The sequence below is a fragment of the Stenotrophomonas sp. SMYL11 genome (genome assembly GCF_036320005.1).
In the GTDB taxonomy this organism is placed as follows: Bacteria; Pseudomonadota; Gammaproteobacteria; order Xanthomonadales; family Xanthomonadaceae; genus Stenotrophomonas; species Stenotrophomonas maltophilia_A.
The window spans coordinates 339075-395827 of record NZ_JAWIRS010000001.1; the positions used below are offsets into that span (position 1 = coordinate 339075).

The 56753-nt window shown below is 67.3% G+C and carries 50 protein-coding genes (1 of these 50 only partly in view); 26 read left to right on the forward strand and 24 right to left on the reverse strand.

The annotated features are described in order from the left end of the window. Window positions 1-94: 94 nt before the first annotated feature. Window positions 95-1015: a M14 family metallopeptidase gene (locus tag V3B46_RS01555; protein WP_329890937.1), complete on the reverse strand. Its 921-nt coding sequence runs from the start codon at window positions 1013-1015 to the stop codon at window positions 95-97. Between the two features lie 131 nt (window positions 1016-1146). Between V3B46_RS01555 and V3B46_RS01560 the strand changes: the two genes are divergently transcribed. The 3 genes from V3B46_RS01560 to V3B46_RS01570 all read left to right on the forward strand — a co-directional run bounded on the left by V3B46_RS01560 (window position 1147) and on the right by V3B46_RS01570 (window position 5876). Further along, the gene (locus V3B46_RS01560; protein ID WP_329890938.1) at window positions 1147-3225 is read left to right on the forward strand and encodes a TonB-dependent receptor family protein; all 2079 of its coding nucleotides are present in this window, start codon (window positions 1147-1149) and stop codon (window positions 3223-3225) included. A 62-nt stretch (window positions 3226-3287) separates the two neighbouring features. Next, complete coding sequence (locus tag V3B46_RS01565; protein WP_329890939.1) at window positions 3288-5060, forward strand: chloride channel protein; 1773 nt, start codon at window positions 3288-3290, stop codon at window positions 5058-5060. A 99-nt stretch (window positions 5061-5159) separates the two neighbouring features. Further along, entirely contained in the window at window positions 5160-5876 is a 717-nt protein-coding gene (locus tag V3B46_RS01570; protein ID WP_329890940.1) for an MgtC/SapB family protein, read from the forward strand. A gap of 15 nt (window positions 5877-5891) precedes the next feature. On the opposite strand, the gene V3B46_RS01575 is transcribed toward V3B46_RS01570, so the two are convergent. After that, window positions 5892-6299 carry a MerR family transcriptional regulator gene (locus tag V3B46_RS01575; protein ID WP_329890941.1) on the reverse strand — a complete coding sequence of 136 codons (408 nt, stop codon included), beginning with the start codon at window positions 6297-6299 and terminating at the stop codon, window positions 5892-5894. Between the two features lie 63 nt (window positions 6300-6362). On the opposite strand from V3B46_RS01575, the gene V3B46_RS01580 reads away from it, so the two are divergent. After that, window positions 6363-7190 carry a class I SAM-dependent methyltransferase gene (locus tag V3B46_RS01580; protein WP_329890942.1) on the forward strand — a complete coding sequence of 276 codons (828 nt, stop codon included), beginning with the start codon at window positions 6363-6365 and terminating at the stop codon, window positions 7188-7190. 85 nt (window positions 7191-7275) lie between these two features. On the opposite strand, the gene V3B46_RS01585 is transcribed toward V3B46_RS01580, so the two are convergent. The 4 genes from V3B46_RS01585 to V3B46_RS01600 all read right to left on the reverse strand — a co-directional run bounded on the left by V3B46_RS01585 (window position 7276) and on the right by V3B46_RS01600 (window position 15084). After that, window positions 7276-7566, reverse strand: a complete 291-nt coding sequence (locus tag V3B46_RS01585; RefSeq protein ID WP_019659952.1) for a DUF6959 family protein — start codon at window positions 7564-7566, stop codon at window positions 7276-7278. A gap of 121 nt (window positions 7567-7687) precedes the next feature. Continuing rightward, entirely contained in the window at window positions 7688-8524 is an 837-nt protein-coding gene (locus tag V3B46_RS01590; RefSeq protein ID WP_329890943.1) for an OmpA family protein, read from the reverse strand. A 61-nt stretch (window positions 8525-8585) separates the two neighbouring features. Then, window positions 8586-13868 carry an ESPR-type extended signal peptide-containing protein gene (locus tag V3B46_RS01595; protein WP_329890944.1) on the reverse strand — a complete coding sequence of 1761 codons (5283 nt, stop codon included), beginning with the start codon at window positions 13866-13868 and terminating at the stop codon, window positions 8586-8588. Between the two features lie 235 nt (window positions 13869-14103). Next, window positions 14104-15084, reverse strand: coding sequence for an AraC family transcriptional regulator (locus V3B46_RS01600; RefSeq protein ID WP_329890945.1), 981 nt, complete (start codon window positions 15082-15084; stop codon window positions 14104-14106). Between the two features lie 692 nt (window positions 15085-15776). Between V3B46_RS01600 and V3B46_RS01605 the strand changes: the two genes are divergently transcribed. From V3B46_RS01605 to V3B46_RS01665, 13 genes are all read left to right on the forward strand, one after another. Continuing rightward, window positions 15777-15968 (forward strand): Flp family type IVb pilin, encoded by a 192-nt coding sequence (locus V3B46_RS01605; protein WP_164171333.1) that lies wholly within the window; start codon window positions 15777-15779, stop codon window positions 15966-15968. A 67-nt stretch (window positions 15969-16035) separates the two neighbouring features. Continuing rightward, the gene (locus tag V3B46_RS01610) at window positions 16036-16581 is read left to right on the forward strand and encodes an A24 family peptidase (protein WP_154263781.1); all 546 of its coding nucleotides are present in this window, start codon (window positions 16036-16038) and stop codon (window positions 16579-16581) included. Further along, complete coding sequence (locus tag V3B46_RS01615) at window positions 16578-17054, forward strand: TadE/TadG family type IV pilus assembly protein (protein WP_154263782.1); 477 nt, start codon at window positions 16578-16580, stop codon at window positions 17052-17054. The genes V3B46_RS01610 and V3B46_RS01615 overlap by 4 nt, the downstream gene beginning before the upstream one ends. Window positions 17055-17077: 23 nt before the next feature. Continuing rightward, on the forward strand, window positions 17078-18109 hold the full coding sequence (gene cpaB / locus V3B46_RS01620; protein WP_329890946.1) for a Flp pilus assembly protein CpaB: 1032 nt from the start codon (window positions 17078-17080) through the stop codon (window positions 18107-18109). Window positions 18110-18127: 18 nt separating this feature from the next. Next, on the forward strand, window positions 18128-19486 hold the full coding sequence (locus tag V3B46_RS01625; protein ID WP_088026272.1) for a type II and III secretion system protein family protein: 1359 nt from the start codon (window positions 18128-18130) through the stop codon (window positions 19484-19486). A gap of 27 nt (window positions 19487-19513) precedes the next feature. Then, on the forward strand, window positions 19514-20770 hold the full coding sequence (locus V3B46_RS01630) for a CpaE/TadZ family protein (protein WP_164171334.1): 1257 nt from the start codon (window positions 19514-19516) through the stop codon (window positions 20768-20770). Continuing rightward, window positions 20755-22104 (forward strand): TadA family conjugal transfer-associated ATPase, encoded by a 1350-nt coding sequence (locus V3B46_RS01635; RefSeq protein WP_164171335.1) that lies wholly within the window; start codon window positions 20755-20757, stop codon window positions 22102-22104. Before V3B46_RS01630 ends, V3B46_RS01635 begins: the two co-directional genes overlap by 16 nt. Before the next feature lie 2 nt (window positions 22105-22106). Next, on the forward strand, window positions 22107-23063 hold the full coding sequence (locus V3B46_RS01640) for a type II secretion system F family protein (RefSeq protein ID WP_106468312.1): 957 nt from the start codon (window positions 22107-22109) through the stop codon (window positions 23061-23063). A 28-nt stretch (window positions 23064-23091) separates the two neighbouring features. Further along, a complete protein-coding gene (locus V3B46_RS01645) occupies window positions 23092-24030 on the forward strand; it encodes a type II secretion system F family protein (protein ID WP_329890947.1) in 939 nt (312 codons plus the stop codon). After that, complete coding sequence (locus tag V3B46_RS01650) at window positions 24030-24902, forward strand: tetratricopeptide repeat protein (RefSeq protein WP_329890948.1); 873 nt, start codon at window positions 24030-24032, stop codon at window positions 24900-24902. The genes V3B46_RS01645 and V3B46_RS01650 overlap by 1 nt, the downstream gene beginning before the upstream one ends. Then, window positions 24899-25345, forward strand: a complete 447-nt coding sequence (locus V3B46_RS01655; protein ID WP_329890949.1) for a DUF3613 domain-containing protein — start codon at window positions 24899-24901, stop codon at window positions 25343-25345. Before V3B46_RS01650 ends, V3B46_RS01655 begins: the two co-directional genes overlap by 4 nt. 8 nt (window positions 25346-25353) lie before the next feature. Further along, window positions 25354-27504 carry a TadG family pilus assembly protein gene (locus tag V3B46_RS01660; protein ID WP_329890950.1) on the forward strand — a complete coding sequence of 717 codons (2151 nt, stop codon included), beginning with the start codon at window positions 25354-25356 and terminating at the stop codon, window positions 27502-27504. Between the two features lie 99 nt (window positions 27505-27603). Continuing rightward, window positions 27604-28317 carry a DUF2968 domain-containing protein gene (locus V3B46_RS01665; protein WP_043402505.1) on the forward strand — a complete coding sequence of 238 codons (714 nt, stop codon included), beginning with the start codon at window positions 27604-27606 and terminating at the stop codon, window positions 28315-28317. A 70-nt stretch (window positions 28318-28387) separates the two neighbouring features. On the opposite strand, the gene V3B46_RS01670 is transcribed toward V3B46_RS01665, so the two are convergent. Next, window positions 28388-28774, reverse strand: coding sequence for a hypothetical protein (locus tag V3B46_RS01670; RefSeq protein ID WP_329890951.1), 387 nt, complete (start codon window positions 28772-28774; stop codon window positions 28388-28390). Between the two features lie 186 nt (window positions 28775-28960). Here V3B46_RS01670 and V3B46_RS01675 point away from each other — a divergent pair, with 186 nt between their 5' ends. After that, window positions 28961-29785, forward strand: coding sequence for an alpha/beta fold hydrolase (locus V3B46_RS01675; protein WP_329890952.1), 825 nt, complete (start codon window positions 28961-28963; stop codon window positions 29783-29785). Window positions 29786-29885: 100 nt separating this feature from the next. Here V3B46_RS01675 and V3B46_RS01680 read toward each other — a convergent pair whose 3' ends face one another. The 7 genes from V3B46_RS01680 to V3B46_RS01710 form a co-directional block, all read right to left on the reverse strand. Next, on the reverse strand, window positions 29886-31535 hold the full coding sequence (locus V3B46_RS01680) for an MFS transporter (protein ID WP_329890953.1): 1650 nt from the start codon (window positions 31533-31535) through the stop codon (window positions 29886-29888). Next, the gene (locus V3B46_RS01685) at window positions 31529-32812 is read right to left on the reverse strand and encodes an alginate export family protein (RefSeq protein ID WP_329890954.1); all 1284 of its coding nucleotides are present in this window, start codon (window positions 32810-32812) and stop codon (window positions 31529-31531) included. The genes V3B46_RS01680 and V3B46_RS01685 overlap by 7 nt, the downstream gene beginning before the upstream one ends. Continuing rightward, the gene (locus tag V3B46_RS01690) at window positions 32791-34638 is read right to left on the reverse strand and encodes an amidohydrolase (RefSeq protein ID WP_329891188.1); all 1848 of its coding nucleotides are present in this window, start codon (window positions 34636-34638) and stop codon (window positions 32791-32793) included. Before V3B46_RS01690 ends, V3B46_RS01685 begins: the two co-directional genes overlap by 22 nt. Window positions 34639-34757: 119 nt before the next feature. Continuing rightward, window positions 34758-35183, reverse strand: a complete 426-nt coding sequence (locus V3B46_RS01695) for a DoxX family protein (RefSeq protein ID WP_154352762.1) — start codon at window positions 35181-35183, stop codon at window positions 34758-34760. Window positions 35184-35185: 2 nt separating this feature from the next. Continuing rightward, the gene (locus V3B46_RS01700) at window positions 35186-35842 is read right to left on the reverse strand and encodes a hydrolase (RefSeq protein WP_106468332.1); all 657 of its coding nucleotides are present in this window, start codon (window positions 35840-35842) and stop codon (window positions 35186-35188) included. Continuing rightward, complete coding sequence (locus V3B46_RS01705; protein WP_329890955.1) at window positions 35839-36255, reverse strand: helix-turn-helix transcriptional regulator; 417 nt, start codon at window positions 36253-36255, stop codon at window positions 35839-35841. The genes V3B46_RS01700 and V3B46_RS01705 overlap by 4 nt, the downstream gene beginning before the upstream one ends. A gap of 76 nt (window positions 36256-36331) precedes the next feature. Further along, window positions 36332-36664: a hypothetical protein gene (locus V3B46_RS01710; RefSeq protein WP_106468336.1), complete on the reverse strand. Its 333-nt coding sequence runs from the start codon at window positions 36662-36664 to the stop codon at window positions 36332-36334. 96 nt (window positions 36665-36760) lie between these two features. On the opposite strand from V3B46_RS01710, the gene V3B46_RS01715 reads away from it, so the two are divergent. Continuing rightward, on the forward strand, window positions 36761-39790 hold the full coding sequence (locus V3B46_RS01715; protein WP_329890956.1) for a sensor histidine kinase: 3030 nt from the start codon (window positions 36761-36763) through the stop codon (window positions 39788-39790). Further along, window positions 39783-40436, forward strand: a complete 654-nt coding sequence (locus V3B46_RS01720; RefSeq protein ID WP_154352766.1) for a response regulator — start codon at window positions 39783-39785, stop codon at window positions 40434-40436. The genes V3B46_RS01715 and V3B46_RS01720 overlap by 8 nt, the downstream gene beginning before the upstream one ends. Before the next feature lie 726 nt (window positions 40437-41162). On the opposite strand, the gene V3B46_RS01725 is transcribed toward V3B46_RS01720, so the two are convergent. Continuing rightward, window positions 41163-42356 (reverse strand): MFS transporter, encoded by a 1194-nt coding sequence (locus tag V3B46_RS01725; protein ID WP_329890957.1) that lies wholly within the window; start codon window positions 42354-42356, stop codon window positions 41163-41165. 93 nt (window positions 42357-42449) lie between these two features. On the opposite strand from V3B46_RS01725, the gene V3B46_RS01730 reads away from it, so the two are divergent. Further along, window positions 42450-43379, forward strand: coding sequence for a LysR family transcriptional regulator (locus V3B46_RS01730; protein WP_329890958.1), 930 nt, complete (start codon window positions 42450-42452; stop codon window positions 43377-43379). Between the two features lie 89 nt (window positions 43380-43468). Here V3B46_RS01730 and V3B46_RS01735 read toward each other — a convergent pair whose 3' ends face one another. Then, the gene (locus tag V3B46_RS01735; protein WP_329890959.1) at window positions 43469-44926 is read right to left on the reverse strand and encodes an amidohydrolase family protein; all 1458 of its coding nucleotides are present in this window, start codon (window positions 44924-44926) and stop codon (window positions 43469-43471) included. A gap of 51 nt (window positions 44927-44977) precedes the next feature. After that, window positions 44978-45679, reverse strand: a complete 702-nt coding sequence (locus V3B46_RS01740; protein ID WP_262084362.1) for an ankyrin repeat domain-containing protein — start codon at window positions 45677-45679, stop codon at window positions 44978-44980. A 122-nt stretch (window positions 45680-45801) separates the two neighbouring features. Here V3B46_RS01740 and V3B46_RS01745 point away from each other — a divergent pair, with 122 nt between their 5' ends. Together V3B46_RS01745 and V3B46_RS01750 are read left to right on the forward strand one after the other, a co-directional pair. After that, the gene (locus tag V3B46_RS01745; protein ID WP_329890960.1) at window positions 45802-46683 is read left to right on the forward strand and encodes a LysR substrate-binding domain-containing protein; all 882 of its coding nucleotides are present in this window, start codon (window positions 45802-45804) and stop codon (window positions 46681-46683) included. A 131-nt stretch (window positions 46684-46814) separates the two neighbouring features. Then, on the forward strand, window positions 46815-47252 hold the full coding sequence (locus tag V3B46_RS01750; RefSeq protein ID WP_164171683.1) for a DUF3806 domain-containing protein: 438 nt from the start codon (window positions 46815-46817) through the stop codon (window positions 47250-47252). Between the two features lie 49 nt (window positions 47253-47301). Here the strand turns inward: V3B46_RS01750 and V3B46_RS01755 are convergent, their stop codons facing one another. Continuing rightward, window positions 47302-48462 carry an amidohydrolase family protein gene (locus V3B46_RS01755; protein ID WP_329890961.1) on the reverse strand — a complete coding sequence of 387 codons (1161 nt, stop codon included), beginning with the start codon at window positions 48460-48462 and terminating at the stop codon, window positions 47302-47304. 183 nt (window positions 48463-48645) lie between these two features. Between V3B46_RS01755 and V3B46_RS01760 the strand changes: the two genes are divergently transcribed. Beyond that, window positions 48646-49287, forward strand: coding sequence for a hypothetical protein (locus tag V3B46_RS01760; RefSeq protein ID WP_329890962.1), 642 nt, complete (start codon window positions 48646-48648; stop codon window positions 49285-49287). A gap of 80 nt (window positions 49288-49367) precedes the next feature. On the opposite strand, the gene V3B46_RS01765 is transcribed toward V3B46_RS01760, so the two are convergent. After that, window positions 49368-52094: a TonB-dependent receptor plug domain-containing protein gene (locus V3B46_RS01765; protein WP_329890963.1), complete on the reverse strand. Its 2727-nt coding sequence runs from the start codon at window positions 52092-52094 to the stop codon at window positions 49368-49370. Window positions 52095-52314: 220 nt separating this feature from the next. Between V3B46_RS01765 and V3B46_RS01770 the strand changes: the two genes are divergently transcribed. Next, window positions 52315-52914 (forward strand): GNAT family N-acetyltransferase, encoded by a 600-nt coding sequence (locus tag V3B46_RS01770; protein ID WP_329890964.1) that lies wholly within the window; start codon window positions 52315-52317, stop codon window positions 52912-52914. Here V3B46_RS01770 and V3B46_RS01775 read toward each other — a convergent pair. After that, window positions 52911-53687, reverse strand: a complete 777-nt coding sequence (locus V3B46_RS01775; RefSeq protein WP_329890965.1) for a CDP-diacylglycerol diphosphatase — start codon at window positions 53685-53687, stop codon at window positions 52911-52913. The two genes, V3B46_RS01770 and V3B46_RS01775, sit on opposite strands and share 4 nt — an antisense overlap. A gap of 68 nt (window positions 53688-53755) precedes the next feature. Continuing rightward, the gene (locus V3B46_RS01780; protein WP_329890966.1) at window positions 53756-54412 is read right to left on the reverse strand and encodes a decarboxylase; all 657 of its coding nucleotides are present in this window, start codon (window positions 54410-54412) and stop codon (window positions 53756-53758) included. A 171-nt stretch (window positions 54413-54583) separates the two neighbouring features. On the opposite strand from V3B46_RS01780, the gene V3B46_RS01785 reads away from it, so the two are divergent. Next, a complete protein-coding gene (locus tag V3B46_RS01785; protein ID WP_329890967.1) occupies window positions 54584-54880 on the forward strand; it encodes an I78 family peptidase inhibitor in 297 nt (98 codons plus the stop codon). 99 nt (window positions 54881-54979) lie between these two features. Here the strand turns inward: V3B46_RS01785 and V3B46_RS01790 are convergent, their stop codons facing one another. The 3 genes from V3B46_RS01790 to dld all read right to left on the reverse strand — a co-directional run. Continuing rightward, the gene (locus tag V3B46_RS01790) at window positions 54980-55864 is read right to left on the reverse strand and encodes a hypothetical protein (protein WP_329890968.1); all 885 of its coding nucleotides are present in this window, start codon (window positions 55862-55864) and stop codon (window positions 54980-54982) included. Between the two features lie 117 nt (window positions 55865-55981). Next, window positions 55982-56590, reverse strand: a complete 609-nt coding sequence (locus V3B46_RS01795) for an SMI1/KNR4 family protein (protein ID WP_164171687.1) — start codon at window positions 56588-56590, stop codon at window positions 55982-55984. Between the two features lie 92 nt (window positions 56591-56682). After that, window positions 56683-56753, reverse strand: the 3' end of a protein-coding gene (dld, locus tag V3B46_RS01800; RefSeq protein ID WP_329890969.1) for a D-lactate dehydrogenase. Its footprint extends 1636 nt past the window's final position; the window shows 71 of its 1707 coding nt (coding positions 1637-1707); its start codon lies off the right edge, out of view — the gene reads right to left on this strand; the stop codon is at window positions 56683-56685.

Here is a 56753-nt window from a genome sequence, read left to right on the forward strand (position 1 = left end):
CCGGGCCCGGCGGGGACCCCGCCGTTTGCCCCGCACACGACTTAATCCCCTCCGTCCCCTTTTTCAGTTGCCGGCCAGCGGCCGGCACTACCGGTCAACGATGGGCGAGCGCGTAATCCAGCGCCGAGCACACCGCCGCCACCTGTGCATCGTTGCACTGCTGCGGGGTCGCGCGCGGGCTGTCCGGGTAGACCTCAGTGGTGGTGGTGTACTTCGCGCCGGTAATGCCGGCACACAGGCCCAGCTTCACCAGCGGGTACTCGATCACGCCATGGGCCACCAACGGCGAACCGATGATCTCGCCCTTGTCGTCGGCCGGGGCGATGTGGGTGACCTTCTCCACCGCGGCGATCACCGCCTGCTGGAAGGCCGCCTGCGGATTCTCGCTGTCGTCCACCAGATAGAAGCCATCGGGAATCAAGCCCGGCTCGAACGGCTTGCCGTCGCGCGCGGCCAGTGCCGGCCGGAACTCGCTCTCGTCGCTGTCGGTGGTCTCGTGCAGGTCGATGTGCAGCACGAACTGGCCCTTGACCGGTGCGATCAGCTCGATCAGCGCGGTCGATTCGCGGGCCGGGCCGTCGGCGCGGAAGTTGCGGTTCGGATCGATCGCATCGAAATTCCAGCGGTTGATGCGCTCAAACCCCCACGGATTCACGCACGGCGCCACCAGCAGGTTGACCTGGCCGGCATAGTCGGCGGCGTGCTTTTCGAGGAACTCCAGCGCGCCCATCACGCCGCTGGTCTCATAGCCGTGCACGCCACCGGTGACCAGCGCGGCGGGCAGCGCCGGGTTCCAGTCGCGGCTGCGCAGCGCGAACAGGGTGTAGGTTTCGCCCGCGTAATCGAGCTGGCCATAGGCCACCTTGTCGAAGCGCGAGGCCAGCGCCTCGATGCGCGGCAGCACCTCCTCGTCGTAGCGGCGCAGGCGCTGCTGGCGGCCACGCCACGCCTCCCGCTCCGCCGCTCCCCACGGCTGGCCAGGGGTTCCGACGGGGTAGAAAGCGGCTTGGGACATGGCGGATCTCAGCGAGTCAGGAAGCAATCGCCAACTTTACCACCGGGGCATCGGCATGAACCGGAGGTGCATTCCATTGGCAAATGGAATCAGCAATAATTCTCATTTACGACCTTCCACTTCCGACTTCGATGCCCATCCACGCCCTGAAACCGGCCCGCCTGCCGCTGGCCGCCGCACTTGCCCTGTGTCTGTGCCCCGCCGCCGCCTTCGCCCAGGACAGCGCCACCACGCTCGACAGCATCCAGGTGTCCGGCAGCTGGCTGGGTACCGGCCTGCATGACAGCGTCAAGCGCTTTGCCGGCGCGCGTACCGTGGTCGATCGCCAGCGCATCGAGGCCAGCGGCGCGGCCAGCCTGGGCGACGCGATGCGCCGCATTCCCGGCGTGCAGGTCACCGACAACTCGGGCACGGCCGGCAGCTCGGTCTCGCTGAACATCGGCGTGCGCGGCCTGACCGGGCGCTACTCGCCGCGCTCGACCGTACTGCTGGATGGCGTGCCGCTGGCGGTGGCCCCTTACGGCCAACCGCAGCTGTCGTTCGCGCCGGCCAGCCTGGCCAACATCGAGTCGATCGACGTGGTGCGCGGCGGCGGCGCGGTGCGCTACGGGCCGCAGAACGTGGGCGGCATCATCAATTTCAGCACCCGCGCCATCCCCACCGAAGCCGGCCTGCACGGCGAGGTCGGCGCGCGCTACACCGCCTACGACCACGGTGGCGGTGACAGCACCCAGTACAACGTCTTCCTCGGCGGCACCGCCGACAACGGCCTGGGTGCCGCCCTGCTCTACTCCGGCCAGGATGGCCGCGGCTGGCGCCAGGGCAGCGACGACCGCTTCAACGACCTGGCGCTGAAATTCGCCTACGCCCTCGATGACCGGCAGGAACTGCGCGCCAAGCTGTCCTACTACGATGTGCGCTCGTTGACCCCGGGCGGCCTTACCCGTGCGCAGTACCAGGCCGATCCGTTCCAGAACACCCGCCCCACCGATTTCTGGAAGGGCCATCGCAGCGGCATCGACCTGGGCTATACCAACACGCTCTCTGACAACAGCGAGTTCGAGGTGCAGGCCTATTACAACGAAAGCACCCGGGCCAGCGCACTGATCAATGCCGCCAGCACGCAGATCACCGTGCAGCCGCGCGACTACCGGGTGCTCGGCATCGAGCCGCGCTACACCCAGCGCCTGCACTGGGGCAGCAGCGTGCACGACATCACCGCTGGCTACCGTTTCCTGCGCGAGCGCGGCAACGATCGCAGCTATACGGTCACCCGCCGCACCGGCGCGGCCGGCGCCACCACCCGCTTCGACAATGCCACCGATGCGCATGCGTTCTACATCGATGACCGCATCGCGATCGGCCAGTGGCGGATCACCCCCGGCGTGCGCATGGAATGGATCGACATGGACCGCCGCCAGGCCGGTACGGCGGCCACCTTCAGCAGCCGCAACGACAAGGCGCTGCCCTCGATCAACATCGCCTACCTGCTGACCCCGCAGCTGACCGTGTTCGGCAACTACACCACCTCGTTCGGGCCGGTGCAGAACATCCAGCTCAATTCGCAGACGGCCAGCAACCCGCTGAACCCGGAAGTGGCCAAGACCACCGAGCTGGGTGCGCGCTGGCAGGACGGTGCACTGCGCGCGGAAGTGACGGTGTTCAAGATGCGCTTCGACAACCAGATCCTGCAGGTGCCGGGGATCACCCCGCCGACCTTCCAGAACATCGGCGCCACCGACCACAAGGGCGTGGAAAGCGCCGTGGAATACCGCTTCGCCGAGGACAGCGCACTGGCCGGGCTGGAGCTGTACGCCAACTACACCTGGACCAAGGCGATCCAGCAGTCCGGCGACAACCGCGGCCTGGACGTGCCGTTCTACGCGCGTGACACCGACAGCGTCGGCGCCCGCTACGCACTGGCCGGCTGGACCTTCAATGTCTCCAGCACCCACCAGAGCGGCCAGTTCTCCGATGCGGCCAACACCTGGGCCGAGAGCGCCGATGCGCGCGTGGGCCGCGTGCCCGGCGTGCGCCTGTGGAATGCCCAGGCGGCCTGGCAGGTGCCGGCACTGGGTGACAGCGAGATCGCGCTGGGCGTGAACAACCTGGCCGACAAGCGCTGGTATACCCGCAACGTCGATGGCAACGCCGGTCGCATGGTAGCCGCGCCGCGCACGTTCTACGTGCAGGGCCGCTACCGCTTCTGAGCCGGTAACCACCCGATGCAGTGACGGTGGCGATCACGGTGGCGGCGTATCATGCCGCCACCATGTCACTGCCTGTTTCGCCATCGCGCCTGCATGCGGCCTTCCAGGGCCTGCGCCTGCGACTGCGCGGCAGTGACCTGTGGTTCATTGCGCTTGCCCTGCTGGTGGGCCTGATCGCCGGCTACCTGACCCTGCTGCAGTCCGGCATCGCGCGTTGGCTGCAAGGTACCCTGTACGGGCTGGATGAAGGCATGCGCCTGAGCTCCCTGCCCTCGCTGACCTGGACCGCGCTGCTGGTGCTGCCGCTCGGTGGCCTGCTGGTCGGGCTGGTCAGCCTGGCCGCGACCCGGCTCAAGCGGCCCCTGCTCGATGCGGTGGAAGCCAACGCCCTGCATGGCGGCCGCATGTCGATGCGCGACAACCTGATCGTGCTGACCCAGACCCTGCTGTCCAACGGCTGCGGCGCCTCGGTAGGGCTGGAGGCTTCCTATACGCAGATGGGCGCGGGCAGCGGCTCGCAGCTGGGCCGGGTGATGCGCCTGCGTCGCAACGATGTGCGCATCCTGGTCGGCGCCGGTGCCGCCGCTGCCATCGCCGCCGCCTTCGGTGCACCCTTGGCCGGTGCGTTCTACGCCTTCGAGATCGTCATCGGCGCCTACACCCCGGCCGCACTGGCCCCGGTCGCGGTCGCCGCGCTGGCCGGCGCGTTCGTGGCCGACCAGGCCGGCATCGAGGCCTACCTGCTGCCGGCCGCCTCGACGATTGATGTCCGCGCCGCCGACTACGCCATCTACGGCCTGCTCGGCTGCTGCTGCGCGATGGTCGGCATCGCGGTGATGCGGTTGATCGCCTCGATCGAAGGCACGGTCAAGCGCAGTCCGTTGCCACTGTGGGGCCGACCGGTGGTGGGCGGCCTGCTGCTGATTCCGCTGGCACTGGCCAGCCCACAGGTGCTGTCGTCCGGCCATGGCGCGCTGCACCTGGACCTGACCACGCATCTGCCACTGATCTGGATCGGCGGCCTGCTGACCCTGAAGTGCCTGGCCTCCGGCATCTCGCTGGGCTTCGGGTTCCGTGGCGGCCTGTTCTTCGCCTCGTTGTTCATGGGCACCCTGGTCGGCGCCCTGTTCGCCGGCCTGCTGGCGATGGCCACCGGCGTGCCGGTAATCGACGCCACCTCGGCCGCACTGGCCGGGATGGCAGCGCTGGCCGCCGCCGTGGTCGGCGCACCGATGACCATGGCCATGCTGGTGCTGGAAGGCACCCACGACTTCCTGCTGACCAGCGTGGTGATGAGTGCGGTGCTGGTCTCCAGCACGCTCGTGCGGCAGTGGTTCGGCTATTCGTTCTCGACCTGGCGCATGCACCTGCGCGGCGAGACCATCAAGAGCGCCCGCGACGTGGGCTGGGTGCAGAACCTCAACGCCGGCCGGTTGATGCGCAAGGGCGTGGCCACCGCGGTGGCCGACCTCGACGCCGCCGCCTTCCGCCAGCGCTTCCCACTGGGCTCGGGCAGCCGGGTGATCCTGATCGACAGCGAAGGCCACTACGCCGGCATCGTGCAGATTCCGCGCGTCTACGGCGACGGCGTGAAGCCCGAGACCATGATCGGCGAACTGGCGGAAAACCGCGACGTGTCACTGCTGCCGAGCGCGGACGTGGTCACCGTGATGCAGCGCTTCGACCACACCCAGGCCGACGAACTGGCCGTGGTCGCCGCCGACGGCCAAGTGCTGGGCGTGGTCTCCGAAGCCTTCGTCCGCAAGCGCTACGCAGAGGAACTGGACAAGCACCAGCGCGAACTGATGGGCGAGCGGGTCGAGGACACCGACTGACCCCGCAAAAAGGACGGAGGGGATTAAGTCGTTTCCAGCCCCCTCGAAATCCACGCATGGCGTGGATCTACTGTCACCTCGACCGGGTAGACTCCGGCCATGCGCTTCATTGAAACCTTCCAGGCCGGTCCCTTCGCCGACACCGTGGTCAGCCTGCTGGCCGCCTTCGTGCTGGGCACGCTGATCGGCGCCGAGCGCCAGTACCGGCAACGCACCGCCGGCCTGCGCACCAACGTGCTGGTGGCCGTCGGCGCCGCCGCCTTCGTCGACCTGGGCATGCGCATCGCCGGTAGCGCCGAGGCGGTGCGGGTGATCTCCTACGTGGTCTCCGGTGTCGGTTTCCTCGGCGCCGGCGTGATCATGAAGGAAGGCATGAACGTGCGCGGCCTGAACACCGCCGCCACCCTGTGGTGCTCGGCGGCGGTCGGCAGCTGCACCGGTGCGGACATGCTGGCCGAGGGCGTGCTGCTGACCGTGCTGATCATTGCCGGCAACACCCTGCTGCGGCCGCTGGTCAATGCGATAAACCGCATTCCGATCAACGAGACCGCCACCGAAGCGACCTACGAGGTCCGCCTGAGCGTGGATGCCGAAGCCGTGCCGCGGGTGCGCGAACGCCTGGTCGATGCGCTGGAGGCTGCGCAGTATCCGGTCGGTGATGTACAGGTGGTCGAGCATGCCGACTCGCCCACTGATGTGATCGCGGTGCTGGTCAGTACGGCGGTCAGTGCCGACGAGCTGGACGTGGTGCTGGCACGGATGGAAGACGTGCCCGGCGTGCTGCACGCCACCTGGGAAGTCAGTACCCGCGATTGAAAGGGCGTGGATGGTTCACCCACCCGCCCTGCGCTGCTGCGCCCGCAGCAGCTTTCGGAATGAACCGCACTGGCGTGCATCCTGCGCTTCCGGGCAAGCCGCCGCCCGCTGCAGGTGACGGCGCACCCGCTGCAGCTGGCTGATCTGTTGCTGCAGCACATCGGCCTGCGCCAGCAGGGCCTCACGATCCAGCGTGAGGCATCCGTGTTGAGGTGGCAGCGATGCCCCGATCTGCTGCAGCGACAGGCCGGCCGCCTGGCCCAGGGCGATCAGCGCCAGCCGTTCCAGCACCTGCTCGTCGTACTGCCGGCGCAGGCCGCGACGGCCCAGGGCCTGCAACAACCCCAACTGCTCGTAGTAGCGCAGGGTCGAGGCCGGCACGCCACTGCGCTTCACCACCTCGCCGATGTCCAGTTCACGCACGGGCTTGACCTCAAGTCGCCTTCAAGCATCAACCTATGGCCAACTTCCCGGAAGGACAAGGCCATGGCCAGTACATCCCCCGTTGATCAGAATGCGCTCTGGAATGGCCCCGGCGGCCAGATCTGGGTCGCCCAGCAGGCCATCCTCGATGGCCTGTTCCAGCCCATGGCCGATCTGCTGGTGGCCGAGCTTCCGCAATCCGTCACGCAACTGCTCGATATCGGCTGTGGCACCGGAGCCAGTCTGCTGGCATCAGCCGCGGCACGCCCGGCGGCACACAGCACCGGCCTGGACATCTCCGCGCCGATGCTGGCCTTGGCCCGCCAGCGCGCCGAGGCGGCAGGACTGGACGCGGACTTCATCGTCGCCGATGCGCAGCGGCATCCGCTGCCGTCCGCACACTTCGACTGGATCCAGTCGCGGCTGGGTGTGATGTTCTTCGAGGATACCGGCGCGGCCTTCGCCAACCTGCACCGCGCCGCGCGACCGGGCGCCGGCCTGCGTTTCATCGCCTGGCGCAGCGCAGAGGAGAACCCATTCATGACGACGGCCGAGCGCGCCATTGGCGATGAACTCGATCTACCCCCGCGCGCGCCAGGAGCACCCGGCCAATTTGCCTTTGCCGATGGCAAGCGGGTACAGGGGCTTCTGCAGGCGGCCGGCTGGAAGGACGTCGAAGTGGTTGCGGTCGACCTGCCCTGTTCGATCGCCCGCGACGAGCTGCCGACCTACGTCGGCCAGGTGGGCCCGTTGGGCCTGGCGCTGCGCGCGATGCCGGAAGACCGCGCCGACGCACTTCGAAACAAGGCGCTGGCCGCGTTCGCGCCCTTCATCGAAGGCGACCGGGTACGCGTGGATGCCGCCTGCTGGCTGGTCCGCGCCCGCGCCTGATACAAAAAAGGGGACGGAGGGGATTAAGTCGTTCTTGCCCCGGCTGTGCCGGAAACGACTTAATCCCCTCCGTCCCCTTTTTCTTCTACAGCGCCTCGCCGGCGTCGGCCAGGCGCGATTCAATCAGCGCATACCACTGCTGCAGCACGTCGATCAGCATGTCCAGCTCGGCGTCGGTGCGCTGTGCGCGCCCACTGCGCAGGCAGGCCTGGGCTTCCTGCAGCTGGGCAAGGAAGCCAGCCACGGTGTCTGCCTGCAGGATCAATCCCGGCAGGCGCCGCCCGGGAATGCGCACCACCGCATGGTTGCCAAGCTGACCATACACACTCAGTGTGGTTTCCGTCTTCATGGAAAGAGGCAGGAATTGGGCGTTCATCGCGTGCACCATGGAAAACCTGAGCCGCCGGCAGGCGTGATCAACGGGGGAGACGTAACCACGTCCTGCCGACGGTCAGGGGGGACTCGGGATGCCGGGGCCCTGCCCCGGCGCAGGAAACTCAGCGTGGCTGCGCTACCCCGGCGATCTGCACCCGCCGGTTCGGTGCCAGGCAGGCGATCAGCTCGCGACGGTTGCGCTGCTCGCACTGCACGATCGGCTCGGCCGCGCCGCGTCCTTCAGCACTGATGCTGGCTCCAGGCACCCCACCCTGCACCAATGCGCTGCGCACGGCTTCGGCACGGCGCTGCGACAGGGCTTGGTTGTAGCTGGCACTGCCGATACGGTCGGTATACCCGGTCACCCGGATTGACTGCACCTGACTGGCCTCGCGCACCTGCGCCAGCACGCCCTGCACGGCCTGCTGGCCTTCGGCACTGAGCACCGCGCTGTCGAAACCAAACAGCGCATCAGCAGACAGGCGCAACGGCTGCTCCGGCAACGGCGCCGGTGCAGGCGGGGCCGGCGGCCGCGGCGGCTCCAGCACCGCCGCACATGATTCAGGCTTCCAGTAGCCGCCCTGGGCGATGCCCTTGCTGTCGAATCGCACCTGGAACTGGCAGGTGAAGTACTCCGCGCCCTGTGCGGTACGGAAGTTGAACAGGTAGTTCCATTCGCGCACGCCCCACATGCCTTCGTTGAAATGCGGCGTACCCAGCAGCGTGTACAGCTGGCGCTTGCTCATGCCCGGCGCGAAGCGGCGCAGGTCGGCGACGTCAGGATAGATGCCTTCCTTCAACGAGGCCTTCGAGGCCTCCGGGAACTGCACGGCGGTGGTTTCGGCAGGAGCCTCGGCGGCCGGCGCATGGCTGCGGCAGGCGGCCAGCAGGCCCATTCCCAGGACCAGGCCCAGCACTGCGGCCATCTGGCCGGTGCGGGCGATGCGATGCTGTTTCATGTCATTCCCCCTATGGACGTTTCCGCGCTGCCGGGCCGCGGTTGCGGCCCGGCGACGGCGATCACCACTGGATACCGGCACCGACGGCCACACCGGCCTCGCCACGGCTGTTGGTGGAACCGCTGAACTTGTAGATCCAGCGGCCACCCTCGGAGACACCGGAGATACCGACCGCCACGCCCGACTCGCCGTTATAGCTGCCGGCGGCGACCGAGGCCATGCTGCGGCCCGCTTCGCTGGGCTGCGGCAGGGCTGCGGTGGCCATCGCCGACGCGATACCGGCCGAGGCGCGGTTGTCGGTCTTGCGCAGGTCGCGCTCGAAGCCGCCCATGCGCTCGTCGGTGTAGGCCTTGGACCAGTCCAGGGTCTGCGCCATGCCCGACTTCAGCTGGTCCACGTTGACCGCGTCGGTACCGGCCGTGCCGGCGGCGACGTTGCGCACCGTGGTCGGGCCGCTGTTGGTACTGCCCAGCGTGACACTGTTGTAGTTGGTCGCACCGTTCACCGTGGTGTCGTAACGGATCGTGCCCTGCTGCGAGGCCTGCAGCTGGCGCACGTTGACCGCATCGGTGGCCTGCGAGCCGTCGGCCACGTTGACCACCTGGCGTTCGGCACCGGCGGCACCGACCGAGACCGTGTTGGCCCGGTTCGCCACCGAACCCGCACCCAGCGCCACCGAATTGTCGGCCTGCGCCTGCGAACCATTGCCCAGCGCGGTCGAGTTGGCACCGGCCGCGGTCGAGCCTGCACCGCCGGCGGCCGAGTTGGCACCGCTGGCGGAAGGATCGGCCAGGTTGTTGGTGTTGTTGGCGCGGAAGCTGCCGGCCACGTTGGTGATGTTCTGGATCTTCTGGTCGGTGTACTTCTTCGATTCGTCGATGGCGTAGTTCACGCCGTTCTTCAGCTGGCCGACATTGGTTGCGTCGTACGTATCGGAACCGTCGGCGACATGGGTGATCTTGCGCTCGCTGCCGGTGCTGCCGACCGAAACCTCACCGGCCGAGTTGCTGGCGCCGGCCTGGCCATAGGCGCCGGTGTAGCCGCTCTGCGCACCGACGCTGGCCACCGACCCGGCACCCAGCGCCACGCTGTTGCCGGCACTGGCGCTGGCGCCGTTGCCGACCGCCACGCTGTTGGCACCGGCCGCACTGGCCTGCGGGCCCACCGCCACCGCCTCCGCGCCGGCCGCCGTTGCAGCCGCTGCGGTCGAGTTCACCGCCAGGTAGGCGCTGCCACCGCCGCCGTTGGTGATGCGCTGGTTGAGGACCTTCAGCGAGCCGTCCACCGCAGTGAAGGCAGCGGTGACATTGTTGTAGTCGCCGCTGGTGAAGGTGCCGTCGGTGGCGATGCTGGAGATGCTGAACTTCGGCGCGGTCCACACGTTGGTGGTGCCGTTGTACGCGGTGGTGCCACCGAAGTAGTTGGCGATGGTGCTGTTCGTGCTGAACAGCTGGTCGCCGGTGATGGCATCACTGCTGCCGGCCAGGATGCTGCCGGCGGCGACGTTGGTGATCTTCACCGCGCCGGTGCCGGTACCCGTCAGCGTCACGCTGTTGAGCACGTTGCCACTGCCATCGACGTCGTACTTCACGGCCAGCTTGTCGATCTCGCCGGTCTGGTCGGCGACGTTGGCCAGCGAGTTGCTGACCGCGTCGAAGGCGGTGCCGACATCGTTGTAGCTGCCCTTGGTGACGGTGCCGTTGGCCGCGACGTTGTTGATCGAGTAGGTCGGTGCGGTCAGCACGCCGCTGGCGTTGACCGCTGCGCCACCACCAAGATGAGTGGCCACGGCCTGGTTGGCCGCAAACAGCTGGGCTCCGTTGATGGCCTCGCTGCTGGTGGCACTGACCTGACCCGGGCCAAGGTTGCGCAGCGTGGTGGCGGTGCCGGTCTGGCCGAGCGTGGCGCTGGCGTAGTTGACGCTGCCATCGCCATTGAGGTCATAGCGCAGTGCCCCCTGTTCCGACGCCTGCAGCTGGCCGACATTGACCGCATCGGTCGCTGCGGTACCCGCAGCCAGGTTGGTGACCTGACGCTCGGCACCGGCGGCACCGATGGACACGCTGTTGGCACGGTCAGCCAGGCTGCCGGCACCCACCGCGATGCTGTTGGCGGCGGTGGCGCGGGCGTTGGTACCGACCGCGATCGAGTCGGCGCCGCTGGCCAGTGCCTCGGTACCGGTCGAGTTCACCCGCAGGTACTTGGTGCCACCGTTGCGGATGTCGGTGATCTGCGTGTTGAGGTTGACCAGCGAACCATCGACCGCGGCGAAGGCATCGGTGGCGTTCTCATACAGGCCCTTGGCGATCGCACCGCCGGTGGAGATGGTGCTGATCTCGAACAGTGGTGCAGTGAAGGCACCACTGGCCGGATCGAAGGCTGCGCGACCGCCGAAGAAGCTGGCGATGGCCGCATTGGTCGCCGCCAACTGGCCGCCATTGACCGCTTCCAGGCTGCCGGCGGTGACCGCACCGCCGGCCAGGTTGGCGATGGTGGTAGTGCCGGTGCCCGCACCGAGCGTGACGCGGCGATAGTTCGGATTGCCGGCACCGTCCAGGTCGTAGGTCACCGCAGCGGCCGCCACATCATCGATCAGGCTGATGGCACCCTTCAGCTGGGCCACGTTGACCGCATCGGTATTGACACTGCCGGCGGCCACGTTGGTGATCTGGCGCTCGCCGCCACCGGCGGTACCCACCGACACTTCACCGGCGGAGACCTGCGGCGCAGTGAGGCCATAGGCGCTGTAGCTGGCCTGGGCGCCGCGCAGCGCGGCCGAGCGGTAGCCCAGGGCGACCGAGTTGGCCTGGTTCGAGGTGGCCTCGGCACCGAGCAGGGTCTGCCCGTTGGCCGTGCCCACCGCGCTGTCGCCGACGATCACCGAATGGCCCATGCGTGCGGCGTAGTCCGCGGTCGGCACGCCGGTCGGGTTGCTCGGGTCATTGGTACCTGCACCCGGGAAGGCCACGTTGGCATCGACCTTCGGCAGTTCGTGGCGGGCATTGGCGCCGATCACCACTTCCTTCGAGCCGTTGGCGAAAGCGCCGTCGCCCATCAGCACCTGGTAATCCTGCGCCGCATTGACCGCCCAGCAGGAGATGTCGGCCAGTGCGATGTCCAGGCATTTGGCCGCCCACGCCGGCGAGTCCTTCGGCAGCAGCAGGCCCAGCAGGCCCCCCGGATTGCCGTTGTTGATGTTGTAGATGTAGCTGTCGGAGGTGACACCGCCGATCAGGGTCAGGTGCGAGCTGCCGCCGGTGACCGCGCCGCCCAGGCCATTGAGGGTGCTGCCGACCGGCGACAGGTTCACCACCGGCAGGCCGAGTACGTTGACCGTCGAGTAGGTCTGCATCACGTTGGCGTTGCTGAGCTTGAGGTTGCCGTTGCTCAGGTAGCCGTTGCCACCAAACAGGCTGGTGGTGGTCGGGCCGATCAGCTGGCCGACGTTGCCTACCAGGCCGCCGGTGCCGATGATCAGGCCCGCGTTCGGATCGGCCGGAGCCGGCGCCTTCGGGCTGGTCGGCGGGATCGCCGAGGGCTTGGTCAGGCCGAGGCCGCTCAGTGTGCCACCGACCAGGCCACCCACGGCGCTGCCCAGGTTGCCGATGGTGCCGTTGAGGTTGCCATTGAGCAGGTTGCCGACGGCACCGCCGACATTGCCGAGCGTATCGCCCAGCAGGCCCCCCAGGCCGCCGGTGCTGCCACCTGTAGCGCCATTGAGTACACCGCCGACGGTGCTGCCCACTGCACCCACGGTATTGTTGAGCGTGCCGCCCACGGTGCTGCCGACTGCACCCACCGTGCCAACCGCACCGTTGAGTGCCCCGCCGACCGTGCTGCCGACCGAACCGACCGTGCCGTTGAGCGCACCACCCACGGTGCCGCCGACTGCACCCACCGTGCCAACCGCACCGTTGAGTGCCCCGCCGACTGCGCTGCCGACCGAACCGACCGTGCCGTTGAGCGCACCGCCCACAGTTCCGCCGACTGCACCCACCGTGCCAACCGCACCGTTGAGTGCGCCGCCGACTGCGCTACCAACCGAACCGACCGTGCCGTTGAGCGCACCACCCACGGTGCCGCCGACTGCACCCACCGTGCCAACCGCACCGTTGAGTGCGCCGCCGACTGCGCTGCCGACCGAACCGATCGTGCCGTTGAGTGCACCACCCACGGCACTTCCGACAGTTCCAACGGTGCCGTTGAGCGCACCGCCTACGGCTCCATCAACCGTACCAACGGCCCCATTGAGCGTGCTGCCCACTGCATTGCCTACCGTTCCAACCGTGCCGTGCAAGGCGCCGCCGACCGCACTAACCGTGTTGCCTACGGTGCCATCAAGCACGCCACCCACGGCGCCACCTGCCGCGCCGACAACGCCGCCCACCAGGCCACCGACGCCCAGCGCGCTGTTCTGCGCTGCCACGGTCGCTTGGCCGGCCAGCTTCAGATTGCGGTCGGCCACGACTTCCTGGCCATCCGGCGCCTGCACGCGCACTTTGCCGGCAACACCGGTATCGAAGGCTGCGGTGATCGCACGATCGTGGGTTTCGCCCGGCAGCTCCTCCTTGGCCGGCAGCGTCACCGCTGCCGCCGCCTTGACCTGTCCCTGACCGTTGATCTGGTGGCCCGCCAGCTTCAGCTGCGAATCCACCTTGCCGTCAACCGACGCCTTGAGGCCGGACAGCGAGCCAGCAACAGCGGCAGCCGCCTTGGCACCGGTATCGACCGAGGCCACCTGGGTACCGGCGACGCCAACCCTGGCCTTCGCCTGCGTATCCGCAGCCACACCGAGCGACCCACGCGCAGACGGTGCAACGTTGGCCGCCAGCGATGCATCAATCTTCGCCACATTGGACGCCGCATGACCCAGCCCGACATTGGCACGGACATCGGCCTCCAGCGCCGGGACGGCGACCTGCTTCGGCGCGGTGTTCGCACCCAGCTTCACCTGCACGGTCGCCGGCAGCACGTCGCGCACCACAGGCAGCGCGTTCGTGCTCAGTTGCAGGCCGACACGCGCATCAGCGCTGATTGCCGTTGTGCTCTGCGCCTGACGCGAGGTGGCCGCCAATGCCACTTCGGCATCGACCTTGACCGGCATCGGCTGCGCGTACTTGGCTGCGAGCGCCTGCAGGTCACGTAGAGACTGATTGGACTCGGATGCTCCTGCATGCCCGCTGGCCAGCACGCACAGCAGGGCCAGGGCCAGGGCGGTGGGCATCAGCAGGGCGCTGCGCGGGACGCGGGCGGCGCTGCCGCCGCTATCGCCGGTGGCCAGTTCCGAGGCCACAACCAGAGCATTGAGCTGGCGGTTCCATACACGCCGGTAGATGCGGTTCATGAGCATTTCCCCCGTAGGCGAACAACTGGAATGTCAGTGGACTTGCCGTTAGGCAGGTGACTGACATTTCAGCGTTTGCAACGGCGGCTGCGCACTTCATTCCGGCACGGCAATCGCGCATTCCGGCAAATCCACGGTCGGAATCGGCAGCCGGTTATGCAGAAGCGGCAACCATATCGGCAAGCGGATATGCAATTCCGGCAGAAACGACCGGGAAACCCGTGTGGCGCTTGGCTCAGGCCGGCTGGCCGATCTGCGCGGGCGCGCGCATCAGCGTGTCACGCGGGAGTTCACCGAACACCTTGCGGTAGTTGTCGGCGAAGCGTGACAGGTCCCAGAGGCCGCAGCTGAGGGCAATCGCCTTGACCGAGCGACGGCTGGAATCGGCCATTGAGAGGCTGCGACAGGCCGCGCACAGGCGCAGCATCGACAGGTACCGATTGGGCGACGTACCGAACAGATCCTCGAAGGCGTAGCGCAGCCCACGCTCACTGACGCCAGCAGCATCGCAGATCTCATTCATGTAGATATTGCGGCGCAGGTTGAGCCGCATGAAATTCTCTGCCCGCTGCGCGATCAGATAATGGGTGCGCCGTGCACGACTGCATCCAGGCCGATCTGCAGCACCGGCGCCGAGCAGGGCCTGCACGTGTTCGTGCAGCAGCTTCTCGGTTTCCTCCGGTTGCAGGTTCGCCCCCTGACCCAGTTGCAGGTGCAGCTGCTGGTAATGCTGTGCAAGAGGGGTGGTTTCGCTGGGGAGATTGAACAACGACAACGCCTGGCCTGCCGGCGGCGTACTGCGAAGGCTCAACTCGGTCAGCTTTCGCTGCACCCGCGCAACCGGCACCAGCATCAGCGTCATGTGCGTACCCGGACTCAGCGTGAACTCGCTGATGCCTTCCGGCATCACCGTCAACGCCATGCCAGGGGTAAGCGGTACACCGTGGCACCAGCTCAGCGTTTCATCCGTTGCGTGCAGATAGCCCAGCATCGCCCAGTCCGGCGGCAGCATGAAACGGCCACGACAGTGGAATCCACAGCTGATGCTGCAGAACAAGGCCTCTTCATGCACGCGCGAAGCGAAAGCCGCCCGGGGGCCATTGCCATCGAGCAGAAGCAGTTCGACATCGCACACACGAAGTACGCCGCTCAGCGTCGCCAGGTCGATCGACCGCAGGCCGCTGTCGTCGCTGTCTCCTACCCCACCATCGACCATGACAGTGTCGTCCCCCCGATTATCCGTCGTGCGATGCGGCCCCCACTGCCTGACAGGGCGCGCACCTCTCATGGAATTGCTTCCATCTCCGGGACGAGCGACGCTGCCAACGACGTGCCCGCCCGATAAAGAAACGCGAATACTTGAATGCGAGTATGCCGGTAATTTACGAGGATAAACATCCCTCGCAACTGGAATAAGATGGATACAGACGTGAACGGAAAGTTGTGGCGTCTGGCACGGTTTTCGCATGTGCCGGAGTCTGGAATCACATTATCTGCACGTCGATGAATCGTTTTGCCCGGAAACGGATTTTCGTCACAGAAACCGACTGAAAGTTTAAGGTCCGACGACTTTCTGCCGAATTTGCATATAGGTTCCGGTTGCAGCCGGCCGCCATTCAGGCAAAGTCGATAACACGGTGATCCGGCCATCCAGCGATGGCCTCACCCAGGGGGACAGCATGACCATGCACGTATCGCACGATGTTTCGACCACCGGCCTTTGGCCGCGGGGTCGCCGTTGCGCGAACGACGTCCCGCCTGGAAACGATCACCCTGCTTGAGCACAGCGGGTCCATCCCGCCGTGCCTCCTCCGCCAGGATGTGCGGAGGTCCACGGACGATCCCGGCGGAGCCGGGCCACCGCCCAACAGGTGTCCTGCAGCAGACAGGTTGAGGGAGACAAAGGTCATGAACACATCGATCCGCAAGTTCCTGAAGGAAGAAGATGGCGTTACCGCACTCGAGTACGGCCTGCTGGCGGCTGTGATTGCGGGTGTCCTGATCGCACTGGGCAGCACGCAGATCAAGGATTTCTTCGAAACGCTCTTTGAAAATCTCACCAAGCTTGCCGACAAGGCGTCGGGCACCACACCTGCCTGATTCGCGTCCCCGGTTGGATGAGGAACAGCAACTGCTGACCGTCCACTGACGGACGATGGAGTGTGTGATGACACTGCTGGGATTGTTGGCCATCGGTGTGTGCCTGCGGATCGCGATCAGCGATCTGTACGCCCGTCGGGTGCCCAATGCCTGGCTGCTGTCTGCATGCGCGATCACCGTTGTCGTGCTCATCGCCGGCCAGTTCAGTGCGCCGCGCCTGCCGTGGAGCTCCCACGTTGCCGGCGCGGCGCTCGGCCTGGTCGCATTGCTGCCCTTCTATGCGCTGCGCTGGATGGGCGCCGGCGACGTCAAGTTTTTTTCGGTACTGGGGTTGATGCTGGGCTGGCAGGCGCTGCTGCCGATCTGGATCGCGGCCAGCATCGCAGCGGGCGCACATGCAGCGGTGGCGCTGGTGTCACGTCGGTTGCGTCCAGTACTGCCCATTGGCCTGCAGGCGCAGATGATCCGGGCGAGTTCGCAATGGCATTCACACCCGGCGCTGCGCGGGATGCAAAGCGCCCGCCAGGGACGCCAAGGCATTCCCTACGCGGCCTACCTGGCAATGGCAGCCATCGGTTGGATCCTCTTCAGTACGTACGGAGGCCTGGCATGAACATCCATCGTCCACGGTTGCAACGAGGCGTGGCCAGCATTGAATTTGCGCTGATGCTGATGCTGGGCCTGCTGCCACTGCTGCTGTTCACCTTCTCCGGCGTGATGATCATGGCCGCTCAGCAGACGCTGGCAACCGCCTCGGCCGAGGGTGCGCGCGCATCGCTGCGCTACGGCACTGCCAATGAACGCCGTACAGCGGCCTGCGTTGCGGCCCGCAGTTCGATGCAGTGGCTGCTGAACTTCTCGGGTCAGCCCGTCGACTGCAGCAATGGGGGAAGCAACGCCATCACGGTATCCGCGCAGGCGCCCTGCGCGGGCTTGGCCACGGCCCAGTGCATGACCGTGACGGTCAGCTACGACTACGCCAGCCACCCCTTCCTGCCCGGCACCGCCACGCTCTACAAGTGGGTGATGCAGGCCCCCATCCGCAGCGTCGCGGTCGCACAGCTCGACCTCGGCAGCGGTAACTGACGTTCGGTACAGGAGACGGTTTCATGCTCAAGTTGACCCGCATCGCCGCCGTTGCCCTGATCGGGCTGGCCGTGCTGCTGGCCCTGGTCGCCTTCATGATCGGGCGCAAGCCCGACGCCCCGGCCTCAGCGGCTCCGGTCGCGCAGAGCGAGGCCCAGACGGTCACGGTGGTGGAAGCGGTGGCGCGCCTGCCGGCCGGCGAACCGATCACCGCCAACGGGCTGCGCCTTGCGCAGCGCACCGCGCCGGTCGCCGGCGCCGCCACCAGCATCGCTTCCGTCGTCGGCAAGGTGCCGGTGCAGGACATCGCCGAAGGCACCGCCATCAGCAGCAGCGTACTGGCGCAAGGATTCTCGCTGCAGCTGCGCGCGGGCGAGCGCGCGCTGGCCGTGCCGGTCGACGAACTGGTGGGCGCCGGCAACCGTATCCTGCCGGGTGACTTCGTCGACGTGTTCCTCAACCTTCGCAACGCCCAGCCCAACGTCAACAGCCCGGGCGAAGCCGCGCAGACCCGCCTGCTGCTGTCGCGCCTGAGGGTGCTCAGCTATGGCCAGCAGGACATTGCTCCAGCCACCGATGCTGCGGTAGCCAGCACTGAGGCCGACACCCGAAACGATCCACGCGCCGCCGACATCACCGGCAGCAGCCAGAGTACAGGCAGCGACACAGCCCAACCCGCGCGCAGCGCGGTCCTGGCGGTACCGGTGGCCGATGCCAACCGCCTGCTGCTGGGCGCGCAGCAGGGCAAGCTGTTCCTGGCCCTGCGCAACCCTGCCGATTCCGGCCAGCCCGATCTGGCGCTGTTCCCGCAGGCACGCGGGGTGATCGATCCGCTGCGCGGCCTGGATGCAGAGCAGCAACTTGCGCTGCAACGGCCGGAAAATCACGCGTTCGCCGGCATCGACGGCGATGCATTGGCCGGCCGCAGCAACGCGCCCGCCCGCAGCACTCCGGACGCACCCGCCCGCGCGCCGGCGCCACGACGCAGCGTGCCACGCGCGTCGGGTATCGAGATCATCCGCGGTGACAGCTCCGCCCCTCGTGGTTCCCTTTGACCTGCATCGAGCGCTTCCATGACCGAACGTCGCCACCGTCCACGCCCCTCCCCCCGCCAGCGCTGGCTGGCCCTGCTGCTGGTGCTGCTGGCACCGGCGACGAGCGTGGCTGCCGACGACCTGGTACTGCAGGCGCGTGAGCAGCGCCCCTGGACCCTGCCGGGCGATCTGGAGCGGGTCGCCATTGCCGATCCGGGCGTGGCCGATATCGTGATGCTGCGCGGCCAGCGCCAGGCGCTGCTGGTCGGCAAGGCACCGGGCACTACCACGCTGCTGCTCTGGCATCGCAAGCAGACCGAGCCACAGCGCCTGCAGGTCCGGGTACAGAGCGCGGTGCAGGGCGCCGCCGATGCAGGGGCGAACGGACTGGTTTTCACCCAGCAGGACAACCAGGGCCTGCTGCAGGGAAGCACCGACAGTGTGCTGTCGCACATGCAGGAGCAGAAGCCCGCTGCAATGGCCCTGGGCAAGGATGGCATGCTTGCCGATGCCTCCACCGTCAACAGTGGCGGCGTGGTCCAGGTCGAGGTCAAGGTGGTCGAGTTCAACAAGACCGCGCTGAAGCAGATCGGCATCAGCTTCCAGAACCGAAATGGCAACTTCGCCTATGGTTTCGCGCGGCCCGGCGGCCAGCTGCCAGGCAATACCGGCATCCTGCCAGGCATGAAGGAGGGCAACTCCGGCAATGAAGCCGAGTCGCCAATCTCGTCTGCGTTCCGCCTGGTGTTCGGCTCGACCAAGGGCCTGTGGAACGCCGACGTCGACCTGCTGCAGAGCAACGGCATGGCGCGCGTGCTGGCCGAGCCCACCCTGGTTGCGCTTTCCGGTCAGAGTGCCAGCTTCCTGGCCGGTGGCGAGCTGCCCATCCTGGAGCCACAGGGACTGGGCACCACCACCATTACCTACAAGCCATTCGGCATCGGCCTGACCGTGACCCCGACGGTGCTGTCTCCCAACCGCATCGCGCTGAAGGTGGCGCCGGAAGCCAGCGATCTGGACTACAGCAATGCCATCGCGCTCAACGGCGTACAGATTCCCTCGATCACCACCCGCCGCGCCGACACCACGGTCGAGCTCGGCGACGGCGAGAGCTTCGTGATTGGCGGCCTGGTCAGCTCGAACGTCGTCTCCAACGTCGGCAAGATCCCCCTGCTGGGCGACCTGCCGATCATCGGCTCATTCTTCCGCAACTTCGACTACAAGCGCCAGGACAAGGAGCTGGTGATCATCGTCACGCCACGGCTGGTGCAGCCGTTGGCACGCAACACCGAGCTGCCGCTGCCTGGCGAGCGCGAGGCCAAGCCGAACCTGCCCGAATGGGGCGCGTGGCTCCTTGGCCCGATCAGCCAGGACCCGGTGCCCGGCTTCTCACGCTGATTCCATGATGCCTGCGATACCACGCCCATGCCCTACGCCACCGCCCAGCCGCTGCATCCGCAAGGACCACCGATGAATCTGGTCCTGTACGGAATGGATCGCGAACTGCTGCCCCGGCTGGCGGCCAAGCTGCCGCCGAACACCACCCTGCACTGGCAGGACAGCAGCACACCGACCTCCGCCCAGGACCTGCAACGCGGGCCGCAGAGCCTGGTGCTGCTCGACTTCCGTCCCGAACATGCCGCCGCCTCCAGCGTGCTTGCACAGCAGCTGCAGCAGACCGAGCCGGACCTGATGCTGGTTGCGGTCGGCGCCACCAGCGCCGGCCAGGTGGAAGGCGTGGTGATGGCCCTGCGCGTGGGACTGCGTGATGTCCTTGACCTGGACAGCGACAATTCCGGCATCGAAGCAGCCCTGCGCCGGGCGCTGTCGCCACGGCCAGCCGCCGCCGCACAGCATGCGCACAAGGCACGATTGATCGTACTGCTGGGCGTACGTGCCGGCGTCGGTACCAGTACACTGGCCGCACACCTGTCGGTGCTGGCGCAACAGACGCGCGCACTGGCCCAGGGCGAAGCGCTGCAGCAGGACGGCCTGCTGATGGAGCTGGCACAGCCTTCCGGTGATCTGGCGCTGTACCTCAACCTGGACAGCCGCTTCCACTACGAGGACGCGCTGCGCAATGCCAGCCGCATCGATGCCACCCTCGCCCGCACCGCGATGGCACGTCACGATTCCGGGCTGGTGCTGCTGGACCGCGCCAGCGGCAGCGATGCGGTGCCACCGTCCGACCCCGGCGCATTACTGCAGCGCCTGCGCGGCGTGTTTGCCAGCGTGCTGTGCGATGCCGGTGGCTGCCCGTTGCGGCAGCTGCCACCACTGCTGCTGGACCAGGCGGACGAAATCTGGCTGGTCACCGACGCGTCGATCGCCACCCTGGTGTCGCTCGACCAGGCCCTGAAGCACCTGGCCGGGCAGCGCGAGCGCGAGAAGCGCCTGCAGCTGGTGATCAACCGTCACGACGACAGCAGCGGCATGAGCCCGGAGCAGATCGCGCGCCGCTTCGAGGTGCCGCTGCTGGCCACGCTGCCCGAACGTCCGCGTGTGCGCCTTGCCGCCAGCCAGGGTCACCTGCTGTTGCAGGATGCACCGCGCGACCCCTACCTGCGTGCCCTCGCCCCGCTCGTTTCGCGCCTGGATCCGGCTGCAGTCCCGGTCCAGGCACAGGGACTGCGGGAAAGACTCTCCCTTGCCCTGGGTGGATCGCAATGGAAGACAAGGTAACCCCGTTTCCGCATGCCGCCACCCGCCCGGTGCTGCCCGACACCCCGCCGGGGCACGTGCCGTTCGCACAGACCGAGCAGTACCAGAAGGTGCTCTCGGCGGCGCATGAGCACTTGCTCAACAGCATCGAGGACGAGCGCATCGACATCGACTCCTGGGCCCCGGACACCATCGCCCGGTGGGTACAGGTGCAGACGGTGGGCTTCATCCAGGAATGGCGCATCCCGATCAACGAGGAAGAGATGCAGGTGGTTGCCGAAGGTCTGGTCAAGGAACTGACCGGCTTCGGCCCGCTCGACGACCTGCTGCACGATCCGTCCATCGAAGACATCCTGATCAATGGCTTCAAGGACGTGCATGTCTCGCAGGGCGGCCAGCTCAAGCGCGCCACCCAGCGTTTCACCGACGATACCCACCTGCTGCGCATCCTGCGCCGCATCCTGGCCCCGCTCGGGCGTCGCCTGGATGACTCCAATCCGATGGTCGACGCGCGCCTGCCCAACGGCGGTCGCCTCAACGCGATCATCTCGCCGTTGGCGGTGGACGGACCGATGGTGTCCATCCGCAAGTTCCGCAAGGATCCGTTCACGCCCGACGAGCTGCTGGCCAAGGGCACCTTCGATGCGCCGATGCAGGCACTGCTGAAGGCGATGGTGCTGGGCCGCTGCAACATCCTGGTCTCCGGTGGCACCAGCTCCGGCAAAACCTCCCTGCTCAACGCACTGGCCAGTTACGTGCCCCCGAATGAGCGCGTGATCACTGTCGAGGACACCGCCGAACTGTCGCTCAACCATCCGCACGTGGTGCGCCTGGAGAGCCGCATCGGCGGCGCCGAAGGCCAGGGTGCGGTCAGCATCCGCGACCTGGTCCGCAACAGCCTGCGCATGCGCCCGGACCGCATCGTGGTCGGCGAGGTACGTGGCGCCGAGGTGCTGGAGATGCTGCAGGCGATGAACACCGGCCATGACGGATCGATGGCCACCATCCATGCCAACTCGCCGCGCGACTGCCTGTACCGCATCGAGATGCTGGCCGGTTTCGCCGGCTTCCAGGGCAGCGAGGACAGCCTGCGCCGGCAGATCGCCAGTGCCATCGATTTCATCGTGCAGATCTCTCGACTGGGCAGCGGCCGTCGTGTACTGGTCTCCATCACCGAGATCACCGGCGTCAGCGACAACCTGATCACCACCCAGGAGATGTTCCGCCACGAGCTGCAGATCGACGGCAACGGCAAAGAGACCGATCGCTGGATCGGGCTGGGCTTCCATCCGCATTCGCACAAGCTGGAGCCGTTCCGCCAGCAGCTGCGCGAGTCGCTGTACGGAGACTTCTGAACATGGGCACCGGCCTGCTGCTGGGCGTGTTGAGCATCATCTCGGTGCTGCTGGCGCTGGCGGTCTGGCTGTGGGGTACGGCCAGCAGCCGCGAACAACGTCAGGCATCGCTGCAGCATGCCGAGCAGCAACTCGCTCGTGGAAGTGCAGGCAGTGGAGCACCTGCCGGGCCATCCGTCGCCGCTGCCAACGATCCGGCGCGAACGGCCGGCGGCGCGCGCCGTGTGCTGCCGCTGGATGGCCTGCTGCAGCGTGCGGGCCTGCAGACGGGCTGGAAGCTTCCGATCATGCTGCTGGTGCCTGGGCTGGTGCTTTCGGTCGTGGCGATGCTGCGGCTCGGCACCGCATGGATGTTCCCGCTGACATTGCTGCTGTACCTGCTGGGCTGCTGGCTGTGGGTGATGCGGCGCACTTCGAAACTGCGCGCCCAGCTGCTGCATATGCTTCCCGACTTCCTGGACAACCTGGTACGGCTTACCGCACTGGGCAACAGCCTGCAGGCAGCGTTCCAGGTCGCGTCGATGCAGACCAGCGCGCCGCTGCGCGGGCTGCTGGATACGACGGTGCGCTACGCGCGCAGCGGCATGGACCTGGACAGGGCCCTGGCGCTGGCCGCACAGCCCTACCGGATGGACGTACTGAAAGTGCTGTCGGTGGTGATCGGCGTCAGCGTGCGCATCGGTGGCCGCTCCGACCAGATCCTGCAGCGCATGGGTGATTTCATGCGCGACCTGGAACAGGCCCAGCAGGAACTGGCCGCCACCACCTCCGAAACCCGCATGTCGGCGTGGGTCCTCGGCCTGCTGCCACCGGCCTGCGCGGTGCTGATGGCGATCGCCAGCCCGGACTTCTTCCAGCCGGTGCTGCACGACCCGCTCGGCCACAAGATCCTGCTGATTGCACTGGGCCTGGAGCTTGTCGGTGGCTTCCTGCTGTATCGCCTGGCCAAGTCGCTATGAACCACCCCCGCCCCTCTGGAGACGACCGATGAGCGCCAGCGCGTGGTTCTCCCTCTCCCTGCTGGTGCTGGCCGCCGGTGTCGCCCTGCTCGGTATCGGCGGCTGGGTACGCAGTCATCGTGAGCACCGTACATCGGCCACGCTGAAGACCGCCCTGCAACCGCGGGAAGACACCCGTGACGGCGAAGCGGCGCCGCAGCGCGACTCTCTGGGCTGGCTGGAGCGTTTCGGCCGGGCACTCAGCGGCGGTCGTCTGGAGGCCGCGTTGCTGACCAATGAAGACCGCCTGCTGCTGGACCTGGCCGGCTGGAACACCCGCCGCGGCACGGCCATCTACCTCGGCCTGCGCCTGCTGCTGGCCGTACTGGTGCTGGCACTGGTGCTGACATTCAGCAGCGTCACGGGGCTGTCCAGGATCATGGTGATCATCGGCGCGCTGGCTGCCGGTCTGTTGCTGCCCAAGTTCATCCTGTCCGCCTGGGTGAAGCGACGCAGGCGCGCCGTCGAGAACGAATTGCCCTTGCTGATCGATCTGCTGCGCCTGCTGCAGGGCGTGGGCTTCAGCATGGACCAGAGCCTGCAGACGCTGGGCGACAAGCTGCGCGATGCGCTGCCAGTACTCGGTGGCGAGCTGCAGGAGGCCAACGTCGCCTACACCCACGGCCGCACCCGCGCGCAGTCGCTGCGGCGCCTGAGCGAAGTCTATGCCGACGACGACCTGACCAGCCTGATGCAGTTGATCCTGCAGGTGCACGCCCACGGCGGCGCGGTGCAGGAACCGCTACGGCAGTTCAGCATCCGGCTGCGCGAACAGCGCCGTAACACCCTGAAGGAAAAGGTCGGCAAGCTCTCGGTGAAGATGACCGTGGTGATGATGCTGACCCTGCTGCCAGCGCTGATGCTGGTCCTCGCCGGCCCTGCGCTGGTTGCGCTGGCCACCACCATGTCCAAGATGGGATCGCCCTGATGCCTGCCCTGCGCACCTCCTGCCTGCTGCTTGCCCTCGCCGCCGTCGCCAGCGGCTGTGCGTCGTCCACGCCGAAGTACCTGCGGGCGCCCAGCCTGGCCGCACCCGAACCGGCACCGCAGGACAGCCGCAATGCCTACCTGGAGCTGATCGCGCGCATGCAGCTGCAGGGTGCCTGGTATGCCTCGCTGGCCCATGTGGATGCCTTCCGCCAGCGCTACGGCGACCCACCGGCGCTACGACTGCTGCAGGCCGACGCACTACGCGAGACCGGGCAGGCCGATGCGGCCATCGCCTTGTATCGTGATCTTTCCAGCGGCCCGCAGGCGGCCGCCGCCGCGCACGGCTTGGGCCTGATCGCCGCGCGTCGTGATGACGATGCCGTCAGTGAGCAGGCACTGGCACGGGCCACGCAGCTGCAACCCTTGAATACCGACTATCTGGGTGATCTCGGCTATGCCCGCCTGCGTGCCGGACATTTCGATCAGGCACGTGAGCCGCTGGCCAAGGCCCTGGAGCTGTCCCCGGGGAACGCCAAGGCCACTGCCAACCTCGCCCTGTGGGCCGTGTTGCGCGGCGACACCGCCACCGCCGAGCGCCTGGCCCAGCAGGCCAGCCTCAACGAGGACACCCTGCGCAGCATCCAGCAGCAGGCCACCCAGATCCGCACCCGCCTGCAGCAACGACAGGCAGCTGCAGCATTGGTCGCCCCCGCGCCCGCCCGCACCGTCGCTGCCCCCACGGCCAGCGCTGCACGGCTGGCCGTTGAGCCGCGTCGCGAGACCCGCGATGAGCGTGACCCGCAGCGCTTGCCGCCTTCGATGCTGGAACGCTTCAGCGCCTCCGATCATCCAAACGGGAACACACCATGACCGCGACGCACCTGACCCGACGCCTGTTCCCTGTGCTGGCCTGCCTGTTGATTGCAGGCGCCGCGCAGGCGCAGCAACAGCCGCTGACCGGGCAGATGCTCGGTGGCAGCAGCCCCGCACCGGCCTCGCAACCGTTGCAGTCCGAGGCGCTGACGACCGTCGATCTGTCCGCGCCTGCACCGTCGGCCACGCCGACGGCCATCGCCGCCACTGACGCCGCAGCACCGGTGGTCCGCCCTGTACGCAGCCAGATCGGCGATACCGCCCGCGGCCTGTTCCGCCTGCAGGCATCGGGCCAGCAGGCCGGGCAGCGCCTGCCAATTCTTGGCGACCAGGCCACGTTGAGCTATGCCCGCTACATCAAGAGTTTCGAACACGAGATCCCGGACTTCTTTGAAACCGATGTCGCCAAGTCCAAGGGAACATCCTCATCCGGACGCTGAGGTAGGCCATGAAATGCCCACGCCAGTTGAGTTTCAGCCGCCCGCGCGGTGGCATGTCGGTCACCATGATGCTGGTCATGCTGGCATTGCTGGCGATGCTGGGCCTGATCGAGATCGGCTACCTGTTCTGGGCCAAGCGTGACGCGCAGAAAGTCGCCGACCTGGCCGCGCTGGCCGGTGCGCAACGACTGGAGCTGTGTACCTCGGACAACAGCGACAACAGTGCCGCGCGGCAGAGCGCGCTCACCCAGAACAAGTTTGCGGGGAGCCTGCAGATCCGTTGTGGCAACTGGAGCGCCACACGCGCCACTGCGAACCGCTTCATCACCACTGTCGATGCTGCCAACCCGCGCAATGCAGTGCAGGTTGTCGCCGAGCGCAGTGTGCTTCCCTTCTTCGGCCAGAACACCAGCCTGCCGACCGTCAGCGTACAAGCCGTTGCCCGCCGCTCGGAGCCCACAGCGGTGTTCGCGGTGGGCTCGCAGCTGCTGCGCACCAACGGCAACTCTGTGCTGTTGTCGACACTGCGCATGATCGGCCTGGATGTCACCAGCGCGACCGTGCTCTCCTACGACGGTCTGGCCCAGGCCAACATCACGCCGTCGGGCCTGCTCAAGGCGCTCAACATCCCGGTCACTGCCAATCTCAGCGTGGCCGACTTCAACCGCCTGCTGTCGGTCAACAAGATCTCGCTGGCGCAGCTGGTCGATGCCACCGCCACCGTGGTCGGTCGCGATACCACCGTCGGCGTGCAGCTGCGCGCCCTGTCCGACCTGGTCGCCACACAGTTGGACATCAACAAGCTCAACATCGTGCTGGGCAGCCAGTCCGGTGGCGGCGGCCTGTTCGCCGAGGTCGTTTCGCCGGATGGCACGGTCGGCAGCGCACTGGAAACCAAGGTCAACGTGCTCAACCTGATCAGTACCGCCATCTCCATTGCCAATGACGGCAATGGCGTTGCGGTCAAGGGATTGGACCTGCTCGGCATCCATATCGAAGCAGGCGTGGTCGAACCGCCGTCCATCGCCATCGGCGGCGTCGGCACGCGTGCGTACAACGCGCAGGTGCGCCTGATGGTGGACGTGGACAGCAATAATCTGTTTGCACTTGGGCCGTTGTTGAATCTGCTTGGCACACGCCTGCACCTGCCGTTGCATGTCGATGTCGCCAACGCGATGGGCACGCTGACCGGCATCCAGTGCGGCGCCAGTCCGCCCAGGGCCACCATCCAGGTCGATTCGTCGGTGCTGCGCGCCTGTGTCGGCAATGTCGACCCGGCGCAACGCTTCTCCAAGAGCAATGTCTGCGACGCCACCCTGAAGAACGAGCAGTTGCTGAAGCTGCTTGGACAACCCTTGATCAATGACAAGATCACCCTGCCCGCCCTGACCAGCTCGCAGAGCCTGACCTTGGCCGCTGGCGAGACTGCCTCGACCCGGATCAACCCGCTGGCGGTGGGCAACGCGGTGTCGGACCTGGTCAATGAACTGCTGCGCGTGCTGTCGGGCATGCTCAGTTCACCCAAGCAGGGCATGAGCGCGAACGACACCGCCAAGGCACTGGCCGACCGCTACCTGCAGGCTGCCTTTCCCAACGGCGGGCGTTACAACGTCGACCAGGTCATCCCGTTGCTGCGCGATGGCGACCCGGCGCGGAATCTGGCGCCGCTGGGCAATTGGACGGTGAAGAAGGGCGTCCCCACGCCCTGCCTGCTTGGCCTGACCACATGCTGGGAAGACGGTTCGGTGTGGACCGGTTACAGGACCACCGTCACCGGCCAGGGCCTGGGCCTGCTCGATGGCCTGCTCGGTTCGCTGGTCGGCGGCCTGCTGATCAACCGCTGTGACAGCCTGCTCGGCAACCTGATCGACTACAACGGCTGCGTGCGCAACAACCTGGCGTCGTACATCCAGACCGCACCGGCCGGCTTCCTCGATGGTGCCGGGGGAACCGGCGTCACCACCCCCGATGGCAGCGTCAGCTGCAGTGGCCTGCTCTGTACCCTCTTGAATCCGATCCTCGCTGCGCTGAAGCCCGTCCTCAACAGCGTCGGCACCCTGCTGACCAACCTGCTGGCCAGCGTGCTGGGCCTGGAACTGGGCCGCACCGACGTCAACGTGCAGTCGATCCAGTGCAGCGCGGCGCAGCTGGTCTACTGACCCGTGACGGGCGCCCTTGGCGGCGCCCGCGCCCATGCTAGACTCCCGGCGGGGAACCACCTTCATCTCAACCCACACTCATCCGTGGATGGTCTAGACATGCGAGAAACTTCAGGGGGCGCGGTCTTCGCCCGGCACGCGCGCGGCGCGGCACTGCTGGCCGTGGCCATGATGCTGGTGGCACCGGCGGCGATGGCTGCCCGTGGCGACCGCGAAGCAGCCGCAGAGCCGGCCGCACGTACCGCACCGGTGGTGCGCAACACCGTTGACGAGCTCAAGCAGCTGATGGATGCCCGCCAGCTGACCGAGCTGCGCACCACCTACAACGGCAACTACGGCGCCAGCCTGCTGTTCAATGCCAACACCCTGACCTACTACGTCGCCCTGTTCCAGGAGAAGAACTTCTGGCGGGTGATCAAGACCGATGCCGTCGACAACGCCGAGCGTGTCTACCGCACCTTCGCGCAGCAGTCAGAGCAGCTGGCCCAGGTCTACATCGACACCACCCGACTGGAAGCCGGCAAGCGCTATACCGAGCGCCTGGTGGCCTACAACGAGGAACGCCTGCGCACCCTGCAGCAGGAAATGGAACAGCAGCAGGCACAGTCGGCCCAGGTCAGTGCTGCCCTGCAGCAGGCCCAGCAGCAGGCGGTCAGTCTGAGCAGCGACGTGCAGAGCACCAACAGCCAGCTGGATTCCCTGCAGCGTCGCATCCAGATCCTGCAGGCCGAACAGGGCAACCCGGAGCTGAGCCTGCCCAAGCCGGACAGCGTGCCCTCGCCGGCACCGGCGGCTGCCAGCGACGGTCGCTGAGGTCCAAGCACCTGGCATTTGCAGACAACGGCGCCCTTGGGCGCCGTTGTCGCTTCTGCCACCCCTGGATTCAGCGGCACGCGTCGTACACCGCGTCATCCAGCTGCCGCCGCTGTACGAAGTCAAGGCGCTTGGCCTTGGCGAGCACCTTCCCGCGTTGCTGCCGCGCACGCTCACAGGCGGTGGGATCCGTGCTGATGGGTATCAGCGCCGCCCGCGCACGCCCCTGCTGCACCACACGCGGACGGCTTGGGGTTGGACTCGCCGCCCTTGCCCCCGTCGCACCTGTTGAGGGCGGCTCCGCCGGCACCTCCCAGCGCCATTCCGCACGCCCCTGGCACGGCGTCTGCTGATAGACCGGATGCGGCCCGTCCACGCATTTGTAGACGTTGGTCTGAGCATGCGCCCCCGTGGCCAGCAGCAGGTACAACAGCGGGCTCCAACACGCGTTCGACATTGCAGGCTCCTCGTCAGGCCTGCCGCCATCCTCGATGCCGGCACGGCTTCATGCCAGAGCGATACGCGTCACATCCGTTGTAATCCAGCACAGCTGTGCAAGTCGCCGGTCTGGCGCTGCGCTGTACTGCCGGAGGCACCGGCACAACTGCCTGTGCCTTCCCTCCCTTCCGCCAAGGAACCTGCAATGAGCAACTTCGTCACCGTCGCCGACGGCGCGCGCATCTTCTACAAGGATTGGGGTACCGGCCAGCCGATCGTGTTCGCTCACGGCTGGCCGCTGTCTTCCGATGCCTGGGACCCGCAGATGCTGTTCATGGGCCAGAACGGCTTCCGCGTGATCGCTCACGACCGTCGCAGCCACGGCCGCTCCAGCCAGACCTGGGACGGCAACAACATGGACACCTACGCCGATGACCTGGCCGCCGTGCTCGAGGCGCTGGACCTGAAGGACGCGATCCTGGTCGGCCACTCCACCGGTGGCGGCGAAGTGGCCCATTACATCGGGCGCCACGGCAGCAAGCGCGTGGCCAAGGTGGTGCTGGTCGGTGCCGTGCCGCCGCTGATGCTGAAGACCGATGCCAACCCGGCCGGTACCCCGCTGGAGGTCTTCGACGGCATCCGCAAGGGCACCGGCGGTGACCGCTCGCAGTTTTTCAAGGACCTGGCCACGCCGTTCTTCGGCGCCAACCGCGACGGCAACAGCGTTACCCAGGGCATGCGTGATTCGTTCTGGCTGCAGGGCATGCTCGGTGGCGTCAAGGGCCAGTACGACTGCGTGCACGAGTTCTCGGAGGTGGACTACACCGAGGACCTGAAGAAGATCGACGTGCCGGCGCTGGTCGTGCACGGTGATGACGACCAGATCGTGCCGTTCGATGCTTCGGCCAAACTGTCCTCGCAGATCATCAAGGACGCCGAGTTGAAGGTGTACGCCGGTGCCCCGCACGGCCTGACCCTCACCCATGCCGACCAGTTCAACGCCGACCTGCTGGCCTTTGCACGCAAATGATGTCTCGCGGCGGCGCCCCGTGGCGCCGCCGCGAAAAAGGGGACGGAGGGGATCAAGTTGTTTGTGCACAAACGACTTGATCCCCTCCGTCCCCTTTTTGTCAGATATCGCTGTGGTGGTGCGGGACGCCGGTGTTCGGCAACGGATCATGGCCGCCCACGAAATGGCGCACCACCGGCGCACGTTCGCCACGATGCAGCCCGCGCAGCACTTCCTGGATTGCCTTGTCATCGGCAGTGATGCGTTCATGCTGGCGCAGGTGCTCCAGCCACGACGGGGTCACGAAATACTCCAGGTGGATGCCCGGGCTGGCCACATCCTCGACCACACCCCAGACCACGGCGCCATCGCGGCGACGGATCGTGCCCAATGCGCGCATCTGCGCCTGGAACGCGGCACGATCAGCGTCTTCGATGCGGTACTCGATGGTCACCAGCACCGGGCCTCGATCGTTGGATACCGGTACCGACAGCTCTGGGGCCGGCCAGTGCCCCGCCGGGCGCAGGTTCAGGTCTTCGGTACCGGCGATGCGCACGCGCCACACCAGCAGCCCCCCGATCACCGCACCTGCGGCAGCCACCAGCAACGCCAGCTCCGGCGAGGTGCGCTGTGCCAGCGCGCCCCAGCTCAGGCCACCGGCCGCCATGCCGGCAGAGAACACCATGATGTACAGCGCCAGTGCACGCGCACGCACCCACGCGGGCACCGCCGTCTGCGCGGCGATCTGCAGCGACGACAGCACGGTGATCCAGGCGAATCCGTTGATCAGCATCACCAATGGCAGCACGTACCAGCTGCGGGTCAGCGCCAGGCCGACCAGGCTCAGGGCCAGCGACAGGGTGGCCAACAGCACCAGCAGGTCACGATCCATCTGTGCGCGCAGCTTAGGCAGCAGCAACGCACCGCCCACCGCACCCATGCCGATGCAGCCCAGCAGCATGCCGTACTGCCCCGCCCCGCCGTGCATCTGCCCACGTACCACCACCGGCAGCAACGCGTTCATCGCTGCGGCGAAGAAGAAGAACCCGACCGACTTGATCAGCACCGCCTGCAGGCGTCCGGCACGGCTGGCATAGCGCAGGCCCGCCTTCAGGCCGGCACCGAAGCCTTCCGGCGGCAGGCTGGACTGCTTCGGGTCGCGCTTCCAGCCCCACACCACGAACAGCATCGCGGCGAAAGTGATGGCGTTGAAACCGAACGCCCAGACCGCGCCGAGCTGGGCGACGATCACGCCGCCGATGGCCGGGCCGATCGAGCGGGCGATGTTGATGCCGATCGAGTTCAGCGCCACCGCCGAGGCCAGCATCGGCTGCGGCACCAGTTCTGACACGATCGCCGCCTGTGCCGGCATCGCCATGGCCGCACCGCAGCCCATGCAGAAGGTCAGCAGCACCAGCAGCTGCGGGGTCAGCATATTCATCGCAGTCAGCGCCGCCATCACTGCCGCGACCAGCAGCATCCAACCCTGGGTGGCCAGCAGATACCTGCGGCGGTCGACGATGTCGGCCAGGGTTCCGGCGGCCAGCGCCAGCAGCACGATCGGCACGGTGGTGGCCGACTGCACCAACGCAACCATCAACGGTGAGCCGGTACGCTCGGCCATCACCCAGGCGGCGGCCACGTCATTGACCCAGGTGCCGATGTTGCTTGCCAGGATCGCCAGCCAGATCGAGCGGAACATCTGGATCTTCAGTGGGGACCAGGCGCCTGCGGCCTGCGCGGGGGGTTGCGACGCGGTTGCGTTCACCATTGCCATGCTCCAACGATCGAGGCGAACAACGTGTCCTGGCCACCGGCCTGCTTCAGTGCAGGTCCGGCATCGACCCAGGCCAGCTGCAGCTGCCATTGCCAGTGTTCGCTGGCCTGCCAGCGGGTTTCGGATTTGTACTGATTGCCGATGCGGCGCGCGCCACCGTCGCTGCCCGGCAACGCCACCAGCGGTGCCGGCGTGGTGTAGACCGCATCGGCGCGGCGATGCTTCCAGGCCATCTGTACCCCCAGTTCCGTCGTCACCGCGTCGTGCAGGCGCAGGGTCAGGGTCGGCTGGACGTCCATCAGGTTGGCCGGGGCCAGCAGGCTGGCCTCGCTGAAATAGGCCGACTTCGGGAACAAGGCATTGAAGGTTCCCAGGCGGCCGTCATGCAGGTTGCCATCGCCACTGGCGATGTCTGCCTTCAGCCCCAGCCGCGGCTGCAGCGGCAGGTTCGTCCAGCGCCACCCTGTATCGGTGGCCAGCGTCCATGCGCGGATGTCGAGCGTGCCGACGGTCGTCCGCAGTTCACCACCCTGCGCCACCAGCTCGCTGTTCCAGTCCAGTGCACCGGCCTGGCCAAACCAGCGCGCGCCCAAGGTCTGCCGACGTTCGGTACCGCTGCCTGCGGCGAAGCGCGCGCCGTCGCGGCGATAGTCCAGCAGGTACAGATCCCACTGTCCCGCGCCCTGTCCCCGCGCCGTGGTGGCATAGGCACCCCACAGGTGGGCACCGTGCTCGCCGCGATCATCAAAGGCACCCGGTCGGTTTTCCACTGGCCGCAGCGCCATCAGATCAATCGTGCCGAGGCGCCCCTTCCAGCCCAGACGCGCACCGTCGAAGGCCAGGCGGATGTTCGGCCCGTCGCGCACCGACAGCAGCCGTGAACTGCCATAGCCGGCTTCCTGGCGGCCGAGTTGCAGGTGGAAGCCATCGCGCTGCCAGCGCCAGTAGGCCTGCTGCACATCCAGCGCGCTGCGGTCGGTACGGCCAGGGCCGCCGGCTTTGCCATTCTCCCCATGCACACCCAGCTGCAGCTTCGCCTGCCAGGTGTCTTCCACATAGGTGGCCGAGGCCAGCGCACGCAGCAGGCCATAGCCGTCCTCTGCGCCACCGATCCCGAACCGGGTCGGGTCGTAGTACAGCCCACGCACGCGCAGCGACGCATCCCATTGCAGTTGCCCGTCACCGGCGTCGCTGCAGCGGCCCCGCTCGCAGGCCAGCGCCAGCGATGGCACGACCAGCAGCGCCACGCTCAGAACGCGAAGCACGAGCATCCCATCGCGCCCCAGAACGCGGTCAGGTCATCGGTGGGCGCCGCGTGCCGTGCAGCATGACCATGAGCACCGTGAGTGCTGCAGGCTACGCCATGATGGTGGCGATGGGCGGCGGCCAACCCGGTGGCGGCACCGCCAACGTGGTAGCCACCGAACCTGTTGACCGGCGACCAGTTGGGCATCGCCGGCGGCAGCTGCGGCGCAAGCCCTGCATAGTCCGCGTCGGCATGCACGATGCGGCCACCGACCACGGTCAACACGCTGGTGATGTCGGCGATCTGTGCATCATCGACACGGAAGAAATCGGCCGAGAGCAGGATGAAATCGGCCAACTGGCCGACCTTCAGCGTGCCCTTCACTGCTTCGTCGCCGGAGAACCAGGCACTGCCCTGGGTCCACAGGCGCAGCGCCTGCTCGCGTTCGAGCAGGTTCTCATCGCCATACAGGGCCAGGCCGCCCACGGTGCGCCCGGTCACCAGCCAGGACAACGCCACCCACGGGTTGTAGCTGGCCACACGGGTGGCGTCGGTACCGGCACCGACCGGCACGCCTTCGGCCAGCATGCGCTTGACCGGCGGCGTATGCCGCGCCGCCTGCACGCCGTAGCGCTCGACGAAGGCTTCGCCCTGATAGGCCATGCGATGCTGCACGGCGATGCCGCCGCCCAGCGCACGGATGCGCTCGATGTTGTGCGGGGTGATGGTTTCGGCGTGATCGATGAACCAGTGCAGGCCATCGAACGGCACCTCGCGGTTGACCTGTTCGTACACATCGAGGATGCGGGTGATGCTCTCGTCGTACGTCGCATGGATGCGGAACGGCCAACGCTTCTCGACCAGCAGTTTCACCACGTCGTGCAGTTCCGGTTCCAGCTCCGGCGGCAGTTCCGGACGCGGCTCGTTGAACAACTCGAAGTCGGCCGCGGAGAACACGAGCATCTCGCCGGCACCGTTGTGGCGCAGCAGGTCATCGCCCTGGCGCGGCTGCAGGATCTCGCTCCAGCCACGGAAGTCATCCACTTCCTTGCCCTTGTTCTGGGTGAACAGGTTGTAGGCGATGCGCACGGTCAGCTGGTCATCGCGGTGCAGCTGCTCGATGACCTGGTAGTCCTCCGGGTAGTTCTGGAAACCACCGCCGGCGTCGATCACCGAGGTGATGCCGAGCCGGTTCAGTTCACGCATGAAGTGACGGGTCGAATTGGCCTGGTACTCGATCGGCAGGCGCGGCCCCTTGGCCAGCGTCGCGTACAGGATCAGCGCATTCGGCTTGGCCAGCAGCAGCCCGGTCGGGTTGCCCAGCGAATCGCGCACGATCTGCCCGCCCGGCGGATCCGGCGTGTCCTTGGTGTAGCCGCAGGCGCGCAGCGCGGCACGGTTGAGCAATGCGCGGTCGTAGAGGTGCAGCAGGAACACCGGCGTATCCGGCGCGATGTCGTTGAGTTCCTGCAGGGTCGGCAGGCGCTTCTCATTGAACTGGGAGGCGGTGAAGCCGCCAACCACGCGCACCCACTGCGGTGCGGGCGTGCGGTCGACCTGCGCCTTCAGCATGTCCAAGGCGTCACCCAGCGAACGCAGGCCGTCCCAGCGCAGTTCCAGGTTGTAGTTCAGGCCACCACGTATCAGGTGGGTATGGCTGTCGTTGAGGCCGGGCAACAAGCGCCGCCCCTGCGCATCGATCAGGGTCGCCTCATTGCCCCAGCCACGCATGATCTCCTCGTCGCTGCCGACGGCGACGATGCGGCCTTCCTGCACGGCCAGTGCCTGCGCATGCGGCTGCTGCGGATCGAGGGTGGTGATGCGGGCATTGCGGATGACCAGCGTGCTCATGCGACGCTCCTTGGAAGTGGAATCGAATGCGGCACCGGCACGGCCGGCCAGGCCCAGCGCCACCGCGGCGCTGCCGGCCAGCACCACGTTGCGGCGGCCGTGATCAAGTGGATCGTGACTCATGCGAGATCTCCCGGAAGGCGTTGGCCGTCCAGTGCCCAGGCGCCGGGACCGGTCAGCGCGAGGGCCAGCAGTACCGTGGTCCACATCAACGGGTACTCACTGCCGCCGCGCATCCAGAACCAGCCCTTGGGCAGGGCCAACAGAACGGTGAAGCCGATGAAAGCGGCCGCCGCAAGCGCAGCGATGCGGGTCTGCCACCCCAGCAGCACGGCCAGCCCTGACAGCACCTGCAGCAGGGCCAGCAGCAGCGGCAACGGTGCTGCCGCCGGCAATCCGAAACCGCGCAGCTCGCCGGCAAAACCGGCCAGCCCAGGACCGCCGAACCAACCGAACAGCTTGCCCAGCGCGTGTGGCAGCAGAAAGCCTCCTGCCGCCACGCGCAGAATCAACAGGGCCAGGTCGACGCCGTGGCCAGCCAGCATGCTCAGTGCCCGCCTTCCTGTGCGCCGAACATGCGCTTGGCGTACTGGATACCGATGCCATAGCCGCCGGCGTGGTCGCGGGCAATGCCGGTGGTCAGGTCGTAGGTCTCGCCACGCGCCCAGTCACGCTGCAGCTCCAGCAGGTACTGCACGCTGGTCATCGGCACCGCACCGGCCTGCACCATGCGGGTGATCGCACGCTCGTGCGCTTCTTCGCTGACATCGCCGCAGGCATCGGTGATCACATACACCTCGAAGCCCTGTGCCAGCGCCGACAGCGCCGGTCCCACGATGCAGACGCTGGTCCACAACCCGGCAACAACCAGGCGACGCTTGCCGATCCGGTTGATCTCGTCGATCACCGGCTGGTCTTCCCAGGTGTTCATCGAAGTGCGGTCGAACACCGGCTGGCCCGGGAAGATCTCCGGCAGTTCCGGGAACATCGGGCCAGAGAACGACGCTTCGGCGACGGTGGTCAGCACGACCGGCACGTTGAAGCCCTTGGCGCCTTTGCTGATCAACGACACGTTGTTGCGCAGCGCGGAGATATCGATGGTGTGGGTGGCGAATGCCATCTGCGACTGGAAGTCGATCAGCACCAGGGCGTGGTCGGTCGGCGACAGCAGCGCCGGGGCGGGCGTGGCGGTGGCAAGGCTCATGGTTGGACTCCTTTGGGAACACGATCAGGGGGAAGCAACAGGGCCGCATCGCCGGCCAGATACTGGCCGGGGCTGCAGCCGGTCTCGGCGCGGAAGCTGCGGACGAAATGGCTCTGGTCGAAGAAACCCAGCTGCTGGGCCAGGCAGGACATCGGCAGCTGCGCGACCGGCAACAACTGGCGGGCACGTTCGATGCGGCGGCGGCGCACATAGCGCAGCGGGCTGGCGCCGGTACCGGTCCGGAACAGGCGCACCAGATGGAAGCGGCTGACGCAGGCGGCTGCGGCCAGGTCGGTCACCCGCATCGGCTGCGACAGGTGCTCATCGACATAGCGCAGGGCGCGCTGCAATGCGGCGGCCTGCTGCGGTGCCAGCGCCAAGGCGGGCGGATCGGGCGAAAAGACGGTGGCCATGCGGGACGCCGCGAGGGGTGCCCCATGGTGCGTGGCCGCCGCACGATGCCCTACCCCCGTCGGTCGAGGCCAGCACCTACCCGAATGGGGGAGGCCGACGCCCGAGCAGGCGACGACCGAACAACCGCGCATCCAGTGAATAGGCGCCAGGGCCCAACATCAACAGCGCCAAGGGCAGCACCACCTGTGACCACGGCGCCTGCTGCGCGAACATGCCCACGGCCGCCATCAGCACGGCCAGTGGCGTCAACACACCCAGCGTTAGCATCGGCACTGCCAGCAGGCACAGCGCCGACCACCCACCCGCATGCGTGCCGGGCGTGCACAGTGCCGCGGACAGGCACAGCCGCAGCCACAGCAGGCCGATGCCCGGCCCGCGGTCGGGGAACATCACGAACAGGCGCTGCATGGCCGGGCTCCACAGGACATGCCGGCGTGATAGCCGACCGCGGCGGCCACCGCCTACCCCGTTCGGGTCACCCCGGACTGCCCCGCACCTGCCAGAATGCGCGCCATGCGTGGCCGCCCTTTCCCGTTCCTGCGTCGCCTGCCGACGCTGCTGACGTGCCTGCTGCTGTTGACCGCCCTGCCCGCTTTTGCCGTGCAGCGCCCGCCGGTGAGCGGCGGGCTGCCCGGTTACGAGCACACCGCGTGGCGGGTCGGCCAGGGTGCACCCGGCGATATCTGGGACATCACCCAGGACCGCGACGGCCTGCTGTGGCTGGCCACCGGCTCGGGCCTGTACCGCTTCGATGGCCGTCGCTTCGAACGGCAGGCAGCGTCCGTCGGCAGCCAGTTCCCGTCCACCAACATGGTCACGCTGGCGCATGCCGCCGACGGTGCCCTGTGGATCGGCTACTTCCAGGCCGGCATCAGCCAGTTCGCACAGGGGAGGCTGCACAACTACGGCCGCGAGCAGGGGGTGCCGGTCGGCGTGGTCCCACGCTTCAGCCAGGATCGCCAGGGCCAGCTGTGGGCGGCAATCAATGGCGGGCTGCGCCGCTTTGATGGACAGCGCTGGCAGCCACTGCCGGCCGCTGCCGGCCTGCCCGAGCGCCGTGTGCAGTGGGTGCTGCACGACAGCCGGGGCAGGTTCTGGGTACTGGCCGACCTGAAGATCTGGATGCGTGCGGCCGGCCAGACCACGTTCGAGGACACGGGCATCGCGGTCTCGCAGATGGCAACGCTGGCCGAAAGCCCGCAGGGTGAAGTGTGGCTGGCCGACCGGGTGCGCGGCACCTCACCCCTGGCCAACGCGCAGGGCCTGTTGGCGGCCAGCGAACGAGAAGCGCGGCGTCTTCCGGAACTGGTTGCTGCGCGCCTGCAGTTCACTGCCGATGGCGCGCTTTGGGCCACGATGAGCCCGCACGGCGGCGTCGCCCGCATCACCTTCGACGGAAGCCGCGCCGTGCGCATGGAGCGTTTCGATTCGCCGCACGGGCTGACCGCCACCTCGGCGGTGCCGATCATCGCCGACCGCGAAGGCAATCTCTGGGTCGGCACCAATCTCGGCCTCAACCGCTTCCGCGCACGCAGCGTGCACACCCTGGCAGTGGGCCCGAGTGATCCCTACCGCTCGCTGGTGCGGGCCAGCGATGGCCGCGTGTATGGCTATGGCGAAGACCTCAAACCCTACGATCTGCGGCGCACTCTGCTGGATGGCAGTGCCCCGCAGCTGCAGGCCGCCGCGCGCCAGGCACCCACGCCGATCTGGCAGTTCGACTGGGTCAATCTTGCGCGCACGGTCGCCGGCCATACCTCGTTGATCCCGCTGCCGGCCCCGTTCACTGGGCAACCGCTGCACGCCCTGCTGTTTTCCGACGACGCGCAGGCCTGGGTGTGCACGGGTGAGCGCGGCGTACTGCACTATCTGCATGGCCAATGGCAGCGCGAGGTCCGCCTGCCCGAGCAGGCCTGCTCATCGCTGGCGCGGGATGTCCATGGCCAGCTGCTGCTCGGCTATGCCGACGGCCGCCTGCGCCGGATGAGCGCGGGCCACATCGAGAGCTTCGATGCCAGCCAGGGCCTGTCGGTGGGGCCGATCACCGCAATGCTGCATCACCAGGACCTGCTGCTGGTCGCCGGCGAAGCCGGTCTGGCTGCGCGCGTTGGCAACGGTCGTTTCGTTCCGGTGCGCACCGACATGGCCGGCATACTGGAAGGCATCACCGGCATGGTGGCCGATCCGAACGGACACCTCTGGTTCAATGGCAGCCGCGGCCTGGTCCGGCTGGGGAGCGATCAGCTGCGACGGGCGCTGCGTACCGGGCAGCCGGTGACGCCACGCCTGTTCGATGCGGTGGATGGCATGCCGGGCATCGCCCTGCAGAGCGGACCGATCGCCACCGCCACGCTGGCAGATGACGGACTGCTGTGGCTGGCCACCAACCAGGGCCTGGCCTGGCTGGACACCACCCGCTCGCACGTCAACACCACGGCGCCCAGCGTGCGCATCGGCGAAGTGCTGTATGGCAGTGAGCACGAGCCACTGCGCGATGGCCTGCGCCTTCCGGCCGGCACCAGCCAATTGCAGATCGATTACGTGGCACTGTCGCTGGCGCGCCCGGAGCGCAACCGCTACCGCTATCGCCTCTCCGGCGTCGACGATGGGTGGCAGGATGCCGGCAGCAGCACGCGGGCGTACTACACCAACCTCGCCCCGGGCAATTATCGGTTCGAGGTGGAAGCCGCCAACGAAGACGGCATCTGGAGCACTGCACCGGCCAGTCGCAGCTTCCGCATCGCCCCCACCTTCATGCAGACGGTGTGGTTCAAGCTGCTGTGTGCGGCCGCGATTCTCGCGCTGCTGGTGATGGCGGTGCGCATCCGCAGCGGGCAGCTGGCCGCACTGTTCCGCGCGCGCCTGCAGGAACGCAATGGCGAACGCGAACGCATCGCACGCGACCTGCACGACACCCTGCTGCAGGGCAGCCAGGGCCTGATCCTGCGCCTGCACGCGATCAGCCAGTCACCCCACACCCCGGAGCCTGTACGCGGCCAGCTGGAATCGGCGATGCAACTGGCCGAGCGCAACCTGGCCGAGGGCCGCGAGCGGGTCAATGCCCTGCGTGAGGGACCGTTCGCTGGCCGCGACCTCGCTTCGGCACTGGCCGATGTGCACGCCGAGTACGCCGGGCACGGCACCAACCCACTGCGCCTGACCGTGGAAGGTGCAACGCCACCGCTGCAGGCCGACGCGGCCGAAGAAGTGTTCCTGATCGGGCGTGAGGCGATCCGCAATGCGTTGCGTCATGCCAACGCCAGTGCCATCGAAGTGGAGCTGTCCTACGGCACGCGGTGCTTCCTGCTGCACGTGCGCGACGATGGCGTCGGCATCGCCGACGACAATGCCGGCCATGGTCATTGGGGGCTGCAGGGCATGCGTGAGCGCGCGCAGCGCCTCGGTGCGGAACTACAGCTGTGGACCCGCGCCGGACTGGGGACCGAAGTCGCGCTGGCTATTCCAGCCCGGCGCATGTATCACCGCCGCCCATCGCGCTGGCGCTGGCCCTGGAGTAAAGCAAGCCATGACTGAGTCCCCCACCCCGATCGGCGTACTGGTGGTCGACGACCACCCGCTGCTGCGTGACGGCCTGGCGGCGCTGCTGGGCGCACAACCTGATCTGCGCCTGCTCGGCGAAGCCGCCGATGGCGAGGAAGCCATCGCCTGCTACCAGCGGCTGCAGCCTGACGTGGTGCTGATGGACCTGCAGATGCCACGGCTGGATGGCGTCGAAGCGATCGTGCGGATCCGCGCGATGGACCCGCGCGCGCGCATCATCGTGCTGACCACCTACCGCGGTGATGTACGTGCGGTGAGGGCGCTGCAGGCCGGCGCCAGCGCCTATCTGCTGAAGGACATGCTGCGCCATGAGCTGGTCGATACAATCCGCATGGTCGCTGGCGGCCGCCGCGCGCCGATTCCTCCGGCGGTGGCGGCCAGCATCGCCGCGCATGTGGTGGAAGACCGGTTGTCGCCGCGCGAAACCGAGGTACTGAGGCATGTGGCCGGCGGCCTGTCGAACAAGCGCATCGGCGAGCGCATGCAGATTTCCGAGCAGACGGTGAAGGCGCACATGAAGAGCCTGATGGACAAGCTCGGCGTGGGTGATCGCACGCATGCGGTGACCCAGGCGCTGCGGCGCGGGATCATCAGTCTGGACGACAGCGGTCACGATTAGGGGGGGCGGCCGGGTTACACCCGGCACCCGCGGTAGTGCCGGCCGCTGGCCGGCAACCTCAACAGCAGAAGCGGGCTTTTCCTGGATGGCGGGACGGTATCGGAGTGCGGGGACGGCACAAGTCCCCCTCCGGGGGCCGGCCCAGCCGCTGGTGGCTGTGCGTTCGGGCGCTTGCGAAGCAGTGCTTCGCAAGCAAAGCTTCCTCACCCATGTAAGCTCGGTCGCCGCTTGCTCGTGTGCGCAGTCCCGTGCACACGGCAAGACCGGGGTTGGGCGTCCTGCCCAACCCGCCCGAGGCATGCCTCGGGCCCATGCGGCTGACACCCCCACTGCGACACCGCCCCACCTCTGACAGATTCCGATGGCTGTTGGTAGGTGTCGACCTTGGTCGACACGTTCTTTCTGTCAGGCATCGAATGAATCATCCACGCACGGCGTGGATCTACCGTGTCGACCAAGGTCGACACCCACCAAGGCAGTACGCCGTTCCGACAGGTCGCGGAAAATTGTCGAAGGCGGGGTGGGTCCGGTTGCGGGGGACGCCGTGAATCCGTCCATGGAGGCTCGGTCGCGCCAGCCATGGCGCTCACGCCCCCGCAACCGGACCCACGCTCACGCCCCCGCAACCGGACCCACCCCGCCTACCTACAGGAACCCCGCCGTTGCTGTTGCTGTAGCTGTTGCCTCCAGCAGGTGCTGGGCTGCAAGCCCTGCCGAACACCATCCTTACCTCAAACGCAGCAGCAGGCTGCCACCCGCGCACACCACCGCCAGCCAGGCCACGCCGTTCCAACCCCACTGCGCCAGCGCCAGGCTGCCCAGCGCACCACCGGCGGCCATGCCGACGAACATGCCCGTGAACAGCAACGCATTGAGCCGGCTGCGTGCCGGCGGCACCAGGCCGTAGACCAGCGTCTGGTGCGCCACCAGCGCCGACTGGAAGCCGAAGTCCAACAGCAGCGCACTCACCACCAGCAGCGGCAGCAGTGCAGCGGCCGGCAGCCAGGACTCGGTCAGCAGCAGGCCGAAGCCCAGCAGCGCCACCGCGATCGCCAGCCGCGCCACTGCGTGGCAACCCAAGCGATCGGCGAATCGACCCGCAAACGGTGCGGCCAGTGCACCGGCCGCACCCGCAATACCGAACGCACCCGCCGCCGCACTACCCAGGTCCAGACGTGCATGCAGCATCAGCGCCAGCGTCGACCAGAACGCACTGAAGCCGACCGCCAGCAACGACTGGCTGGCTACCGCGCGGCGCAACTGCGGCTGCTCGCGCCACAACGCCAACAACGAACCCATCAACGCCGGATAGCGCAGCGTGCTGGTCGGTGCGAAGCGCGGCAACGCACGCGCCATCACCGCACCCATCGCCGCCACCGATATCGCGGCCAGCAGGAACTGCGTGCGCCAGCTCCACGCCTCGGCCACTACGCCACTGACTACGCGCGACAACAGGATGCCGAGCAGAAGGCCGGTCATCACTCGGCCGACGATCTGGCCGCGCTGTGCATCCGGCGCCAGCACCGCAGCGGCCGGCACGATGTCCTGTGCCAGCGTGGCCATCAGCCCGACCAGCAGGCTGGCCATCAGTAGCCCAGGCAGGTGCCCAGCCATCGCTGCAGCGCCCAATGCCAGCGCCAGCAACGCGGACTTCAACAGGATCAGGTTGCGGCGGTCGAAGCGGTCGCCCAGCGGCGCCAGCAGCAGGATGCCAAGTGCATAGCCGAGCTGGGTCAAGGTCGGTACCAGGCCGGCGGCGCGCTCACCGGCGCCGAGGTCCCGGGCGATCAGTCCCAGCATCGGCTGGCTGTAATAGAGCGAAGCGACCGAAAAGCCAGCGCCGGCCGCCATTGCCAGCACCAGCGGGGTGGAGGGTGCGGTCGCGGGTGCGGCGGCGACGGATAGCGAAGGGGTAGACATGGGAGCGTCCGGTGGAAGAAGTGGGCGTATCCTGCCGGTATTCGCCAAGCGTCTGTAGTAGTCTTCATTGCATATCCTTCATACGCCATACGCATGAATGCCCTCGCCACCGGCGCCGATCGCCTTGATCTGCTGCGTACCTTCCTGCGCATCGTCGATGCCGGCAGCCTGTCTGCCGCGGCCGTGCAGCTGGGCACCACCCAGCCGACAGTCAGCCGCCGCCTTCAGGCCCTGGAGCGGCAGCTAGGCCTGCGCCTGCTGCAGCGCTCCACCCACGGCCTGCAGTTGACCGAGGATGGCCTGCGCTGCCAGCGTCATGCGCAGCGCGTGGTCGACGAATGGGAGTCGCTGCAGGCCGAACTGCACGGCGAGCCGGAGACACTGCGCGGACGCCTGCGGGTGATGGTGCCGCATGCCTTCGGCCAGGCACAGCTGCTGCCGACCATGCTGTCGTTCCTCGCCCAGCACCCGCAGCTGAGCCTGGAGTGGATCCTGGAAGATCGGCGCCCGGACTTCATCGCAGAAGGCATCGACTGCGCGGTGCGGGTGGGCCCAGTCGACGAACCGCGCATGGTCGCGCTGCCGCTTGCCGAAGTACCGCGCATCGTCGTGGCTGCGCCCACACTGGTGCAGACCACCGCGATCAGCACACCGGAGCAGGCGCAGGCACTGCCGTGGATCTCACTGGTCACCTACTATCGCGAACGCCTGCTGCTGCATGACGCACAGGGGCGCGCGCATACGCTGTCGATCAGCCCGCGCCTGCTCAGCGACAACCTGTTCGTGGTACAGCAGGCTGCACGTGCCGGGCTGGGCGCAGCGGTGGTCTCGGCCTGGCTGGTGGCCGAGGACATCGCACACGGGCGGCTGGTGCAGTTGCTGCCGGACTGGCAGGCACCGGCACTGCCGGTACACGTGGTATTTCCCGCCGCGCGCCAGCAGCCGCCGCGGCTGCGCGCCTTCATCGATGCGATGAAGGCCGCGCTGCCGCAATTGCATGGAATGCGGCCGGCGCCGCGTTAGGTCATCGGCCGCATCATCCACGCATGGCGTGGATCTACTGATGGTACGGGTAGATCCACGCCATGCGTGGATTCTGCCCCGCCCCGCAATCAGTTGGCCTTGGCCGCCTCGGCATTCCACGCTGCGACCTTGGCCTTGGTGTCGGCGAGCATCTTGTCCAGCGCTGCACGGTCATACACGGTGCCACGCAGAATCACGCTGTCGATCTTCTCGGTCGCCGCAATGTCCCGCAGCGGGTTGGCGGTCAACAGCACCAGATCGGCGGCCTTGCCCTGCGCGACACCACCGTAGCGGTCCATCTGGCCGAACCAGGCCGGGCCGGAACGGGTCGCGGCCGACAGCGCCTGCGGTGCGCTCAGGCCCTCCTTCACGAACAGCTGCAGCTCCTGGTGCAGGGCGATGCCCGGGAAGTTGAACGAATTGAGGAAGCCTGCGTCCGTGCCGGCGATGATCGTCACCCCCGCCTCCTGCAGCATCGGCAGCACCGCCGCCACCTGGTGGTACTGCGCGTGGCGCGCTTCGATCTGCGCTGGCGTTGCCTTGGCGGCACGGTCGACGCGCCACTGGTAGGTCGCGCGCAGGCCCGGGCCGATGTAGGCCAGGTACGGATCGTTGGCGTGGTCATCCTGGTCGAGGAAGTCGAGGATGCGGCCACCGTTGAGGGTCGGGGTCACGAATACGCCGCGCTTTGCGAAATCGCGGTAGGCATGCATCGCGGTATCGCGGTCGAAGCTGGCGTCGAGGCGCCGGTTGGCTTCGGCGCGGTCGATGCGGCCGGCACCAAAGTCGGCGGCGATCTGCGCTTCGTCCTTGCTGCCGGCCTTGAATGCGTAGTCCAGATGCTCGATCGAGGCCAGGCCTGCATCGACCGCCTGCTCCACGGTCAGCGCCATCGGAATGTGGCCCGACGCCTTGAAGCCGGCCTTGCGCGCGGCACTGGCCGAGTACAGGAACAATTCCGGCTTCAACGTGCTGTCGGTGATCTTCACGAAATCGACCTTGTCGTGCTGCAGGCGGGTGATCGCCTGGTCGACGTCGGCCTCGCTGCCCACCTCGATCGTGCCTTTCCAGACCGGCTTGATGCCTTCGATCTTCGCGCCGGAGCTGAGCAGGCGCGGGCCGAACAGCGTGCCCTTGGCGATCTCACCGCGCCATTGCAGCACCTGTTCGGGAAGATCACCGGAGCAATCGCGCACCGTGGTGATGCCGTGCGCGATGTACAGCGGCAGCAGCGCCTTGTTCTCTTCGATCAGCGCCGGGCCACCACCAAAGTGCACATGCATGTCCCACAGGCCCGGAATCAGGTACTTGCCCTTGGCATCGATCTGGCGGGCCGTACTCCACTGGCTGCGCAGCTGCGCGTCCGGGCCGACGGCGACGATGTCCTCGCCACGGATCACCACGCTCTGCCCGGCCAGGGTGTTGGCGTGCTCGACATCGACCACGGTGGCATTGCGGATCAGCAGGTCGGCGCGCTCGGCGGCGGAGGCCGACAACGGGGTCACCGCGAGAAGGATGGCAAGGGACAACGGACGGGAACGGAACATGGACAGCATCCTGATGGGCACGCCCAGCGTGCGGGTGGAAGGGGTTGCGGTTCAGCGCACCGCGCCGTGCTGGCGCAGCAGGGTTTCAATTCCGGTATAGCCGCGCTGGCGCGCGTGTGCCAGCGGCGTTACGCCATCGCCGTCGGCCAGCTCCGGGTCGGCACCAGCCTCCAGCAGCAGCTGCACGATCTGCACGTGGCGCGCGCCGCCATCGCCGAGCAGGATCGCTTCCAGCAGCGCGGTCCAGTGCAGCCGATTGACATGGTCCACAGCCACGCCCGCGCGCAGCAGCGTGCGCACGGTGGCAACGTGGCCACGCTCGGCGGCGGGAATCAAGGCGGTGCCGCCGTAGCGGTTGGTGCTGCGCAGATCGGCGCCGTGCGCCAGCGTCATCGCCAGGATCTCGTCCAGGCCGCGCGCACCGGCGTACAGGTAGGCGCTGTCCTGCAACGCATCCTTGGCATTGACGTCGGCGCCGGCTTCGATCAGCTCACGCGCGGCATCCACGTTGTTGCCGTGCGTGGCCAGCAGCAGCGCGGTGCGGCCCTGGCCGTCGCGCGCCTCCAGATCGGCGCCGTCTTCCAGCGCCCCGCGCACCGCCTCGGCATCGCCGCGGCTGGCAGCATCACGCAGGCGCGCATCCGCATCGGCCCGGGACGTGGCCGTACAGGCGGGGGTGACCATGGCCAGCAGGAACAACAGCAGCACGCGCGCAAACGGCGTGGGCCAGCGAAGCGAACGATGGAAGCGCATGACGGTGTCTCCTCCTGTCCATCAGCACGGATCACCGCGTGACGGTAGCAACGGCCGGACATTGCCGGCCCCTGCCCCGCATGGTAGAAGTCGGCCTGGGTATCCAGAAGTGAAATGTTCAAATGCAAGACAGTGCCAAATCGAATAGAACCCTGTTCGAACTGGACCTGCTGCGGGCGCTGGTGATGGTGGCCGACTGCGGCAGCTTCACCACGGCGGCAACGCGCCTGCATTCGACCCAGTCCACGGTCAGCCAGAAGGTGCGCCGGCTGGAGGCGCTGGCCGGGCATCGCCTGCTCGAGCGCGGCCACCGCGACGTGCACCCCACCGACGCCGGCCACACCCTCCTTGGCTACGCGCGGCGCATGCTCGACCTGAACGAGGAAATGGCGCAGGCGCTGGCGGGCGCCACCGTGGAAACCGCCGTCCGCATCGGCGTGCCCGAGGATTTCGTCAACGCGCAGACCACGCGCATGCTGGCCGCCTTCAGCCGTCGCCACCCGCAGGTGAAGCTGGAGATCAGCAGCGGCCTCAGCCGTGACCTGGCGCACGGCTTCGACCACGGCGAGCTGGACCTGGTGCTGGTCAAGCAACGCCGCAACAGCCGCCAGGCAGTGCATTGCCGGCGCGAGCCGATGCACTGGATCGACAGCCTGCGCAGCAGCTGCCTGCAGCTGGTCCCGCTGCCGCTGGTCACCTTCCCGCCGCGCGGGCTGTACCGTGACGAGATAATCCACGCCGTGGAGGCGCTGGGCCTGCGCTGGCGCATCGCCTTCACCAGTTCGTCGCTGAGTGGCATCCAGGGCGCGGTGGCCGACGGCATCGGCATCAGCCTGCTGCCGCGCCGCGCGGTCATGCGTGAGCACCGCATCATCGATGGCGAACGCGACCTCCCGGTGATCGACAATTACGAGATCGGCCTGCTGCATCGTGCCGACGCCGACGATGCCGTGCGCGCACTGGCCAGCGAGCTGTGGCGCCAGGTACAGCGCGAACCGGACTGACTACGGTAGATCCACGGCATGGGTGGATGCCTTTCGCGCATCAAGCATCGAAACTTGGTCAATCCGGCCGCACGGCGGGCAACATCGCCTCGTAGAGTACCTGTTGTTTCCGTGCCCCACGGCGCTTCGCCATGTCCGATGAAATCCCCACCCGCTTCGATCCCCTGCCCGATGCACTGCAGACGCATCTGCAGCACCAGCGTTCGCTGATCGCCGCGCGCGTGGCCGCTGGCTTTCCCACCCTGCCGGTGCAATGGCCGCTGGCGGCCACCACGCTGCAGCGCGTGGTCGATGCCGGGCTGATCGACCGCGACGACTGCGATGGCTGGGAAGCGCTGGGCGTGGCGTTCGGTGACACCCTGGCCCAGCGCGTGCCGGGCCTGGCCTGGATGCAGGTCACCGATGCCTGGGGCATCGACGCGGTACTGCGCTATGCCGACAGCAGCCTGCAGATCGGCGCCAGCACGCTGCTGCTCAAGCGCGTCGAGCAGGGCGAGATCATCGACATCGCCCACCTGCTGGCGTGGCTTGAGGAATTCGTCGCCACCCGTGCCGACGATTACGTCTGAAAGGCCGCCGAGCATGGCTCGGCACTACACGGGGTTGCGCGGCATGAATCTACAGCCAGCGGCCGTCGACCACGACGCGGCGCTCCACCGGCACCCCGGCCACGGCGGCCGGGCCGTGGTCGGCACGCACCGCCACGAAGGTGGCCGGATGTCCTTCTGCAAGGCCGTACTGTGGCAGCCCGATCACCTGTGCGGCATGGTTGGTCACCATGTCCAGCGCCAGCATCAGGTCGGCATCGGTATGGAAGCCGGAGCGGTAGCCCAGCAGCATCGCACGTTGCAGCAGGTCGCCGTTGCCATACGGCCACCAGCAGTCCCGGATGTTGTCGTTCCCGGCAAACACGCGCACGCCGGCATCATGCAGCGCGCGCAGCGGCGGGAATGGATGATCGCCCGGCGCGTTGCTCATGATCGCCACACCCGCCGTGGCCAATGCCTCGCCCACCTGCAGTGCGCGCGCCAGCGGCACGTCGCCCAGCGCATAGGCATGGCTGACCGCAACACGCCCCTGCAGGCCGGCGGCCCGGGTACGCGCAGCGATGCGCAGCAACTGGGCCAAGCCGGTTTCGCCGGCCTCATGCAGGTGGATGTCCAGCTGCACGCCATAGCGCTCGGCCAGGCCGAACAGCAGTGCCAATTGGCCCTCGGCATCGCCATCGAGCGTGGTCGGGTCGATGCCGCCCAGCACTTCCACGCCCGCAGCAAGCGCCTGCTCCAGTACGGCGGCAGTACCCGGGCAGGACATCACCCCGGCCTGCGGGAACGCCACCAGCTGGATGCGCATGATGTCGGCACAGCGCAACGCTGCCTCGCGTACCGCTTCCAGGTGGCGCAGGCCGGTGCTGCCATCGATATCGACATGGCAGCGCATTGCCACGGTGCCGAAGCCGCTGCACTGGCGGATCAGCGCCTCGGCACGGTCCACCATCGGTGCCGCAGCCGCCACCGCCGCCTTTTCCACCGCCAGCCGCTCACGCAGGCTGTTCACCGGCTGATGCGGGTGCCAACGGTCACCGACGAAGCTTTTGTCCAGGTGGATGTGGCCGTCGACCAGCCCGGGCAGCACCGCGAACCCCTGCAGGTCGACGCATTCCGCCCCGTCGGCCGGCGCGGCCTCGCCATTGAGTCCGCTGATGCAGCCATCACGGATATGGAAATGCAGCGGCGCGCCGTCGCGGTCGACACCGCCATGGACGAATTGGAGGGTCATCGGGAACTCCCGGAAAGCCAAGAATGGCGCCATCGTGCGCCTCCCCGCAGCCATCGGCCAACGAAATATCTGGATGGCATACATTCACCAGAACGATGACTCCCCCTGCGACAACCGGTCGCAGCCACGCCGTGCACACCCCTGAACGGGTAACATGGGTGCCTGTTTCCGCTGTGATGCCGCATGGGCCCGTCCGACCGCCACGATCGTCTCCGCCGCTGGCAGGCCGCGTCCCTGCTTGCCGCCGCCCCGATCGCCAGCCTGTCCGCCACTGATGCTGCGGCCGCTGCGCCGCTGCAGTCGCCGCCGGGCCAGCAGCGCATCGCCCCGGCTGCACTGGTCGAGCGCCTGCACCAGCGTGTGCTGTCCGGACAGAGCGCCACCGCTACGCTGGAACACTGGTGCGCCGAGCATGGCCTGGCCGAACAGGCGCGGGTGCACGCCGTGCGCATACACGGCCAGGACAAGCCGGCCCCCGCCGACGTGCTGCAGGCACTGGGCGCGAAGCCGGGCACCGACCTGCGCTATCGCCGCGTGCAGCTGGTCTGTGGCAGCCGCGTGCTGTCCGAGGCGGACAACTGGTACCTGCCCGGCCACCTCAGCCCGGCCATGAACCAGGTACTGGACAGCACCGATGAGCCGTTCGGTCGCGTGGTCGGCCCGCTCGGTTTCCAGCGCCAGACCCTGGCTGACCAGACGTTCTGGCCGCCGCGGGGCGAAGGCGATCACGGCGTGATCCTGGAAGTGCGCGCCCTGCTGCGCGACCGCCAGCAGCAGCCTTTCAGCTACGTCATCGAGTCTTACCTGCAGCAGGCGCTGCCCTAGGCGCCGAGCGGGCGCAGCAGAACCGCACATCGAGACAACTGAAGGCCCGGCAGTGCCGGGCCTTCTGCTTGCGTGCCGGATCAGCGGAACCGGTAGTCCAGCTGCAGCCAGTACTGGCGGCCATACGGGTCATAGTTGCCGACCGGATAGAACGGCCAGCCACCTCCGTTCCTGTCCGCCGGCGGGCGGCTGTCACGCAGGTTGTTGACGATCACACCCACCGACAGATTCTCGCCGAACTGGCGGAACACACTGGCGTTGTAGGTCATGTACGGCGCGATGCGGCCACTGCCATCGGTCTTCGGCAGCGAACCGAAGCGGTTGCCATACAGCGTGGTGGTCCAGTCACCCTGGTTCCAGGTGATGCTGCCGTTGGCCTTGCTGCGCCACTGGTAGTCATCCAGCGAATTGCGGATGTCACGCTCCGGATCATCGGAGAACTGGCGGTACGTGTGCTCCAGCACCACGGTATAGGCCAGGCGCGTGGTGAAGCGGCCATAGCGGCCGGCATCGAAGCGCCAGTTGCCCTTCAGGTCCAGGCCACGCACCGATTCGGAGGCCGCGTTGATCGGGTTGATCAGCACGCGGGTCACCTGGTCCGGCTGCACCGTGGCAGTGGACGGATTGCGGATCACCCGCGACAGCGCGTCCTGGCACAATGGCGAACCGATGTCGCGTGCTTCGCCGCCCAGCGTGCGGCCCAGGCGGCAATCGGCCTCGTCACGCAGGATGCGGCTGGTGTCGAGGCTGGTCACCTCGTTGTCGATGCGGATGTCGTAGTAGTCGGCACTGAAATCCAGCCCGGACAGCGGCGACCAGACCACGCCGAAGCCATACGACTTCGCAGACTCCGGCTGCAGCTGTGCGTTGGCACGGTTGCTGTAGTCGATCGACAGGCCGTTGTAGTCGCAGTTGTCGTACGACTGGCCCGCAGTGCGGCAGCGCCAGTAATCGGTCATGCCCGGGTTGTAGCCGCGGGTTTCGGTGGCAAACACGTAGTTCATGTCCGGCGCACGGAAGCTGGTCGCCGCCGTACCACGGATCAGCAGGCTCTCGATCGGACGGAACTCGACGCCGAAACTCCAGGTGGCCTTGCCGATATGCTCGCCACCGGCACGGTACTGGTCATAGCGACCGGCCAAGGTGGTGGTCAGCGACTGCAGCAGCGGCAATTGCAGCTCCACACCTGCAGCGTAGCGGTCACGCTCGCCACCGGCGCCGACGCCTGCACTGGTGTTCCAGAACTCGCCGCTGCCCAGGCGCGGGTCCGGTCGGTTGCGATAGCCCTGGCTGCCGGCCTCGACCACCGCTGCCAACGCCGCATCGCCCCCAGGCAGCGCGAACAGGCGGCCATTGACGCTGGCGCTGAAGGTCTGCAGCCATGCCGCGTTACGGCTTTCCTGGTAGTCGGACAGCCCCTCGTATTCGTTCGGGGTCAACGGCTGGAACAGGCGCGCCGGGTCCGGCGCATAGACCTCAACGCCGTTGCGCACACCCAGCTTCGGGCCGAGCAGGTATTCGTTGATGCCGGCCAGCAGCACCGGGCGGCGGGTGCGGTTCTCGTAACGCGAGCGGCTGTAGACCGCCTCATAGTCCCAGCCGCTGTCGCCGATCTGGCCACGTGCGCCGACGTTGAACGACCACGAGTTTTCCAGGAAGCGGTTGGCATTGCGCGGCAGGCCGCCGATTTCCTCCGGCGCGAAGCGGCGGTACCAGCTCTCCAGGTTGCCGGTGGTCTGGTTGTAGAAGTAGTTGCGGGCCGAGGTCCAGGTCGGCGCACGCGTGTTGTTGTAGATCCGCGCGCTGCCCACGGCGACATCGGCGAACAGGTCAGTGGCCTCGTTGACGTGGAAGGTCAGCAGGCCATAACCGTTGAGGTTGCGCTTCTGGGTCTGCACGGTCCAGTAGCTTGCCGCGGCCTCGTTGCTGCCGCAGTACCAACCCTGCCGCGGGTTGTTGGCGCGGAACACGCTGCCGCCATAGATGTCAGACGCCCCGTCGCAGCCATTGACGCCCGGATCGATGTTGCGGCCGGTGGCGGCATTGCGGCGATAGGCGATCGCGGTCGCCTGCGGTGCCTTGCCGGCCGGATCATCGTCCAGCGAATCCATGAAGTCGCGCTGGCGCGCGTGGATCGCCTTGCGCACATCGAACTCGAAGCCGAACAGCGCGTCCCAACGCTCGCCGGAACTGCCGCCGACCACCTGCGCGCGCTGGTTGTCGCCACCGCCCTGCTGGGTGCCACCGGCGCGCACATTCACATCCACGCCCTCAAAGCGGTCCTTGAGGATGATGTTGACCACGCCGGCGATGGCATCGGAGCCGTATACCGCCGATGCGCCAGCGGCCAGCACCTCGATACGCTCGATCAGCGCGCTGGGAATGTTGGCCAGGTTGACCACGTTCACCGAGCCCTCGTAGGCCAGCGGATAGTCGGCCTGGCGGCGGCCGTTGACCAGCACCAGCGTGCGGTTCGGGCCCAGCCCGCGCAGGTTGATGGTATTGGCGGCCGGGGTGAAGGTATTGCCGAAGTCCTCGCCCTGCACGTTACCGGTGTTTTCGGTCAACGCGCTCAACGCATCGAAGGCGTTGCGGTAACCCTGCGCATCGATCTGCTCGCGGCTGATCACCGTCACCGGCGACGGGCCCTCGACACTGGCGCGCGGAATGCGCGAGCCGGTGACCTTCACTTCCTGCAATGTGGTGGGTGCGCTTTCCTGCGCGAAGGCCGGCAGCGAGACCAGCATCAGGGACGACAGTGCGAGCACCAGCGGACGCGGGCGCAGCGCCTTGTGGGAGGCGGACATGGGCTTCCTGGGAAGTTGGGCGGGTGGTGGTACGGGGGCAGCGGCCTGTACGGCGCATAACGATCCCGTAACGAAAGTGTCCTGAATGGGGGGTTTCAACGGAAATGACCAGGCCTGATGGCCTTATGCCTGAACCGAATCAGACCCGTCAGGGACAATCACAGCGTTTTTGCAATGTTTTGAATGGTCTGGCGCTGCGGGCACGGCCATCGTTGCTGGGATGATGACCCCGTACCCGACCTCCCCCCTTCCCCCGCTGCGCCCGGTGCTGCGCCGCCATCTGCTGCAACTGCAGGTGGCACCGGTCACCCTGCGCCCGTTCCAACGCACCGATCTGCCACGCTGGCGCCTGTTCGATGACCGCCGTCGGCGCGGCCGCCGCGATCCGTCCGTCATCGATGAGGAAGCGCGCTTCCTCGCCCACATGCATCGCTCACGCCTGGAACAGGACAACGACCAGCTGCTGCTGGGGGTGTTCGATGACGAGCACGGCAACGTACTGGACCAGCTGCACGTACGGCTGCAATCACTACATGCGCGCAGCGCCGAACTGCTGTCGCTGCAGCATTGGCACCCGCACGCCGACGCGGCGCTGCAGGCGCTGTGTCCTTTCCTGTTCGAGGACGTCGGTCTGCATCGCCTGTTCGTGATGCTGCCACCGGACTGCAGTGATCCGTTCGCCACCGCGCTGCGGGCCTTCGGCTTCGAGCAGGAAGGCCTGCTGCGCGACCATCATCTGGATCTGGATGGCTGGCAGGATCGCCAGTTGCTGGCACTGACCGCACCCATGTGGCGGAGCAAGCACAGCGTGCTGGACTAGCGCACCCGCTCCAGCGCGTTGCCGGCACCGGTCAGCACCGAGCAGGCGTGGTCCTGCAGCTCTTCGGCGCTGGCCTCGTTGCCGGTGCCGGCGTCCACGCGGGTGGCCAGCAGGATGAAGCCCGGGCCGCCCTGCACTGCGTCCCGGCCCGCCACGACCAGGCTCCACCGGCCGACGTCGTCCACGCCTGCGAGGTCGTAGGCCAGCAGATTGAGCGGATTGGCGGTCAGTTCCGCGCCCGGCAGCAGCCGTGCCTGGTACTGATGGCCGCGCAGCAGCACCGGCAGCGGTGTCCACTGGCTGCCCAGGGCGGCAGCATGCGTGTCCAGCGCCTGCAGCACGTCGGCACGCAGGCAATCCACGTGAATATGCAGCTGGTGCTGCGAGCGGCCGTACGGCGAGTTCAACGCGAGGCTGGCGACATTGCGCGGCAGCGGTTGCCGCAAGGCATGTTCGGTGTGGCTGCGCGCCTGCCAGGCTGCAGCGAAGTAGTTCGGTGCACCACGCTGGTACAGGCTGCGGCTCTCGATGCCGCTGACCTTGTCCAGCGGCATCAGCAGGAACTGGTAGTCGCCGTGCGCGTCCTTGACCAGCACATCGCGCCGGTCTGCTGCCGTCTCCACCCGCAGGCAATCGCCACGCGGGCCTTCGGCACCCCGGCAGTCACGCTCGATCAACCGCCACAATGCATCGGAATGGGCCGGCGGCGGTGGCGCGCTGGCACACGCGGACAACAGCAGCAGGGACGGCAGCAGGAAGGGGCGCAGGAACACGGCAACGACTCACGGAGCAGGCACGGCAGACAGCGCCGCGCTGCATTCTAGCCAGTGCAATGCTGCAATCAGTAGGTGCCGAACGGCACTTCGACCACGATCGGTGCCACGCCCTCGCCGGCCTGAAGGCTGTAGCGGTCCAGCGCCCCATCGTCATCGGCGTGCGGCTGGCGCTGGAAATGCAGCGGGTAGCGGGTGTCCCCCAGGCGCACGGCGCCGCCGTCGGCCTCCAGCGCGGCACCTTCCGGAATCAGCAGTCCGCCCAGGTCGCTGTAGGCGCCAGGTACATCGGCGAAGCTGTAGTCGGCCAGCTCGTCCACCCGCTGCATCGCATAGACGTGCGGCACATAGGGACGTGCGGGGCTGCGGCCATTGCTCAGGTCGGTCACCCAGGCCTGCGGCAGGTGGTACTGCTCGCGCAGCGCGGCCACGCCCAGCGAGGGGCTGGCCACCTGCAGGCAGCACACCGTGCGCTTGCCTTCGCGGTCAAGAATGGCGAAACGGTCACCGCGGGTGGCCGCCTGCGGCAGCATGGCAAAGGCCAGGTTGCGCTGCGCAGGCGCGTAGCCGGATTCGGTCTGCAGGTTGCGCCAGGCGCCGAATACCGGGGATTGGACCTGCTCGGGTTCCGGATCGGCAGCGGAGGCGGCGAACGCCACGCCCAGCAACGACAACATCAGGGCCGTCATTGTCTTGTGCTTGCCGCGGAAACTGCCTGCCGTCATACCGTATCCAACACCTGCGCCGGAAAGGCCCGGCCCGCCCGCTGGCGTACTGCCAGCTATTCCTCCCACTATGCAATGACCACGCTGTGCCGGCAATGACCGGGGCGCTGACGCCTTTCGCACGCTCGGTGCTATCGTTCCCGCCATCGTCCCCTGCGCAGGAGCGCTCGCATGTCTGCATTCCGTCTGTCCCTGTTGCTGCCGGCCTCCGCCCTGCTGCTGTCGGCCTGCGTCAGCACCCCTGGCCCGGAAGTCAAAGGCAGTGGCCGCTGCGACGCCAGCCAGCTGGGCTGGGCAATCGGCCAGCCAGCCAACGAGCCCAACATCCGCCGCCTGTCCCGCGAGAGCGGTGCCGGCCTGGTCAACCCGATCGGCCCCAGCACCATCACCACCAAGGACATCCGCCCGGACCGCCTGCGCGTGTTAGTGGACAAGGACAACATCATCACCGCCACCCGCTGCGAGTAAGCGCGGCAGCAGGTTTCTGTAGAGCCGAGCCCACGCTCGGCTGCTCTCCGGTCAGGCCGCACGGAAAGCCAGCCGAGCGTGGGCTCGGCTCTACAGGGTTCAGGGTTCGGTATAGCCGGCACAGTCCGGCAGCGCCTGGTCGGGGTGGAACACCCCATCGTTGAAGCGGAACAGCCGCGTGTAGGTGCACGCCGGGTCCTGCTCGGTGCGCAGGTCCTGCTTCTTCAACGGCCCCTTGGCCAGCGAATCCCCGAAGCGCGAAACACCGGCCGGAAACCGGGTCGCCACGGTCTGGTAGCGCAGCACCGGCATGCCCTCGGCGACCGTATCCAGCGCCAGCTTCGCCGAGAAGCTGTATTCGTCATGGCAGGCACCTGCGCGCTGCTTGATGTCCTGTTCGCTGAAACACGCGCGGATCATCGCATTGCCCAGCCATGGCACGGTCAACACGTCGTCGTCCACCTGGATGTCGTCCTGCAGGTGGCGCACGCGTGCCAGCTGCAACGTGGATGCATCGGCACCGCCGCCGGAATACATGCTGCTGAACGAGACGATGCCGCCCACCAGCACGTTCTGGCGGTCGCGCTGCTGCGGGTCGGTCACCGGTTCATCGCTACCCACGCCAGGTGCCAGCCGCACGATCCACGGCCACAGCGACAGCTCGCTTTCCTGCGGCACGTCGATGCTGACGTGGTAGGTGTGTGGCTTGCCCTGGCCCGGCCCCTTCTCAAGCACTTCCAGCACGGTCGGCCGGTCACCATCCTCGGCAACCGGCTGCACGCGCACGCACCAGTTGCCGTCCCGCGTGCACTCGTAGAGCCCCACCGGCCCCGTCTCATTGGCGATCAGCACCTGCCCCAACGGCTCCATCACATTGCCGGCGGCGTCACGCTGCTGCGGCAGGATCGAGCCCTGGGCCAACGCCAGCACCGGGGTTGCCAGCAGTGCGGCGCACAGGATCGTGCGGGCAACGATGAGGGGCATGGAGGAGATTCCTACTCGTGGAATCCAGATGGTAGCGCAGGAGTAACGGAACGATCGCGGCCAGCCCGGTCAACCGGAACCCAAGCGACACACTACCTGTCAGAACGACGCTCCCAACTACGCCCCGCCAGCAGTCCGGAGAATGGCCGGGGGAGCGAAGCCGTCATCAGTTGGCGACTCGAGATTCTCACCATCCCAGCTTGCCTGAGTGATCCACTCCACAGCCTTTTCAGCGAAGTCAGCGAAAGTGAGAGCGAGAAGGTACTTGGTGCCTTCATCCGCACCAAAGGCAATCATCTGTCCTTCAGTACCGCCAATGTCGGGGTCGAAATCCAATCCCATGTGATTGCCGCCACCATCGTGAGTCAGCGGTATCCAACGCGCATTGGTATACATCGGCTTCACCACCCCCGCAGGACTGGACTTCATGAACTCCGCGCAGTCCTCGTTCATGCCGTCGGCCTCGATCTCACGCCAACCCTGCCACTGCCGCCCGATCTCCTTGGACGAGAGCATCTGAGTGCCGAACAGAAGCCCGGCCCCATCCTGCCCGTCGTGAATCATCAGCAGCTGCTTTAGCAGATCTGGCAAAGCGACTCCAAGCTGAACTTCCAGTTCAACCAACTCGCTTTCGGAGGCTCCCGGCCGCAACTGCACTTCATCCAGACAACCCTTCTCGTGAAGCGACGCTTTGATGGACGCCCATATCTGATCTGCACCCTGCATTGATTCTGTATCCGTCTCAACCAAGACCTCAGCCTAGTGCCAACCCGATCAGTGCGGAATGCAAGAAATCCGAATTTTCGGAGAGTTCGCCGCTAGTGCCCACTACAGTCGCAGCCACCCCACCCTTTCGCCTTCGACGTCTGGCCAATACCGGGATTGAAGG

Bases quoted from the DNA above. Each gene is read 5' to 3' on its own strand.
- cpaB (WP_329890946.1), top strand. From the start codon at position 17,078: ATGCTCAAGTTGACCCGCATCGCCGCCGTTGCCCTGATCGGGCTGGCC.
- V3B46_RS01645 (WP_329890947.1), top strand. From the start codon at position 23,092: ATGAGCGCCAGCGCGTGGTTCTCCCTCTCCCTGCTGGTGCTGGCCGCC.
- V3B46_RS01735 (WP_329890959.1), bottom strand. From the start codon at position 44,926: ATGTTCCGTTCCCGTCCGTTGTCCCTTGCCATCCTTCTCGCGGTGACC.
- V3B46_RS01700 (WP_106468332.1), bottom strand. From the start codon at position 35,842: ATGAGCCTTGCCACCGCCACGCCCGCCCCGGCGCTGCTGTCGCCGACC.
- V3B46_RS01635 (WP_164171335.1), top strand. From the start codon at position 20,755: ATGGAAGACAAGGTAACCCCGTTTCCGCATGCCGCCACCCGCCCGGTG.
- V3B46_RS01570 (WP_329890940.1), top strand. From the start codon at position 5,160: ATGCGCTTCATTGAAACCTTCCAGGCCGGTCCCTTCGCCGACACCGTG.
- V3B46_RS01725 (WP_329890957.1), bottom strand. From the start codon at position 42,356: ATGTCTACCCCTTCGCTATCCGTCGCCGCCGCACCCGCGACCGCACCC.
- V3B46_RS01750 (WP_164171683.1), top strand. From the start codon at position 46,815: ATGTCCGATGAAATCCCCACCCGCTTCGATCCCCTGCCCGATGCACTG.
- V3B46_RS01565 (WP_329890939.1), top strand. From the start codon at position 3,288: ATGTCACTGCCTGTTTCGCCATCGCGCCTGCATGCGGCCTTCCAGGGC.
- V3B46_RS01790 (WP_329890968.1), bottom strand. From the start codon at position 55,864: ATGCCCCTCATCGTTGCCCGCACGATCCTGTGCGCCGCACTGCTGGCA.
- V3B46_RS01740 (WP_262084362.1), bottom strand. From the start codon at position 45,679: ATGCGCTTCCATCGTTCGCTTCGCTGGCCCACGCCGTTTGCGCGCGTG.
- V3B46_RS01780 (WP_329890966.1), bottom strand. From the start codon at position 54,412: ATGACGGCAGGCAGTTTCCGCGGCAAGCACAAGACAATGACGGCCCTG.
- V3B46_RS01730 (WP_329890958.1), top strand. From the start codon at position 42,450: ATGAATGCCCTCGCCACCGGCGCCGATCGCCTTGATCTGCTGCGTACC.
- V3B46_RS01715 (WP_329890956.1), top strand. From the start codon at position 36,761: ATGCGCGCCATGCGTGGCCGCCCTTTCCCGTTCCTGCGTCGCCTGCCG.
- V3B46_RS01630 (WP_164171334.1), top strand. From the start codon at position 19,514: ATGCCCTACGCCACCGCCCAGCCGCTGCATCCGCAAGGACCACCGATG.
- V3B46_RS01795 (WP_164171687.1), bottom strand. From the start codon at position 56,590: ATGCAGGGTGCAGATCAGATATGGGCGTCCATCAAAGCGTCGCTTCAC.
- V3B46_RS01615 (WP_154263782.1), top strand. From the start codon at position 16,578: ATGAACATCCATCGTCCACGGTTGCAACGAGGCGTGGCCAGCATTGAA.
- V3B46_RS01650 (WP_329890948.1), top strand. From the start codon at position 24,030: ATGCCTGCCCTGCGCACCTCCTGCCTGCTGCTTGCCCTCGCCGCCGTC.
- V3B46_RS01660 (WP_329890950.1), top strand. From the start codon at position 25,354: ATGAAATGCCCACGCCAGTTGAGTTTCAGCCGCCCGCGCGGTGGCATG.
- V3B46_RS01720 (WP_154352766.1), top strand. From the start codon at position 39,783: ATGACTGAGTCCCCCACCCCGATCGGCGTACTGGTGGTCGACGACCAC.
- V3B46_RS01655 (WP_329890949.1), top strand. From the start codon at position 24,899: ATGACCGCGACGCACCTGACCCGACGCCTGTTCCCTGTGCTGGCCTGC.
- V3B46_RS01625 (WP_088026272.1), top strand. From the start codon at position 18,128: ATGACCGAACGTCGCCACCGTCCACGCCCCTCCCCCCGCCAGCGCTGG.
- V3B46_RS01600 (WP_329890945.1), bottom strand. From the start codon at position 15,084: ATGGTCGATGGTGGGGTAGGAGACAGCGACGACAGCGGCCTGCGGTCG.
- V3B46_RS01555 (WP_329890937.1), bottom strand. From the start codon at position 1,015: ATGTCCCAAGCCGCTTTCTACCCCGTCGGAACCCCTGGCCAGCCGTGG.
- V3B46_RS01755 (WP_329890961.1), bottom strand. From the start codon at position 48,462: ATGACCCTCCAATTCGTCCATGGCGGTGTCGACCGCGACGGCGCGCCG.
- V3B46_RS01640 (WP_106468312.1), top strand. From the start codon at position 22,107: ATGGGCACCGGCCTGCTGCTGGGCGTGTTGAGCATCATCTCGGTGCTG.
- V3B46_RS01595 (WP_329890944.1), bottom strand. From the start codon at position 13,868: ATGAACCGCATCTACCGGCGTGTATGGAACCGCCAGCTCAATGCTCTG.
- V3B46_RS01680 (WP_329890953.1), bottom strand. From the start codon at position 31,535: ATGGTGAACGCAACCGCGTCGCAACCCCCCGCGCAGGCCGCAGGCGCC.
- V3B46_RS01745 (WP_329890960.1), top strand. From the start codon at position 45,802: ATGCAAGACAGTGCCAAATCGAATAGAACCCTGTTCGAACTGGACCTG.
- V3B46_RS01675 (WP_329890952.1), top strand. From the start codon at position 28,961: ATGAGCAACTTCGTCACCGTCGCCGACGGCGCGCGCATCTTCTACAAG.
- V3B46_RS01665 (WP_043402505.1), top strand. From the start codon at position 27,604: ATGCGAGAAACTTCAGGGGGCGCGGTCTTCGCCCGGCACGCGCGCGGC.
- V3B46_RS01765 (WP_329890963.1), bottom strand. From the start codon at position 52,094: ATGTCCGCCTCCCACAAGGCGCTGCGCCCGCGTCCGCTGGTGCTCGCA.
- V3B46_RS01760 (WP_329890962.1), top strand. From the start codon at position 48,646: ATGGGCCCGTCCGACCGCCACGATCGTCTCCGCCGCTGGCAGGCCGCG.
- V3B46_RS01685 (WP_329890954.1), bottom strand. From the start codon at position 32,812: ATGCTCGTGCTTCGCGTTCTGAGCGTGGCGCTGCTGGTCGTGCCATCG.
- V3B46_RS01785 (WP_329890967.1), top strand. From the start codon at position 54,584: ATGTCTGCATTCCGTCTGTCCCTGTTGCTGCCGGCCTCCGCCCTGCTG.
- V3B46_RS01670 (WP_329890951.1), bottom strand. From the start codon at position 28,774: ATGTCGAACGCGTGTTGGAGCCCGCTGTTGTACCTGCTGCTGGCCACG.
- V3B46_RS01580 (WP_329890942.1), top strand. From the start codon at position 6,363: ATGGCCAGTACATCCCCCGTTGATCAGAATGCGCTCTGGAATGGCCCC.
- V3B46_RS01710 (WP_106468336.1), bottom strand. From the start codon at position 36,664: ATGCAGCGCCTGTTCGTGATGTTCCCCGACCGCGGGCCGGGCATCGGC.
- V3B46_RS01695 (WP_154352762.1), bottom strand. From the start codon at position 35,183: ATGCTGGCTGGCCACGGCGTCGACCTGGCCCTGTTGATTCTGCGCGTG.
- V3B46_RS01705 (WP_329890955.1), bottom strand. From the start codon at position 36,255: ATGGCCACCGTCTTTTCGCCCGATCCGCCCGCCTTGGCGCTGGCACCG.
- V3B46_RS01605 (WP_164171333.1), top strand. From the start codon at position 15,777: ATGAACACATCGATCCGCAAGTTCCTGAAGGAAGAAGATGGCGTTACC.
- V3B46_RS01585 (WP_019659952.1), bottom strand. From the start codon at position 7,566: ATGAACGCCCAATTCCTGCCTCTTTCCATGAAGACGGAAACCACACTG.
- V3B46_RS01560 (WP_329890938.1), top strand. From the start codon at position 1,147: ATGCCCATCCACGCCCTGAAACCGGCCCGCCTGCCGCTGGCCGCCGCA.
- V3B46_RS01770 (WP_329890964.1), top strand. From the start codon at position 52,315: ATGATGACCCCGTACCCGACCTCCCCCCTTCCCCCGCTGCGCCCGGTG.
- V3B46_RS01690 (WP_329891188.1), bottom strand. From the start codon at position 34,638: ATGAGCACGCTGGTCATCCGCAATGCCCGCATCACCACCCTCGATCCG.
- V3B46_RS01590 (WP_329890943.1), bottom strand. From the start codon at position 8,524: ATGAAACAGCATCGCATCGCCCGCACCGGCCAGATGGCCGCAGTGCTG.
- V3B46_RS01610 (WP_154263781.1), top strand. From the start codon at position 16,036: ATGACACTGCTGGGATTGTTGGCCATCGGTGTGTGCCTGCGGATCGCG.